At 32.4% G+C, this 57,671-nt stretch carries 52 protein-coding genes (2 of these 52 only partly in view); 32 read left to right on the forward strand and 20 right to left on the reverse strand.

Going from position 1 to position 57,671, the window contains the following annotated elements; genetic code table 11:
* Both ACXAG4_RS13405 and ACXAG4_RS13410 read right to left on the reverse strand, forming a co-directional pair.
* Positions 1-11, reverse strand: partial view of a hypothetical protein gene (locus tag ACXAG4_RS13405; protein ID WP_475296591.1) — the 5' end (the start) only. 433 nt of this gene lie to the left of the window's left edge; the window shows 11 of its 444 coding nt (coding positions 1-11); the start codon lies at positions 9-11; its stop codon lies beyond the left edge, outside the window.
* Positions 12-37: 26 nt separating this feature from the next.
* On the reverse strand, positions 38-1,195 hold the full coding sequence (locus tag ACXAG4_RS13410) for a THUMP domain-containing class I SAM-dependent RNA methyltransferase (RefSeq protein ID WP_475296592.1): 1,158 nt from the start codon (positions 1,193-1,195) through the stop codon (positions 38-40).
* 255 nt (positions 1,196-1,450) lie between these two features.
* Here ACXAG4_RS13410 and ACXAG4_RS13415 point away from each other — a divergent pair, with 255 nt between their 5' ends.
* The 10 genes from ACXAG4_RS13415 (at position 1,451) to ACXAG4_RS13460 (ending at position 8,566) form a co-directional block, all read left to right on the forward strand.
* Positions 1,451-2,182 (forward strand): class I SAM-dependent methyltransferase, encoded by a 732-nt coding sequence (locus tag ACXAG4_RS13415; RefSeq protein WP_475296593.1) that lies wholly within the window; start codon positions 1,451-1,453, stop codon positions 2,180-2,182.
* A gap of 41 nt (positions 2,183-2,223) precedes the next feature.
* On the forward strand, positions 2,224-2,898 hold the full coding sequence (locus ACXAG4_RS13420) for a ZIP family metal transporter (protein WP_475296594.1): 675 nt from the start codon (positions 2,224-2,226) through the stop codon (positions 2,896-2,898).
* Positions 2,899-2,920: 22 nt separating this feature from the next.
* Positions 2,921-3,349: a DUF4268 domain-containing protein gene (locus ACXAG4_RS13425; RefSeq protein ID WP_475296595.1), complete on the forward strand. Its 429-nt coding sequence runs from the start codon at positions 2,921-2,923 to the stop codon at positions 3,347-3,349.
* Positions 3,350-3,488: 139 nt separating this feature from the next.
* The gene (locus ACXAG4_RS13430) at positions 3,489-3,899 is read left to right on the forward strand and encodes a MerC domain-containing protein (protein WP_475296596.1); all 411 of its coding nucleotides are present in this window, start codon (positions 3,489-3,491) and stop codon (positions 3,897-3,899) included.
* Complete coding sequence (folE, locus tag ACXAG4_RS13435; protein WP_475296597.1) at positions 3,892-4,554, forward strand: GTP cyclohydrolase I FolE; 663 nt, start codon at positions 3,892-3,894, stop codon at positions 4,552-4,554. The genes ACXAG4_RS13430 and folE overlap by 8 nt, the downstream gene beginning before the upstream one ends.
* A gap of 158 nt (positions 4,555-4,712) precedes the next feature.
* Positions 4,713-5,246, forward strand: a complete 534-nt coding sequence (gene mog, locus ACXAG4_RS13440) for a molybdopterin adenylyltransferase (protein ID WP_475296598.1) — start codon at positions 4,713-4,715, stop codon at positions 5,244-5,246.
* A 3-nt stretch (positions 5,247-5,249) separates the two neighbouring features.
* Complete coding sequence (locus ACXAG4_RS13445) at positions 5,250-6,155, forward strand: tRNA (adenosine(37)-N6)-threonylcarbamoyltransferase complex ATPase subunit type 1 TsaE (protein ID WP_475296599.1); 906 nt, start codon at positions 5,250-5,252, stop codon at positions 6,153-6,155.
* A 29-nt stretch (positions 6,156-6,184) separates the two neighbouring features.
* Positions 6,185-6,814 (forward strand): ABC transporter ATP-binding protein, encoded by a 630-nt coding sequence (locus tag ACXAG4_RS13450; protein ID WP_475296600.1) that lies wholly within the window; start codon positions 6,185-6,187, stop codon positions 6,812-6,814.
* Entirely contained in the window at positions 6,811-8,142 is a 1,332-nt protein-coding gene (locus ACXAG4_RS13455; RefSeq protein WP_475296601.1) for an ABC transporter permease, read from the forward strand. Before ACXAG4_RS13450 ends, ACXAG4_RS13455 begins: the two co-directional genes overlap by 4 nt.
* Complete coding sequence (locus tag ACXAG4_RS13460) at positions 8,132-8,566, forward strand: hypothetical protein (RefSeq protein ID WP_475296602.1); 435 nt, start codon at positions 8,132-8,134, stop codon at positions 8,564-8,566. The genes ACXAG4_RS13455 and ACXAG4_RS13460 overlap by 11 nt, the downstream gene beginning before the upstream one ends.
* Before the next feature lie 3 nt (positions 8,567-8,569).
* Here ACXAG4_RS13460 and ACXAG4_RS13465 read toward each other — a convergent pair whose 3' ends face one another.
* The 3 genes from ACXAG4_RS13465 to ACXAG4_RS13475 are packed head-to-tail and all read right to left on the reverse strand — an operon-like array spanning position 8,570 to position 10,363.
* Complete coding sequence (locus ACXAG4_RS13465; protein ID WP_475296603.1) at positions 8,570-9,061, reverse strand: GNAT family N-acetyltransferase; 492 nt, start codon at positions 9,059-9,061, stop codon at positions 8,570-8,572.
* 3 nt (positions 9,062-9,064) lie between these two features.
* A complete protein-coding gene (gene trhA, locus ACXAG4_RS13470) occupies positions 9,065-9,691 on the reverse strand; it encodes a PAQR family membrane homeostasis protein TrhA (protein ID WP_475296604.1) in 627 nt (208 codons plus the stop codon).
* Positions 9,692-10,363: a DUF4294 domain-containing protein gene (locus ACXAG4_RS13475; RefSeq protein ID WP_475296605.1), complete on the reverse strand. Its 672-nt coding sequence runs from the start codon at positions 10,361-10,363 to the stop codon at positions 9,692-9,694. It lies immediately after the preceding gene.
* Between the two features lie 135 nt (positions 10,364-10,498).
* Between ACXAG4_RS13475 and ACXAG4_RS13480 the strand changes: the two genes are divergently transcribed.
* From ACXAG4_RS13480 to ACXAG4_RS13505, 6 genes are all read left to right on the forward strand, one after another.
* Positions 10,499-11,587: a M42 family metallopeptidase gene (locus ACXAG4_RS13480; RefSeq protein WP_475296606.1), complete on the forward strand. Its 1,089-nt coding sequence runs from the start codon at positions 10,499-10,501 to the stop codon at positions 11,585-11,587.
* A 54-nt stretch (positions 11,588-11,641) separates the two neighbouring features.
* Positions 11,642-12,196, forward strand: coding sequence for an NUDIX hydrolase (locus ACXAG4_RS13485; RefSeq protein WP_475296607.1), 555 nt, complete (start codon positions 11,642-11,644; stop codon positions 12,194-12,196).
* Positions 12,197-12,200: 4 nt separating this feature from the next.
* Positions 12,201-12,872: a PrsW family intramembrane metalloprotease gene (locus ACXAG4_RS13490; protein WP_475296608.1), complete on the forward strand. Its 672-nt coding sequence runs from the start codon at positions 12,201-12,203 to the stop codon at positions 12,870-12,872.
* A 164-nt stretch (positions 12,873-13,036) separates the two neighbouring features.
* On the forward strand, positions 13,037-13,444 hold the full coding sequence (locus ACXAG4_RS13495; RefSeq protein WP_475296609.1) for an acyl-CoA carboxylase biotin carboxyl carrier protein subunit: 408 nt from the start codon (positions 13,037-13,039) through the stop codon (positions 13,442-13,444).
* Between the two features lie 31 nt (positions 13,445-13,475).
* Positions 13,476-14,915: an acetyl-CoA carboxylase biotin carboxylase subunit gene (gene accC / locus ACXAG4_RS13500; protein WP_475296610.1), complete on the forward strand. Its 1,440-nt coding sequence runs from the start codon at positions 13,476-13,478 to the stop codon at positions 14,913-14,915.
* 5 nt (positions 14,916-14,920) lie between these two features.
* Positions 14,921-16,462 (forward strand): acyl-CoA carboxylase subunit beta, encoded by a 1,542-nt coding sequence (locus ACXAG4_RS13505; protein ID WP_475296611.1) that lies wholly within the window; start codon positions 14,921-14,923, stop codon positions 16,460-16,462.
* Between the two features lie 354 nt (positions 16,463-16,816).
* Here ACXAG4_RS13505 and ACXAG4_RS13510 read toward each other — a convergent pair whose 3' ends face one another.
* Positions 16,817-18,391, reverse strand: a complete 1,575-nt coding sequence (locus ACXAG4_RS13510; RefSeq protein ID WP_475296612.1) for a helix-turn-helix transcriptional regulator — start codon at positions 18,389-18,391, stop codon at positions 16,817-16,819.
* 397 nt (positions 18,392-18,788) lie between these two features.
* On the opposite strand from ACXAG4_RS13510, the gene ACXAG4_RS13515 reads away from it, so the two are divergent.
* Positions 18,789-20,003, forward strand: coding sequence for a multidrug effflux MFS transporter (locus ACXAG4_RS13515; RefSeq protein ID WP_475296613.1), 1,215 nt, complete (start codon positions 18,789-18,791; stop codon positions 20,001-20,003).
* Here the strand turns inward: ACXAG4_RS13515 and ACXAG4_RS13520 are convergent.
* The 4 genes from ACXAG4_RS13520 to ACXAG4_RS13535 form a co-directional block, all read right to left on the reverse strand.
* Positions 19,984-20,502: a DinB family protein gene (locus ACXAG4_RS13520; RefSeq protein WP_475296614.1), complete on the reverse strand. Its 519-nt coding sequence runs from the start codon at positions 20,500-20,502 to the stop codon at positions 19,984-19,986. The two genes, ACXAG4_RS13515 and ACXAG4_RS13520, sit on opposite strands and share 20 nt — an antisense overlap.
* Before the next feature lie 149 nt (positions 20,503-20,651).
* On the reverse strand, positions 20,652-21,926 hold the full coding sequence (locus tag ACXAG4_RS13525; RefSeq protein ID WP_475296615.1) for a TRAP transporter large permease: 1,275 nt from the start codon (positions 21,924-21,926) through the stop codon (positions 20,652-20,654).
* A gap of 2 nt (positions 21,927-21,928) precedes the next feature.
* Positions 21,929-22,396, reverse strand: coding sequence for a TRAP transporter small permease (locus ACXAG4_RS13530; RefSeq protein WP_475296616.1), 468 nt, complete (start codon positions 22,394-22,396; stop codon positions 21,929-21,931).
* Positions 22,393-23,376, reverse strand: a complete 984-nt coding sequence (locus ACXAG4_RS13535; protein ID WP_475296617.1) for a TRAP transporter substrate-binding protein — start codon at positions 23,374-23,376, stop codon at positions 22,393-22,395. The genes ACXAG4_RS13530 and ACXAG4_RS13535 overlap by 4 nt, the downstream gene beginning before the upstream one ends.
* A gap of 176 nt (positions 23,377-23,552) precedes the next feature.
* Here ACXAG4_RS13535 and ACXAG4_RS13540 point away from each other — a divergent pair, with 176 nt between their 5' ends.
* Genes ACXAG4_RS13540 through ACXAG4_RS13550 form a run of 3 tightly spaced genes read left to right on the forward strand, consistent with a single transcriptional unit; the run spans position 23,553 to position 26,768 of the window.
* Positions 23,553-24,170 carry a fumarylacetoacetate hydrolase family protein gene (locus tag ACXAG4_RS13540; protein ID WP_475296618.1) on the forward strand — a complete coding sequence of 206 codons (618 nt, stop codon included), beginning with the start codon at positions 23,553-23,555 and terminating at the stop codon, positions 24,168-24,170.
* A gap of 12 nt (positions 24,171-24,182) precedes the next feature.
* Positions 24,183-26,099, forward strand: a complete 1,917-nt coding sequence (locus ACXAG4_RS13545; protein ID WP_475296619.1) for a DUF294 nucleotidyltransferase-like domain-containing protein — start codon at positions 24,183-24,185, stop codon at positions 26,097-26,099.
* Entirely contained in the window at positions 26,100-26,768 is a 669-nt protein-coding gene (locus tag ACXAG4_RS13550; protein WP_475296620.1) for a 3'-5' exonuclease, read from the forward strand.
* On the opposite strand, the gene ACXAG4_RS13555 is transcribed toward ACXAG4_RS13550, so the two are convergent.
* From ACXAG4_RS13555 to acs, 3 genes are all read right to left on the reverse strand, one after another.
* A complete protein-coding gene (locus ACXAG4_RS13555; RefSeq protein ID WP_475296621.1) occupies positions 26,769-27,857 on the reverse strand; it encodes an MBL fold metallo-hydrolase in 1,089 nt (362 codons plus the stop codon). It lies immediately after the preceding gene.
* 136 nt (positions 27,858-27,993) lie between these two features.
* Positions 27,994-28,665, reverse strand: coding sequence for a TIGR00266 family protein (locus ACXAG4_RS13560; protein WP_475296622.1), 672 nt, complete (start codon positions 28,663-28,665; stop codon positions 27,994-27,996).
* Positions 28,666-28,672: 7 nt separating this feature from the next.
* A complete protein-coding gene (gene acs, locus ACXAG4_RS13565) occupies positions 28,673-30,580 on the reverse strand; it encodes an acetate--CoA ligase (protein ID WP_475296623.1) in 1,908 nt (635 codons plus the stop codon).
* A 224-nt stretch (positions 30,581-30,804) separates the two neighbouring features.
* Here acs and nrfH point away from each other — a divergent pair, with 224 nt between their 5' ends.
* The 5 genes from nrfH to ACXAG4_RS13590 all read left to right on the forward strand — a co-directional run bounded on the left by nrfH (position 30,805) and on the right by ACXAG4_RS13590 (position 38,347).
* Positions 30,805-31,404 (forward strand): cytochrome c nitrite reductase small subunit, encoded by a 600-nt coding sequence (gene nrfH / locus ACXAG4_RS13570; protein WP_475296624.1) that lies wholly within the window; start codon positions 30,805-30,807, stop codon positions 31,402-31,404.
* 32 nt (positions 31,405-31,436) lie between these two features.
* The gene (nrfA, locus tag ACXAG4_RS13575; RefSeq protein ID WP_475296625.1) at positions 31,437-32,936 is read left to right on the forward strand and encodes an ammonia-forming cytochrome c nitrite reductase; all 1,500 of its coding nucleotides are present in this window, start codon (positions 31,437-31,439) and stop codon (positions 32,934-32,936) included.
* Positions 32,937-33,027: 91 nt separating this feature from the next.
* Positions 33,028-36,192: a cytochrome c biogenesis protein gene (locus ACXAG4_RS13580; RefSeq protein WP_475296626.1), complete on the forward strand. Its 3,165-nt coding sequence runs from the start codon at positions 33,028-33,030 to the stop codon at positions 36,190-36,192.
* Between the two features lie 108 nt (positions 36,193-36,300).
* On the forward strand, positions 36,301-37,083 hold the full coding sequence (locus ACXAG4_RS13585; RefSeq protein WP_475296627.1) for a carbonic anhydrase: 783 nt from the start codon (positions 36,301-36,303) through the stop codon (positions 37,081-37,083).
* Between the two features lie 130 nt (positions 37,084-37,213).
* Positions 37,214-38,347, forward strand: coding sequence for a LamG domain-containing protein (locus ACXAG4_RS13590; RefSeq protein WP_475296628.1), 1,134 nt, complete (start codon positions 37,214-37,216; stop codon positions 38,345-38,347).
* Between the two features lie 128 nt (positions 38,348-38,475).
* On the opposite strand, the gene ppgK is transcribed toward ACXAG4_RS13590, so the two are convergent.
* A complete protein-coding gene (gene ppgK / locus ACXAG4_RS13595) occupies positions 38,476-39,225 on the reverse strand; it encodes a polyphosphate--glucose phosphotransferase (protein ID WP_475296629.1) in 750 nt (249 codons plus the stop codon).
* A gap of 237 nt (positions 39,226-39,462) precedes the next feature.
* Between ppgK and ACXAG4_RS13600 the strand changes: the two genes are divergently transcribed.
* The 3 genes from ACXAG4_RS13600 to ACXAG4_RS13610 all read left to right on the forward strand — a co-directional run bounded on the left by ACXAG4_RS13600 (position 39,463) and on the right by ACXAG4_RS13610 (position 42,656).
* Positions 39,463-41,565 (forward strand): hypothetical protein, encoded by a 2,103-nt coding sequence (locus ACXAG4_RS13600; protein WP_475296630.1) that lies wholly within the window; start codon positions 39,463-39,465, stop codon positions 41,563-41,565.
* A 164-nt stretch (positions 41,566-41,729) separates the two neighbouring features.
* Positions 41,730-42,188: a hypothetical protein gene (locus ACXAG4_RS13605; RefSeq protein WP_475296631.1), complete on the forward strand. Its 459-nt coding sequence runs from the start codon at positions 41,730-41,732 to the stop codon at positions 42,186-42,188.
* 42 nt (positions 42,189-42,230) lie between these two features.
* Positions 42,231-42,656 (forward strand): GNAT family N-acetyltransferase, encoded by a 426-nt coding sequence (locus ACXAG4_RS13610; protein WP_475296632.1) that lies wholly within the window; start codon positions 42,231-42,233, stop codon positions 42,654-42,656.
* 87 nt (positions 42,657-42,743) lie between these two features.
* Here the strand turns inward: ACXAG4_RS13610 and ACXAG4_RS13615 are convergent, their stop codons facing one another.
* Together ACXAG4_RS13615 and ACXAG4_RS13620 are read right to left on the reverse strand one after the other, a co-directional pair.
* On the reverse strand, positions 42,744-43,691 hold the full coding sequence (locus ACXAG4_RS13615) for a phosphoribosylaminoimidazolesuccinocarboxamide synthase (protein ID WP_475296633.1): 948 nt from the start codon (positions 43,689-43,691) through the stop codon (positions 42,744-42,746).
* Positions 43,692-43,977: 286 nt separating this feature from the next.
* Complete coding sequence (locus ACXAG4_RS13620; protein WP_475296634.1) at positions 43,978-44,931, reverse strand: PhoH family protein; 954 nt, start codon at positions 44,929-44,931, stop codon at positions 43,978-43,980.
* 256 nt (positions 44,932-45,187) lie between these two features.
* On the opposite strand from ACXAG4_RS13620, the gene ACXAG4_RS13625 reads away from it, so the two are divergent.
* From ACXAG4_RS13625 to dnaN, 4 genes are all read left to right on the forward strand, one after another.
* Complete coding sequence (locus ACXAG4_RS13625; RefSeq protein WP_475296635.1) at positions 45,188-46,024, forward strand: SAM hydrolase/SAM-dependent halogenase family protein; 837 nt, start codon at positions 45,188-45,190, stop codon at positions 46,022-46,024.
* 3 nt (positions 46,025-46,027) lie between these two features.
* The gene (locus tag ACXAG4_RS13630) at positions 46,028-46,324 is read left to right on the forward strand and encodes a putative quinol monooxygenase (RefSeq protein WP_475296636.1); all 297 of its coding nucleotides are present in this window, start codon (positions 46,028-46,030) and stop codon (positions 46,322-46,324) included.
* A 99-nt stretch (positions 46,325-46,423) separates the two neighbouring features.
* Positions 46,424-48,808 carry a gliding motility-associated ABC transporter substrate-binding protein GldG gene (gene gldG / locus ACXAG4_RS13635; RefSeq protein WP_475296637.1) on the forward strand — a complete coding sequence of 795 codons (2,385 nt, stop codon included), beginning with the start codon at positions 46,424-46,426 and terminating at the stop codon, positions 48,806-48,808.
* A 133-nt stretch (positions 48,809-48,941) separates the two neighbouring features.
* The gene (gene dnaN, locus ACXAG4_RS13640) at positions 48,942-50,060 is read left to right on the forward strand and encodes a DNA polymerase III subunit beta (RefSeq protein WP_475296638.1); all 1,119 of its coding nucleotides are present in this window, start codon (positions 48,942-48,944) and stop codon (positions 50,058-50,060) included.
* 73 nt (positions 50,061-50,133) lie between these two features.
* Here dnaN and ACXAG4_RS13645 read toward each other — a convergent pair whose 3' ends face one another.
* From ACXAG4_RS13645 to ACXAG4_RS13660, 4 genes are all read right to left on the reverse strand, one after another.
* A complete protein-coding gene (locus ACXAG4_RS13645) occupies positions 50,134-52,917 on the reverse strand; it encodes a T9SS type A sorting domain-containing protein (protein WP_475296639.1) in 2,784 nt (927 codons plus the stop codon).
* A 199-nt stretch (positions 52,918-53,116) separates the two neighbouring features.
* The gene (locus ACXAG4_RS13650; RefSeq protein WP_475296640.1) at positions 53,117-54,328 is read right to left on the reverse strand and encodes a hypothetical protein; all 1,212 of its coding nucleotides are present in this window, start codon (positions 54,326-54,328) and stop codon (positions 53,117-53,119) included.
* 113 nt (positions 54,329-54,441) lie between these two features.
* Positions 54,442-55,194 (reverse strand): LytR/AlgR family response regulator transcription factor, encoded by a 753-nt coding sequence (locus tag ACXAG4_RS13655; protein WP_475296641.1) that lies wholly within the window; start codon positions 55,192-55,194, stop codon positions 54,442-54,444.
* 3 nt (positions 55,195-55,197) lie between these two features.
* Positions 55,198-57,671 carry the 3' portion of a sensor histidine kinase gene (locus ACXAG4_RS13660; RefSeq protein ID WP_475296642.1) on the reverse strand. 352 nt of this gene lie beyond the right edge of the window, so 2,474 of the gene's 2,826 nt are visible here — the last part of the coding sequence; its start codon lies beyond the right edge, outside the window; it ends in the stop codon at positions 55,198-55,200.

The following is a 57,671-nucleotide window of genomic DNA, read 5'->3' on the forward strand; positions in this document are numbered from 1 at the left end:
TCTTCATTCATAATTTTATTTAGTTTTAAACTAAAATTTATTTCATGTATTTACCTTTTTTACTTCCTTCGTACATAACATATTTAACCAATTTAGATTCTAATTTGGCATTAAATAGTTGTATTTTTCTTGAAGGACGCAAACCTACATGTTTCAAAGCATCTAAGTTTGATGTAATAAACCAAGCATCGGTACCTGGGTAATTTTGCTTTAGGGTATCGCCTATATTTTTATAAAATTGCTCCATATCAATATTTAAACGCTCACCATAGGGTGGATTAAATACCATGTGCAATTTGGCGTCTCCGCCTTTTTGGGTTTTAAAGAAATCTTCGTGTTTAACGGTTATAAAATCGTCTAACTGCGCATTCTTAACATTATCTTTGGCTTTATAAACGGCACTGGGCGCTTTATCATAACCTATAATTTTATAATGAAAATCGCGTGTTTTTTTTAGTAGTGATTCTTCAATTTTTTCAAACAAATCTACATCCCAATCTTCCCAACGCTCAAAAGCAAACTCTTTACGCATTAGGTTTGGTGGTATGTTACAAGCAATCATAGCAGCCTCAATTAGCATGGTGCCAGAGCCGCACATGGGGTCCATAAAATCACTTTGTCCATCCCAACCAGACAGCATAATCATACCAGCAGCTAATACTTCATTTATGGGCGCAATATTGGTAGCTGTTTTGTAACCTCGTTTGTGTAAAGAATCGCCTGAGGCATCTAGTGATACTGTACAATCATTTCTATCAATATGAATATTAATTTTTAAATCTGGAAATTTTAAATCTACATTTGGTCGTTGTCCTGTATTATCTCTAAACCTATCAACTATAGCATCTTTAGTTTTTAAAGCAATAAATAACGAATGTTTGAATACTTGTGAATGAATAGTAGCATCTACCGCCAATGAACCTGAAGCCTTCAAGTAGTTTTCCCAAGGCATTTTGTATATGTTATTATACAAATCTTGCTCATTAAATACTTTAAAGCTATGTATAGGTTTTAAAATTTTTATAGCAGTACGCAGGCCTAAATTTGCTTTGTACATAAAGCCTTTATCACCAACAAAACTTACATTACGTACCCCTTTTTTAACATCTTGTGCTCCAAGTTGTGTTAGTTCGTTTGCTAATAAATCTTCAAAACCAAACAATGTTTTGGCTACCATTTTGAAATTTTCATCCATTTTTTGCTACTACATTAATTTATAAGTATAAGAAGCAAAAATAACGTATTTTTTTTGGCATAAAGCAAACTATAGTTTTTAAAATATACAAGCTTAGTATTTACCATACATGTGTCATTTATATGTTATGTTTTTATATGATAAAAATTGGTGTACTTTTGCATTACATTTTGAGCACACGTAACTGGGTTATCATTCTTACTATTTTTTTGAGTCATCAAATTAAATAAAAACAGTAACCCTATAAAAAGAATAATGAATACAGATACATCTACTTGGTTTTCATCTTGGTTTGATACGCCATACTACCACATTTTATATAAAGATAGAAATGACACCGAAGCCCATGCGTTTATGGATACGCTTACTAATTATTTAAATATACCCGAAAATGGTACAATTTTAGATTTAGCCTGCGGACGTGGTAGACATGCCCGATATTTAAATAAAATTGGTTATGATGTTACAGGTGTAGATTTAAGCGAAAACAGTATTAATTTTGCTAAAAAATACGAAAACCATCGCCTAAATTTTAAGGTTCATAACATGTGCCAGCCTTTTGAAAAACAATTTGATGCTGTTTTTAATTTATTTACCAGTTTTGGGTATTTTGATGACGATGCTGATAACCTTAAAACCATAAAAGCCATTAAAGCTAATTTAAACGAATTTGGTTTTGGTGTGATAGATTTTATGAACACTGATTATGTTATTAACAACCTAGTACCAGAGGAAGTTAAAACCGTAAACAACATCACTTTTAATTTAAAACGATACGTTGAAGATAAGCACATTATTAAAGACATTTCGTTTACAGACAATGATCACTTTTACAATTACAAAGAACGTGTTAGAGGTTTTACTTTAGAAGATTTTGAACAGTTATTTGAAGAAGCCAACGTACACTTACTAGATGTTTTTGGCGATTATAACTTACGTAAGTTTAGCAAAAAAACATCAGAACGTTTAGTTATGATTTTTAAATAACATAAATACACTATTAAGCACCATTTTGTTTTACAATTTTCATGAATAACTATCTTTTTCCCTTTTTAGCTGTAATTTTAGGTGTTATTATTGCGCGTTTCACAAAGCACACAAAATCTTGGAATACAAAATTACTACTATCATTCAGCGGTGCTTTTTTGCTAGCATTAACACTCTTTGAACTACTACCCGAAGTATACCACCACCTAGAAGCAAAAGCCACAGGACTTTACATTATGTGCGGTATTATGCTTCAAATTATTTTAGAGCTTTTCTCAAAAGGCGCAGAACATGGGCATGTTCACAATAATAAAAACGATAAAACGTTTCCGTACGCACTATTTTTAAGTTTATGCATCCATAGCTTTTTAGAAGGCTTCTCAATTCACAACCATAATGATATGGTTTACGGTGTTTTAGTACACAAAATACCTATAGCTACCATAATAAGCATGTTTTTGTTAAAGAGTAATTATGATAAATTTCAAATAGGCGCTTTTTTACTAGTATTTGCCTGTATGACCCCTTTAGGTACCCTTATTGCTAATATTTACGGTGATATGCATAACGCTATAACCGTAATAAACGCTATAGTAATTGGTATATTTTTTCACATTTCAACAACAATTTTGTTTGAAAGTGGTGATGGGCACAGGTTTAATACCTCAAAGTTTATAGCCATTATTTTGGGAGTTGGTATTGCATATTTAATATAAATACACATTTTAACTAAATAATATGTTTAGTAAAGAAGAATCTAGATTACTAAGACAAGAATTTTGGACCAGCTTTGGTAAATCTTTTCCAAGAAAATGGATTTTATACAACACGAAACTAAAGGGTTTTAGCTTTAAATTTCATTTTGATACTAAAAAAGCTTTAGTTGCCCTTGATATTGAAGACGATTTAGAATTTAGAATAAAATACTGGGAGAAATTAGAAGCCCTAAAAAGTATTTTACAAGGTGAGTATTTACCTAATGCCATTTATGATGAAACATACATTTTAGAAAATTATAAAGAAATATCTAGAATTTATGTGCCTTTAGAACAAAAAGTATCAATTCACAATAAAAACACTTGGCAAGTTGTTATGGAATTTTTTAATGAAAACATGACCTTGTTTGAAACTTTTTTTGAAGAATATAAAGACGTTATTGAAGGCTAACTTCAATTCACATACTTATAAACACTTTACAAAACAAATCATTTGTAATTTGTTAAATAAACACTAAAAACATAATGCAACAACGTTGCATTAATAAGATTTAGGCTATATTTGCAAACTAGTTGCATTAAATTATACAATGAAAATAGCCTTAAAAAAACCTGATGCTTGGGGTGCCTTAGCCAGCACCTTATGTTTAATACATTGCTTAGCTACACCTTTTTTATTTTTAGTACAAACACAAGTTGCTGCATGCTGTGCCGCAAAAAATGTCCCTTTTTGGTGGAAATCTATTGATTTTATATTCTTAATAATTTCCTTTTTTACAGTGTACCAATCAACAAAAAACACAACTAAAAGTAGTGTAAAAGCGGCCCTTTGGGTTTGTTGGAGTCTTTTATGTTTTTTAATAATAAATGAAAAATTAGATTGGTTACACTTACCTGAGGTATTTATTTATTTCACAGCTATTTCTATGGTTATACTTCATATTTATAATTTAAAATACTGCCAATGTAAAACCGATAATTGCTGTATAAATAATGAATAAAGAACTCATAGAAAACATAGGAGATAATCACGTTTCAACAGCTATTGAAACGCCACTTTTAACAACCGCTTTTGATAAAAGTGATGACGAAAAAATAGAAAACATAAAACATCACTTTGCCAAAATTATGGAAGAACTAGGGCTAGATTTAACTGATGATAGCCTCTCCGGAACGCCATATCGCTTTGCTAAAATGTATGTAAAAGAACTGTTTTATGGCTTAAACCCTGAAAACAAACCCAAACTTTCGGTTTTTGAAAATAAGTACAAGTATAAAAAAATGCTTGTAGAACAAAACATTACTATCGATTCGTCATGCGAGCATCATTTTTTACCAATTACGGGGCACGCACATATTGCATATATTCCTAAAGATAAAGTTATTGGCTTATCTAAAATTAACCGCTTAGTAGATTATTATGCTCACCGCCCGCAAGTACAAGAGCGCTTGTCGCTTCAAATTTTAAAAGACTTACAATCTGTTTTAAACACCAAAGATGTTATTGTAATGATTTCTGCAAAACACCTCTGCGTATCTTCCAGAGGCATTAAAGACAAAGATAGTTTTATCACAACTATTGAGTATGATGGTTGTTTTGAAAATAAAGTTAACCGCAATGAGTTTTTGGGTATTGTTAATAATTCATCAACATAAATTAACCAACTTATTTTAACATGATTGAACAACTTAATAAATGTTTACTAACCGATAATGAAATTAATCTCTGGAAAGGCAATTTATTTCCAAATATTGATTCGTGGCCTATTGAAAATTTCAATCCTACAAATGCTTAACTTTGTTTGAAAAAAAAGATGCACCCCATTAACATAGGAATAATTACTGTAAGCGACAGAGCTAGCCAAGGTATTTACGAAGATTTAAGCGGTAAAGCCATTATAAATACCTTAAACGAATATTTAACTTCTAAATGGAACAACGTTTATAGAATAATTCCTGACGAACAAGACCAAATTGAAAACACAATAATAGATTTAGTTGATAACAAAAACTGCTGTTTAGTAGTAACCACAGGCGGTACTGGTCCTGCAAAACGCGATGTAACCCCAGAAGCTACCGAGGCCGTTTGCGACCGGATGATGCCTGGTTTTGGTGAACTTATGCGTGCCGAATCTCTAAAATATGTGCCCACAGCCATTTTATCTAGACAAACTGCGGGACTTAGAGGCAACAGCCTTATTGTAAATTTACCAGGAAAACCCAAATCTATTCGCGAGTGTTTAGATGCTGTTTTTCCAGCTATTCCTTACTGTATCGACTTAATGAATGGTCCGTATTTAGAGTGTAACGAAGCTGTAATGTCACCTTTTAGACCTAAAAAGAAATAAATTTTGGAAGCAATTATTACCATTGTTGGATTTTTGGGTGCTGGTAAAACCACACTTTTAAAGTATTTAATTGAAAGTTTTCAAGCCAAAAATTGGCAAACTTTTGTAATATTAAACGATTATGAAAATGCCAACATGGATGTGCAACACTTTAGAAATCAACTTCATTTAAACGCTATTAAACCCCTAAGCGGAAGCTGTATTTGTTGTAGTGGCATTGTTGAACTTCGCGAAACGGTTAACAGAATTCCTGAAAGAAAAAATGGCATTACTTTAATTGAAGCCAACGGCACATCAGATGCTTGTTCGCTCATGGAGTTTTTAGGCGTAGGCTTAAACGAGCGATTTTTACCGCCTATACAAATCTCGGTTGTTGATGTGAAAAACTGGCAAAAACGAGGCGAACACAATGTGTTAGAAGCTAATCAAATTCAAGTATCTTCTCTCTTAGTTTTAACGCATTTAGATGAAGTAGATAAGGAGAGAAAAAACAACGTAATAATTAATTTAAAAAACCTAAACCCTACGGCTCAAATTATTGATGCTAATAAACTAGATGCATTACTTTTACCCGAATTAATACCATCTCAAAACATAGCCGAAAAATTAGACCATTTTAAAGCACATTGGGCATCGTGTTCTGTCGATTTACCAAATTTACCTTCAGAAAAAGCAATAAAAACCATTTGCCAAAACTTACCAAATAGCATTTTACGTGTTAAAGGTTGCACTAAAATTGACAACCATGAAAACTATACGTATTTTGAGCGCAAACCCGATGGCTCTGTTAATATAAGGCCGTTTAAAAGCATCCCAATTACAGGTTCTAAACTATTAACCATTGGTCCTGGTAGCAAGCCGGAAGTATTAAAAAAAGCCATTGAAACCGTTACGAGTTTAGTGAAATAACTTGTTTGCTTAATGTTTACATTTTTATCATGATTCAAACTGAAAACCTAACATTTAAATATAAAAACCAGAAAACAGCGTTTAATTTCCCTAATATTCAATTAAAAGAAAATGAGCATCTTTTAATTCTTGGTAAATCGGGTATTGGTAAAACCACGCTCTTGCATCTTTTAGCGGGTTTATTAAAACCAAAAACAGGAAACATTACTATAAATAACACAAACATTAATACCCTATCTAGTAGTAAACTCGATAGTTTTAGAGGCAAAAACATAGGCTTAGTATTTCAGCAAAAACATGCCATACAATCGTTAAGTGTTATAGAGAATTTACAAGCACGCTTATTCTTCAGTAATAAAAAAGAAAATCAAAACAAGCTAAACGACCTTTTAGAACAGCTTAATTTAACAGCTTGTAAAAACCATAAGATTAACCAAATTAGCGAAGGACAATTGCAACGCTTGGGCATTGCCCTTTCCGTAGTGCATAAACCGCAAGTTATTTTAGCCGATGAGCCTACATCGAGTTTAGATGATAAAAACTGTGAAGCTGTAATTAACTTGTTAAAACAGCAAGCCGAAAAAAACAAGGCACATTTAATTGTAATTACACACGACCAGCGCATAAAGTCTTTTTTTGAAAATACCATAACGCTATGAACATCTGGAAAATTAGCATAAAAAACCTAAAATCGAAATCGTTTTATACGGTTTTAAGTATTATAATTTTAGCATTAAGTATCACATTATTACTAGGTATTAAGCAAATACAAGAGTCTTTCTACTATCAAACCGAAAACAATTTAGGCGCTATTGATATGGTTATTGGCGCCAAAGGAAGTCCGTTGCAACTTGTATTAGCGTCAATTCTTCATTTAGATAATCCTACAGGAAATATAAAGTATGCTGAAGCTAAAAAACTGGCCAAAAATAGGTTAATTAAAACTGCAGTTCCAATTTCTTATGGCGATAATTATAAGGGCTACCGTATTGTTGGAACCACCAACGAATTCTATAATTTTTATAACGCCGAAATAGAAACCGGACAATTTACTAAAGCCCCTTTTGAAGTTGTCATTGGTGCCACTATTGCCAAAAATCTTAATTTAAAATTAGGCGACACTTTTAAAAGTTCACACGGTTTAGTTGCTAATGATATTGATGTGCACGACGATGAATTACAAGTAGTTGGAATTTTAAAACCCACACAAAAAGTAATAGACCGCTTAATTGTAACCCATTTAGAAACCATTTGGGATGTTCACGATCATGACCATGAAGATGAAGATGAACACGAAGATGAACATGAAATTAGCGATACTCATGAAGGTGAACACCATAACCATGAGGAACACAGCGAACAACATCATAAGTATGATGATGAGGCTCATGAACATGAACTTAACCACGAACACGGGGCACATGAACACCATGATGAAGACAAAGAAATAACCTCCTTGTTAGTGCAATTTAGAAGTCCAATGGGTTTGCTAACCTTACCTAGAAAAATAAACGAAAACAGTAATTTACAAGCTGCTTTACCAAAATTTGAATTAGATAGGTTGTATGAATTTACAAGTATTGGCTTTAAAACCATTACTTGGATAGCTTACTTAATTTTGATAATTTCTGGCATTACTATTTTTATAAATTTGTATAAAATGGTAAAAGAACGCGCTTATGATTTGGCCTTACTTCGTAGCTATGGTGCAAGCAACTTTCAGCTTATTAAAATGGTATTTTACGAAGGAATCATTGCTGCTTTTGCAGCCTATGTTTTAGGTTTTATAATTGTTAAACTTGGGATGTATGCGTTACTAAATTTTAGCAATTTAGGTATGAAAGCTCATATTATTCAACGATTAAACATACAAGATGGTATACAAATTGCGGTATTAGTTTTTATAATGGTAACTTTGTCAATTGCTTTTGCAATTTATCCTATTTTAAAAATGAATATTTCAACTATTTTAAGTAATGAAAAATAAAATCTTAGTCGTTTTATTATTTACGTCCTTTGTTTCTTTTAGCCAAACAAATATTACCTGGAATGACCTTGCTGATGTGACGTTTGAAGAGAAATTTTTACCTGCTTATGATGAAGCTTTTCTAGTGCCTACATTTTCAAAAAACCTAAAAGCTTTAGAGGGAAAATATGTAACTATAAAAGGCTATTTCTTAAATATTGCTCCAGAAGAAAAAATTTATATTCTGTCAAAAGGCCCCATGTCATCCTGCTTTTTTTGTGGTGTTGGTGGCCCAGAAACAGCTGTAGAATTACAATTTAACAATAGTAAAAACTTTAAAACTGATAATATTGTTTTAGTAACAGGCAAGTTAAAATTAAATGCTGTTGATGTAGATCATTTTAATTATATACTAACAGACTGTACAGTAAAGTTGGCTCAGTAAGCGTTATAACGTTTTAATCATTTCAAAATCGTCCATAACAAAGCCATTTCCAATATCTGCAACCACAGATCTTTTATTTATAAATCCTAATGCTTCATAGGCTTTAATTGAATTTTCATTATCAATATTTACAGTAAGCCTAATAGCTTTTAAATTATTAGCTTTGGCTTTTTCTTCAATAAAACTCATGGCTTTTTTTCCTATTTTTTTTCCTCTATAGCTACTCAAAACATATATTTTACTTAAAAATAGTGTACTTGCTTCCTTTTTAACTGCAATGTAACCAACTGCGGTACTATGCCATTCAAGTAAATAATATTCATACCCCTGTGCTACTTGTTTTTTTATAGCTTCAAATGATTGGAACTTTTCAAGCATATAATTTACTTGTGCCACACCAATAATAGGTATGTAATGTTCACGCCAAATTACATTAGCTAAAGCTGCTACCGTTTCAAAATGCTTATTTGTTTTAGCAATAGAAATTGTTATCATGGTCTAAATTATATAACGGAAAATCATAAAAAAATGGCAAATAGCACCTGCCAAAACAAAAAAATGCCAAATTACATGATTAAAAGGTATTTTTTCAATAGCATAAAAAATAATACCGCCTGTATAAGCTAAACCACCTGCAAAAAGTAATAAAATAGCATTATAATTAACAGTGTTTGATAGCGCTGTAAAATCAAAAACAATTAACCAACCCATTACAAGATATAGAAGTGTTGAAAACGCACCAAATTTCCCTGTAAAAAATAATTTTAAAACTACACCAAAAGCAGCAATAGCCCAAACTAAATAAAATAGTAACCACCCTTTGCTATTAGCTAAAGAAATAAGGCAAACTGGTGTGTAAGTACCCGCTATTAAAAGATAAATACTTATATGATCTAAAATTCTAAAATAGTGTTTGTTTTTTTCGTTTTTAACAGCATGATACAACGTTGAAGCTGAAAATAACACTATTATTGAAACTCCATAAATTAGCACGCTAATAAGGCTATTAGTTGTTTTTTTAGTGTCAAACATTATTAAAAGCACCAATGCTACTACGCCAAAAACGGCACCAATACCGTGTGAAATGGCGTTTAGTTTTTCTTCAAAAGCAGTTTGTTTACGCATTTACTTACTGGCTTTCCATTTTTTTGTTAATTCATAAAAATCAAACTCAACAGCAGGTTTTTGCGGCTCTAGGCGTCCGCTTTGAAAATTACGCAGTAAAATATCTTCAATTAAATAATCTTCTTCAACATTTACAGGATCAAATTCTCTTTTAAGTGAAATTTTAAACATACTTGCCGTTGTATTATACCAAAATGCACGCCAACCACTGCGTAATTCTTTCACTAAATTAAATGCTGTTTCGCCTGTTTGCCTGTGAATTAATTTTACTAAAATTTGGCCTTCGGTACGCGACATTTTTTTTAATTCTTCTGAAAATTCACCTTCAATATATTTTTGAATGCGTTTGGTATAACGCTTTTTATCTCTTTTACGTTTCAAACCTTCTAAACGTTTATTCATAGAATCTAAACGTACAGCGGCAAGTTTTGCGTATGGATAAACCTTTAGGGTTTTTCGGCGTAAAATTAAATACCTAATGCGGGCTTCTCTACTATCAAATTTTAATTTATGTAACAGCTTAACCTCTTCTAAACCAATGCTAGTTCTGGGTACAGAATCGCCTTCAATAATTAAATACTCAACCGTATTTGTAGTATCTTTAACCACTTCAGTTGTTTGAGCCGTAATTATTACAGGAAAAAGTAAAAGAAAAATTTTTAAAATTCGCATGAACTAAAATTGAGGCTTTTCAAATTCAAAATTACTAATTTACACTTAGTAAAACGTTTTTTTAAGCCTGTTATTTTTATGGCAATTAAATGTTGCTTTACATTAAATTAGTATTTTAGTGAAAAATTTTTATTTATGGCAAAAAAGAGCATTCTTAATAAAAAATCTATAGACTTTTTAGAAAAATATTTAAACAATGCAGCCCCAACTGGTTATGAATGGGGCGGACAAAAATTGTGGATGGACTACCTGAAACCTTATGTTGATGAGTTTATTACTGATACCTACGGAACCGCTGTAGGTGTTATAAACCCAAAGGCAAAATACAAAGTGGTTATTGAGGGGCATGCCGATGAAATTTCGTGGTATGTAAATTATATATCAGACAACGGATTAATTTATGTTATTAGAAATGGAGGAAGCGATCATCAAATAGCGCCAAGTAAAGTAGTTAACATTCATACTAAAAATGGTATTGTAAAAGGCGTATTTGGTTGGCCAGCAATTCATACAAGAAACCGCGCTAAAGAAGAAGCTCCAAAACCCGATAATATTTTTATAGATTGTGGTTGCGCAAACAAAGAAGAAGTAGAAAAACTAGGTGTACACGTGGGCTGTGTTATTACATATCCAGACGAGTTTCATATTTTAAATGATGATAAATTTGTATGTAGAGCCATTGATAACCGCATGGGTGGTTTTATGATTGCTGAAGTTGCGCGTTTGCTTAAAGAAAACAAAAAAGAATTACCTTTTGGACTTTACATTACAAACGCCGTACAAGAAGAAATTGGTTTACGCGGAGCCGAAATGATTACCCAAACCATAAAACCAAACGTGGCTATAGTTACCGATGTAACACACGATACCACAACGCCCATGATTGAAATGAAAAAAGAAGGGCATTTAGAAATTGGTAAGGGCCCTGTTGTTGCTTATGCGCCTGCAGTACAACAAAAATTACGTGATTTAATTATTGATACTGCAGAAGATAAAGATATTCCTTTTCAACGTTCTGCGCTTTCTAGAGCCACAGGAACAGATACAGATGCCTTTGCTTACAGTAATGGCGGTGTTGCTTCAGCTTTAATTTCGTTACCATTGCGTTATATGCACACTACGGTTGAAATGGTTCATAAGGAAGATGTTGAGAACGTTATAAAATTAATTTATGAATCGCTTTTAAATATTAAAGACGGCGATACATTTAGTTATTTTGAATAAAACTATTTTAAATTCCCGCGAAAGCGGGAATCTTTTTTCTATTTAATTAAAAACATGGATGAACTCATAGATATTGTAGATGCCAACGGCAACCCCACTGGCAAAACGGCTTTAAAATCTGTTATTCACCAAAAAGGATATTATCATAATACTTGCCATGTTTGGTATTACACAAAAAATGGTACTATTCTGTTGGCGCAACGTAGTGCCAAAAAAGCCATATGCCCCTTAATGTGGGATGTTTCAGTTGCCGGCCATATTGATGCTGGTGAAACTGCAGAACAAGCAACCCTTAGAGAAACCAAAGAGGAAATTGGCTTAATAATTACCGAAAGTGACTTGCATAAAATTGGTACTTTTAAATGCTTTTCAAACTATAAAAATGGCTTGATAGACAATGAATTTCATATCACCTTTATTGCTCAAATTAACACACCTATTAATAAGCTTACACCTCAAATTGATGAAGTTGATGCCCTAAAATACGTGTCAATTAATGAGTTTCAAGAGCTTATTGATACTATTGGTAATAACAATAATCATTTTGCGCCTTCAAATAAACAGTATTATCAAACTGTTTTAACTAAAATATCTCAAACGCTTGCTTAATTAAATGCCGCTACTTTTACTTGCCATTGCTCCTGTTTTTGCTATAATTATTTATATAAATTATAAAGACAAATACGAAAAAGAATCAAAAAAGCTACTCCTTTATAACTTTATACTTGGTGCTGTTATTAGTGTTATAATAACAACAATTATTTATTACGTGTTTGATATTGTATTGCCATTAACAAACCACACCAGTATTTTACAGCAATTTATAAAAGCATTTGTTGTAGTTGGCTTAACCGAAGAATTTAGTAAATACATTATTGTTAAACAGTTTGCTCAAAAAACCAAAGATTTTAATGAACCTTTTGATGGCATTGTTTACGCCGTTATGGTATCAATGGGGTTTGCTGCTACCGAAAATATTTTTTATGTACTTGAAGGCGGCTATGTTACAGCGCTATTAAGAGCTTTTACTGCTGTACCTGCGCATGCAACCTTTGGTATTTTAATGGGGTATTTTATGGGTAAAGCTAAATTTTCAAACTCAAGAGTAGTACTAAATTTTGCAGGCTTATTTTTTGCTATTATTTTTCACGGAGCTTATGATTTCTTCTTATTTATAGACTTTATTCCCGGTATTTGGGTTGGGGCTTTTGTGTCATTATTTATTGGTATTATTTTATCAAGAAAAGCCATAAAAAAGCATCAAGAAAATTCGGTTTTTAAGTAAGTATACTTTCTATTTTAAAATATATTTAATAATGTTCTAACACATTATAACTATATTTATACTTTAACCAATTTTCTATTTACATGACAAAAACTTTTAAAACAAAGGTTAATTCGACTTTTGATTTTGACATTTCTTCAGAACAGGTGTCAGCACTTGATACTTTGCGTATATCAGAATCAAAGTTTCACATTCTTAAAGCTCATAAATCTTTCCAAGCAGACATTCAGTCGTCTAATTTTAACAGCAAAAACTACAACGTTATAGTTAATGGCAATACTTACAATGTTCAAATTTCAGATCAATTAGATGTTCTCATCAATGACATGGGTTTTGCTCTTGGCACAACCAAACACGTTAATTCTATTAAAGCTCCAATGCCCGGTTTAATACTAGAGATAAGCGTAAAAGATGGTCAACAAGTAGAAGAAGACACGCCTTTACTAATTCTAGAAGCTATGAAAATGGAAAATGTTATAACCTCTCCACGCAATGGTGTTATTAAGTCTATAACGGTAAAAAAAGGCGATGCCGTTGATAAAAATGAATTATTAATAGAATTTGATAATTAAGTCTTATTAGTTTCAAAATAAGTTACTACACATGAAGAAAATATTAGTTGCCAACAGAGGCGAAATTGCTATTAGAGTTATGAAAACTGCCCGAAAAATGGGCATAAAAACAGTAGCAGTATTCTCTAAAATTGATAGACATGCGCCGCATGTAAAATATGCCGATGAAGCCGTTTGTATAGGTGAAGCACCATCAAACGAATCTTACTTAAGAGGAGACAAAATTATAGAAGTCGCAAAATCGCTACATGTAGATGGCATTCATCCCGGTTACGGTTTTTTAAGTGAAAATGCAGACTTTGCTGAATTAGTTGAAAAGAACAACATTACATTTATTGGGCCAAAATCTAAAGCCATAAAAGTTATGGGAAGCAAGTTAGCAGCCAAAGAAACTGTTAAGGCTTATAATATACCAATGGTACCAGGAATAGATGAGGCCATTACTGATGTTGATAAAGCTAAAAAAATAGCCCGAAACATAGGGTTTCCCATTTTAATAAAAGCTTCAGCAGGCGGTGGCGGCAAAGGAATGCGTATTGTAGAAAAGGAAGACGACTTAGAATCGCAAATGACTCGCGCTATAAGTGAAGCTACTTCTGCCTTTGGTGACGGTTCTGTTTTTATAGAAAAATATGTTACATCACCAAGACACATAGAAATTCAAATAATGGCTGATAGTCATGGAAATATTGTACACCTCTTTGAACGCGAGTGCAGTATACAGAGAAGACATCAAAAAGTAGTTGAAGAGGCGCCTTCTTCTGTATTGTCTCCAGAGTTAAGAGCTAAAATGGGGGAAGCTGCCGTTAAAGTTGCTAAATCCTGCGATTACTTAGGAGCAGGTACCGTAGAATTTTTACTTGATGCCGACCATAATTTCTACTTTCTTGAAATGAACACAAGACTACAAGTAGAACATCCTATTACAGAACTAATTACTGGTATTGATTTAGTTGAACTTCAAATTAAAGTAGCAAGAGGTGAAAAACTTCCCATTAAGCAAGACGATTTAAACATTAGCGGTCATGCCCTTGAGCTTAGAGTATATGCCGAAGATCCTCTTAACGATTTTCTACCAAGTGTTGGTAAGCTTGAAGTGTATAAATTACCCATGGGCAACGGCATTAGAGTTGATAATGGTTTTGAAGAAGGTATGGATATCCCAATCTATTATGACCCTATGCTTTCTAAATTAATCACCTACGGAAAAACAAGAGAAGAAGCCATACAACTAATGGTTGCGGCTATAAATAATTATAATGTTAAAGGCGTTTCCACGACGCTACCTTTTGGAAAATTTGTTTGCGAACATGAAGCTTTCCGTTCTGGTAATTTTGATACGCATTTTGTAAAAAAATACTATTCGCCAGATAAGTTAAACGAACAGACTAAAGAGGAAGCTAAAATTGCGGCTTTAATTGCAGTAAAACAATACTTAACAGACCAGAAACTTTTAAGATTACCAAATTAAAATATATGAACTCAAAAATAAATAAGTTAAACGAACGTATAGCACTTGCCCATTTAGGTGGCGGTAAGAAACGTATTGATAAACAGCATGCTAAGAAAAAATTAACAGCAAGAGAACGTGTTAACTACTTATTAGATGAAGGTTCTTTTGAAGAAATTGGCATTTTAGTAACACACCGAACTACAGATTTTGGCATGGATAAAGAAATCTACTATGGTGATGGCGTAATAACTGGCTATGGTACAGTTGATGGTAGATTGGTTTATGTTTACGCCCAAGACTTTACTGTTTTTGGTGGTGCCTTATCAGAAACTCACGCCGAAAAAATATGTAAAATCATGGATCTTGCCGTAAAAGTGGGAGCTCCAATTATTGGTTTAAATGATTCTGGAGGTGCTCGTATTCAAGAAGGCGTTAAATCTTTAGGTGGCTATGCCGATATCTTTTACAGAAATGTACAAGCGTCTGGTGTTGTTCCGCAAATATCGGCTATAATGGGCCCATGTGCAGGTGGCGCTGTGTATTCACCTGCTATGACAGACTTTACTATTATGGTAGAAAATACAAGTTATATGTTTGTAACTGGCCCTAATGTTGTTAAAACAGTAACAAATGAAGAAGTTAGTAGTGAAGAACTTGGTGGCGCACAAACGCATGCTTCTAAATCTGGTGTAGCTCACAAAACATCTCTTAATGATATTGAGTGCTTAGAGGATGTAAAAAAATTACTCAGTTACCTACCTCAAAATAACACTGAGACTGCGCAAAAATTAGACTTCTCCCCTACTGAGGAAATTAGAGAAGTATTAAACACTATAGTTCCTAGTAATGCAAACAAACCTTATGATATGCATGAGGTTATTAACGGCATTATAGATGAAGATTCCTTTTATGAAATCCACAAAGACTACGCAGAGAATATTATAGTAGGTTTTGCAAGGCTTGGAGGAAGAAGCATCGGAATAATAGCCAATCAGCCAATGTTTCTAGCTGGTGTATTAGATGTAGACAGCTCCAAAAAAGCAGCTAGATTTACACGTTTTTGCGATTGCTTTAATATTCCTTTATTGGTTCTAGTAGACGTACCAGGTTTTTTACCTGGAACTGATCAAGAGTGGAATGGTATTATTGTTCATGGCGCAAAATTACTGTATGCTCTAAGTGAAGCAACCGTACCAAGAGTTACTGTAATTACAAGAAAAGCCTATGGAGGAGCTTATGACGTTATGAACTCTAAACATATAGGAGCCGATTTTAACTACGCATGGCCTAGTGCAGAAATTGCGGTTATGGGAGCCAAAGGCGCAAGTGAAATAATTTTTAGACGTGAAATAGCAGAAGCAGAAAATCCAGCAGATAAGCTAGCTGAAAAAGAAGCAGAATATGCCAATACATTTGCAAACCCATACAGTGCTGCCAAACGTGGCTTTATTGATGAGGTTATACTACCAGAAAATACACGACGAAAATTATTAAAAACCTTTTCTATGTTAGAAAACAAAAAAGTTAATTCACCACAAAGGAAGCACGGTAATATTCCATTATAAAAAGAGAGCACACATATTGAAACGAAAAAAGGAGGCTCCCTAACCTGCCTCCTTTTCTTTTTTGCTAACGAAACTTAATAAATATTTCGATATTTATCTTGTTAGTCTTTAACCTGTTTTAACTTTGTTTAACAAAAATTAAACTTATAGCCTTGTTTAATTTTATCCAACCAATAAACAAAGACGCAGGCGCTTTGAGAGTACTAACTGCTGATAATAGCGTGACACAAATATGAAAAAAAGAAGCAACAAATTGCATAAAAAACACTACGCATTTAATACGCACGTTAAGTTTTTATTAACTTTTGTTTATTGGTTTTTTCAAAAAAGACAATTATATCCTACAAAAAATAATTAATCATAAAAATTATCTTGCAAAAAAGAAGCTAACGAGATACTTTTATCTAAATTCATTTTTTTGGTAATTCTGTACCGTTTACTTTCAATACCTCTTACAGATGTATTTAAAAATAATGCTATTTCTTTATTTTTAAAGCCAATGTATATATGATAACATATAATAATATCAGAATCATTTAAACTAGGAAACATCTTTTTAAGTTTATTGAAAAAACTAATATTAAAATCGTTAATTAAATCTAAATGATTATTACTTTCATTTAAAATTGTAGATGATTCTAAACGAATATTCGTATAAAAATCTTTAATCATGTCACGTTGGGTAACAACATCATTTACTGATGAGATAACTTTTGCCTTACTTTTTAAATTATTAATATAATCTTCTAAACCTTGCACTTTAGCCGTTAACTTTTCATGATTATTTTTTAGCTGGTTCAGCTGTTTATTTTCTTCATCTAAATTATTTAGTTTAATTTTTTGCTTTTTGTAAAACACTAAATATATAATACTTGTAAGCAGTACAGTTGCTAAACAACCCGCGACAAAAAATTCAAAAAAGGTATTTTTCTCACTTTCTTCTTTTAATTTTGTTTCTACTTTTAATAATGAGTGGTTTATTTGATGGCCTGCATCTATTAGGCTTGCAAACATTTTTTCTTCATGTAAGCGTAAAGAATCTATATATTTTTTAGATTCATCGAGTCCTCCTTCTTGTTCATAAACAGCAGAGTAAAGTGTTAAATAGTCTTTAACGGTATCATTACCCATAAACTTTCTTAGTTTTGATGCTTTATTTAAGTAATGAAATGTAGAATCTAGCTGTTTGTTTCTATTAAAAAACTTTGCCAAATTTGTATTAATTGTAGCATTAAAAGAACAGTAATTAAATGGAGCTATTGTTTTATTATTTTTTAACTTTTTAAATTTACTGTAGTAATACTGGGCTTCATTAAAATTATTTAAACTAATATGGTTTGATGTAACCATAAATAGAGCAAACATATAAAAGTAAGCATCATCTTTTACACTCTCATATTTATCTAAATTACTTAAAATTAAAGTATTGGTTTCTTTATACTTATTTTTTAAAAACTTAGTATAAATTTTAATTTGTTCAACCTCTACTAATCCGTTTTTGTAGTCGCTTAAATTAAAATACTCATTCGCTTTATTTAGATAATTTTCAGCTAAAGAATCTTTTTTAGTGTTTGATAAAATAGCATACAATTCAAGACATGAACGTCCTGCTACTTTATATTTTTTTTCAATTTCGCTATATTTTAGTGCCTGAATATAACATTGATACACTTTTGGGTATTCATTGTATTCATCGTGTATTAAAGCTTTTAACGCAAAATATTCTGAAACTCTGCCTTTTAAACTATTCTCTATGGGTTTTGGTATAGAATCTAAAAAAGGCTGTGCAGATTTTGAATTTTTTTTAATATGCACCTGAGCAGAATCTAAAAAACGAAAATATTCATTTTGTCCATGAGCAAAACAAATGGTTAAAAATAAAATGCAGCATATACCTCTGATGATAGTTTTTTTTTGAGAGATAAACAATTTATTATTTTTTTGTAAATAAAACGGCAAATTTTTGTTATTCAAAATTACAAAATACTTTAAACAAATTAACATAGTATAATATAACAGCCTTTGTTTTTAGCTTAAAGGTATTCATTTACAGATGATTGACATAAAAACGAAAAAAAAATTCCATATTTGAATTGTATCTTCAAAAAAAGCTAATTTTTTAACAAGAATACTCTTAACATTTATTCAACATTTAAAATATACCTAGATTTTTAATATTGCTAGTAAATACCATTTTAATACTAATAAGTGTTATTATTAAAGCGCTGAAACCAATAAATTTCAAAGCTTAAACTTTGTGAATTCTTTAACTTATAATCACCTTTAATAAACACAAAAATCAATATTATTAAATTACTTTTGCGCCATGCAAAATAATAACTCTTTTAAAATAGAATTTGTTGCTTTAATGGCCGCTTTAATGTCTATTGTAGCAATTTCTATTGATGCATTATTACCTGCCTTACCTACAATTGGCAATTATTTAGGTGTTACTAACCCTAATAATAACCAATTGCTTATAACCATGATTTTTTTAGGTTTAGGTTTTGGCCAGTTAATTTTTGGCCCATTATCTGATAGTTTTGGCAGAAAACCCATTGTATATTTTGGTTTTGTTTTGTTTATTATAGCTAGTTATATATGCCTTACTACTAAAAGTTTTGAAGTTATGATTATTGGTAGAGTGCTACAAGGCATGGGCTTATCTGCACAAAGAACATTAAGTTTGGCTATAATTAGAGATTCTTACAGTGGCGATTATATGGCCAAAATAATGTCTATTGTAGTCATGGTTTTTATTTTAGTACCCGTAATAGCTCCTGCTATGGGACAATTAATTTTGAATTATTACGATTGGAAAGCCATTTTTTATGTTAATCTATTTTATGGACTAATTGTTATTATTTGGTTTTGGAAAAGGCAACCTGAAACTCTAGCCAAAGAGAAGCGCATTAAATTTTCATCGTCATTGTTTATTGATGGTGTTAAAGAATTTTTTAAGTATAAAGATGCCATAGCTTACACATTAGCTTCGGGCTTTATTACCGGTTCGTTTATGGTGTACTTAAGTACCTCACAACAAATATTTGAGCAACAATATAATTTAGCCGAATTATTCCCTTACATTTTTGCTAGTTTAGCCATTTCTATTGGTCTTGCTACTTATTTAAACAGCGTTTGGGTTGTAAAATTTGGCATGTGGAAAATAGCTTATATCGCCACAATTGCCTACGCTGCTATTTCACTATTATATATTATTTTATTTAACTCTGGTAATAACCCGCCAATAGCTATTTTAATTGGCTTTTTTGTATTACAATTTTTTTCGGTAGGATTTTTATTTGGTAATTTAAGGGCTTTAGCAATGCAACCGCTTGGTCATATTGCTGGTATTGGTGCAGCCATAAATGGTTTTGTTTCAACTGTAATGGCAGTGCCTATTGCCAATTATATTGGCAGTTTTGTAAACAACTCTGTTTTGCCTCTTTTTATGGGTTTTTCATTATTTGGAGCTCTTACTTTGTTAACGTTTTTATACTTAAAAAAAACTAAAAAAGCAGCTACAAATAACGTTGCTTAATAATATTTATATGATGCTTGTAGTGCCCTAGCGTTATAAATGCCAATGCCCTAGCCGATGTTGGCGCAGCATTTATTTCTCCAATTTGTTTTAAATCTTTAGTTGATATACTTTTTAATAAGGCTATAAAACCTTGTTGTACAATGGTAAACTCTTCAATGAGGGTTTGTATAGATTTTGTATTGGCTTTTGATGTTGGTACATAATCATTTTCTTCAAAGCCTGGTAATGGTGTTTTATCATGTCTGGCTACATGAAAACACCTAAATTGAAATACACGCTCACAGTCTATCATGTGCTGAAACACTTCTTTTACAGTCCATTTATCTGCTTCATATTTATATTCTAATTTTTCCTTTGGAATGCCCTTAAAAAAGGTTTGCACATTATTTAAATTTTCTTGAAACGCTGAAATTAACTCAGTTTCGGCTGGAAGTATATTTAAGTAGCTGCTATAAAATTGATTGTATTCTGAAGGGTTTACATCTTTTAGTGTCATGGTTTTATTTTTAACTGCTTTTAAATATACTGCTTATTGCATTAGGGATTGCAGTGGCATCCTTTTTATTTTGTTTTTTTGACGCAGGAGAAAAAATAAAATAAAAAGATATAACGGAAAGCCCGACGCCCTTAGGCGGAATGCCCTAATTAATCCATAAATAATTTTGGTAAATACAATGAAATTTCGGGAATTAATGTTACCAAAGTTAACACTATTAAACTGGTTAGTAAAAAGGGAAAACCTGCTTTACTTACTTTGCCAATTGATACTTTACCAATACTTGATGATACAAATAAACACACGCCTAAAGGTGGTGTTGTTAAACCAATCATTAAATTTAAAAGGGCAATTACAGCAAAATGTATTGGGTCTACCTGTACTGCTAGCGCTACTTTTAATAAAATGGGAAATAGTATTAAAAGGGCTGCAATGGTTTCCATAAACGTACCTACAAAAATTAGCAATAAATTAATTAGTAGCAGCACTACGTATTTATTGTTTGAAAAATTTAGTATTTGAGAAGATACTAATTGTGGTAATTGCTCTGTAATTAAAATCCAGCCAAAAAGATTTGCAAAACCAATAAGCACCATAAGTGATGCCGATGTTTTCATGGAATCTAAAACTATGACTTGTACGTTTTTAAAATTGAGTTTTTTGTAAATGAAAGCTCCTATAATTAGTGCATAAACTACGGCTATTATTGACGCTTCGGTGGGTGTAAAAACACCTCCAATTATTCCGAAAAGGATAATAAAGGTCATTAACAACGACCAAAATGTGTCTTTAAAACTTAATAGAATTTGTGTAAAGCTACTTTTAGGGTGTTTTGGATATTTTTTGCGTTTGGCTATAAAATAGGTAACACCCATAAGGCCAAAACCTAACAAAAAGCCTGGTATGGCGCCTGCTAAAAACAACCTGCCTACAGATAAACCACTAAGTGTTGCCGCAATAATCATGGGTACACTTGGCGGAATGATGGGGCCAACAGTTGATGATGCTGCAGTAATGGCACATGAAAAACTGGCATCGTAACCTTCTTTTTTCATTGCCGGAATCATAACAGAGCCTATACTTGCTGTATCTGAAATTGCGGTGCCCGATATACCTGCAAATAGCATTGATGCGCCAATGTTTGCCAGGGCTAAACCACCACGAATATGCCCTGTTAAATGATTGCAAAACGTAATTATTTTGGCTGTTAGACCTCCTTGATTCATAAGGTTTCCTGCCAAAATAAAACCGGGTACACTTAATAAAACAAACACATCTATACCCGAGTACATTTTCATTGGTATAACTATTAACGGTATGCCTGCAACTATTAAATAGGCTAAACAAGATAAACCCAAAGAAAAAGCTATTGGAAACCTAAATAGTAAACATATTATAAAAACGAGTATTAATATCCAGATCATATTTACTGTTTTAGTTTTTTAGCGGTTTTTATAAAATCCCAAATAGCATACATAGAAATAAAAACACCCATAACCAGTATTGAACCAAAGGCTATAGCCATTGAAAAACCAACACTAGGTGCGCGTTCTGTAATACCCACATTTACAAATTGTATGGCGTAATAGGTTATTATTAAAAATAATATGATAGTGAGTAGAGACACTAAAACATCTAACATTTCTTTTTGCTTTGTATTTAGTTTACTGTAAACCACATCAAACTTTACATAATAATTACCTTTCATAGCTAAACCAGCGGCAAAACTCATGGCGTAAATAAAGAAAAAACGCGCTGCTTCTTCTGTCCATGCCGGTGCACTTTCCATAAAAAAACGCGCATACACTTGCGCCATAGTTACGGCAATAAAACAAAAACTACTTACCAAGGTACCGTATTTTAAAAATTTGCCTATGCCTTTTTTTATGGTCATTGTTCTCTTAATTTTAAAATATCGTTATACACTTTTTGCATGTTTGGAGACAGGCTATTAAAAATGGCATATTTGGCTGCTTCACCAAAAGCATCTTTATCAACTTCAATTATGGTCATTCCTTCGGCTTCAAGCTCTTCTACAATTTTATTTTGACTTTCTAAAAACAATTTATGTTCATAAGCAACCATATCATTAACAGCTTCTAAAAAAATAGTTTTTAAATCATCTGGAAAGGCTTGAAACTGTTTTTCACCAATAACAGGATAGGTCCAACTAACTACATGCGCTGTTTTGTTAACATATTTTTGTACTTCATAAAAACCTGCTGCTTGTATAATTGCAAATCCGTTTTCTTGTGCCTCAACGGTACCTTGCTGTAATGATGTAAATACCTCTGAAAACGCCATAGGTGTTGGTTTAGCGCCTAAAGCTTTCCAAGCAGTAACAAATGATGGTACATTGGGCACTCTTACAATTAATCCTTGTAAATCATTAGGGTGTTTTATTGGTTTATTTGATGTTAAATGCCGCGGCCCACCAGGAAACTGCCCCAAAGGCCTCAACCCTATTTTATCAATCATTTCTTGTTCCATGCGCTTTCCTATGTCGCTATTAATTAGCACGCGCATATCTGTTGAATCTCTTAAAAGAAAAGGCAGTTCACAAAAGGTTAAAATTTCAACCCAATTGCTTAACGGCGAGCCTGTTGTTGTCATATCTATAACACCGGCTCTTATTAAACGAATGGCTTCAATTTCTTTGGCTAATTGTTCTGAGTGGTAATTATCTAAAACTATGCGGCCATTGGTACGTTCTTCTAAAATTTCAGAAAAATATTCAAACGCTTTAAACCACGTATGGCTTTCATTTACCAATAAACTGGCTCTTAAATGAAATTCTGGTTCGTTTTTTTTATCGCATTGTAAAAACAAAACACTTATTAAAACCATTAACAAAATAGGTTTTAAATGAATCATGTATTTTGAAAAATGATGCATATTGAATTACAAAATGTATAATTGCGCTTTTTTTGAAGTCTGGTTTCGAATATATTAAAAATTGATTATTTTATACCACATTTTTATGATAAAAAGCAGGATGTACTCTTTGGCATTTTATTATTTTTAGACCTTCAAATTAAACAAGAAAAAACATGAAAATTATTGGTATTGGTAAAAACTACGTTACCAACAAAAACGAAATTGCCGATTTAAAAGACGGGCATCAATTAATATTTTTAAAAGCTGATAGCACTTTGGTTACAGATAATAAAGATGTGGTTTACCCATCAGACATTACAAACCAAATTGTTTATGAGGTTGAACTGGTTGCCAAAATTGGTAAAGTTGGTAAAAACATATCGGAAGCCGATGCACCTTCGTATATTAGCGAAATTGCTGTTGGTATGGATTTTACTGCGAAAGATATTTTAACTGACAACAGAGATAAAAAATGGCCTTGGGCTTTAGGTAAAGGTTTTGATGGTGCTTCGCCAATTTCAGCATTTAAACCTATTGCTAACTTCCCTAAATTAAACGATATTAATTTCGATTTAAAAATTAACGGAAAACAAATTCAGGTTGGTAATACAGATTTTATGATTTATAACATGGCCGAAATTATTGCCTACGTTTCAAAATATATGACTTTAAACCCTGGCGATTTAATTTTTACAGGAACACCTGCTGATGGTATTGGAATGATTGAAAAAGGTGATCATTTACAAGCGTCTATTGAAGGTGAATTATTGTTAGATTTTAAAATGATATAAGGTTTATTGCCTATGAAAAACTCTATTGCAGACCGTGTTGCACATTTTTTAAGTGGTTTTCCGCCTTTTGATTTACTTAGCCTTAACAGCTTAAATAAAATTGCTGTTGAAACAAGCATTATTTATTTAGATAAGGGCGATGTACTTTTTAAAAAAGACGACACCTATCACAACCATTTTTATGTGGTAAGAAACGGTTCAGTAATGTTATATCATACGCATGAAAACGAAAAACTTATTGCCGGTATTAATGATACCGGCGATATTTTTGGCTTACGCGCTTTAGTTACCAAAGAAAACTATAAACTTAGTGCTATTGCTAATGAAGAAGCTATTGTATATGCCATACCTATTGAAATTTTTGAGTCTGTTACTCAAAACTTAGTAAAGGTTCAAAAGTATTTAATTACGGCATTTGCCAGTAACTCTCATGACCCTTATACAGCCGAAGAAAATAGCCGTATTTTTGTAGATTATCTTCCAAACTCATCGCAAGATTTAGCTAATTTTCAAACCGCAAATTACACCGAAAAACCAGAAACTTGCAATGAAAATGCTACCTTACAAGAGGCTGCCATTGCTATGAGTGAACACAGCATTAGCTGTATAATAGTAGTAAATAAAGATAAAATTCCGTTGGGTATTATTACCAACAGCGATATAAAAAATAAAATTGCTACTGGTAAATTTCCTATTACAACTAAGGTTACACATATTATGTCTGCACCTGTAATTACAGATAGCCCAGGCATTACCGTAGCAAGTGCGCAGTTACAAATGATACAGCATAATATTAGCCATATTTGTATAACTAAAGATGGTACACCAAACACCAAATTGGTAGGTATTTTAACCCACCATGATATATTGGTTACTTTAGGTAATAGTCCATCGGTCATTTTAAAAGATATTAAACGTGCCAAACGCACAAGGCATTTGCGTAAAGCCAGACTAAAAGCTAACACACTATTAAAAAGTTATTTAGAACAAAATATACCGCTTTCACACATTATCAAACTCATTTCTAAAATTAATGATGCCGTTACAGAACGTGCTATAATTTTAGCCATTAGAAAAATGGAAACCCCGCCACCAGTTGCATTTTCATGGCTATCAATTGGTAGCCAAGGCAGAAAAGAACAACTTTTATTTACAGACCAAGATAATGCGCTAATTTTTGAAGATGTTGATGAACCTAACTACCAAAAAACCCAAGCATACTTTATTAAACTAGGTAAACTCGTTACAAAAACACTAAATGTTATAGGTTTTGAATATTGTGAAGCAGATATGATGGCTAGCAACCCAGAGTGGTGCAAATCTGTATCGCAATGGCAACAACAATTTAAGGAGTGGATAGAAAAACCTGATGAAAAGGCTATTTTACTAGCATCTATATTTTTTGATTATAGCCATATTTACGGCAACAAAACTTTGGTTGATGCTTTAACCAATAGCATTTATAAAGCGTTAGAAAACTCATCGTTATTCTGCAGGATTTTAGCAAAAGATGCCCTTAAAAATCCGCCGCCACTTGGCTTTTTTAAGCAGTTTTTAGTAGAGCATAATGGAGAACAAAAAGATTTATTTAATATTAAAAGTAGAGCCTTAATGCCTTTAATTGATGCCGCTAGAGTTTTAACTTTAAGCAATAAAATTAAAGACATAAACAATACTGCTGAACGATTTGAAAAACTAGCCGAAATAGACCCCAACAATGCCGAACTTTTCAACTCTTGTGCCTACGCCTCTAAAGCACTTTTAAAATTTAGAACAAAACAAGGCTTATTACACGATAACTCAGGAAAACTTATAGCATTAGAAAGTCTTTCAAAAGAAGAAAAACTAAAACTTAGGCGCTGTTTTAAACCTATTTTAGATGTGCAAGAATTACTAAAAATTAGATTTGATTTAAAGAATATTTTATAAATGGCATTTCATTGGTTTAAAAGAAAAAAGAAACGCCATTACCCTAACTTTTGGCAAGCGTATTTAAGTAGTTTTAAAAACACCTCAATACCAACTATTGAAGCTACACGCTTTATTGCTTTTGATACTGAAACCACTGGTTTTGACCAACATAAAGACCGCATACTATCAATTGGCGCTGTTACTATACAGAACAAAACTATTAAGGTTAATGAAAGCTTAGAGTTGTACTTACAACAAGATATTTTTAATCCGGAAACCGTAAAAATTCACGGATTAATGAAACATGGCAACCTTAAAAAAGTATCAGAAATTGAAGCTATTGAAACCTTTATAAATTACATTGGCAATGCTGTTTTAGTAGCGCATCATGCCCGTTTTGATTTTGGTATGGTAAACGCCATGTTACAAAGGCATAAACTTGGCAAACTAAAAAACACGTTTATTGATACTGGTGTACTGTTTAAAAAATCTAAGCACATAATTTATCAAAACGATTTAAAAAACTATTCTTTAGATGAGTTGGCTACCGAATTAAATGTGCCAATTACAGATAGGCACACCGCAAGTGGCGATGCTTTAATTACTGCTGTGGTATTTTTAAAAACACTCTCTAGATTACAAAAAAAGAAAAGTGATTTACAATGGGATTATTTAATAAAAACCTAACTATTCCCACCATAACTTTTCAGGATATTTCTCGCCTATTACAAAAGGCGCTCCAATTATAGGCGTAGCTATATTAACACCCTTATTTTTAGCAGCCTTTAATGCACGCTCTACAGGATCAACCCAAGTATGTAAGGCTAATTTAAAAGCGCCCCAATGTATTGGCATTAAGTACTTTGCATTTATATCAATACTTGCTTGTATGGTTTCTTCGGGCATCATGTGTATATGCGCCCATTGCTCATTATACTGCCCACATTCCATCATGGCAAAATCAAATGGACCATATTTTTCGCCAATGGTTTTAAAGTGTTTTCCGTAGCCACTATCGCCACTAAAAAAGATATTAGTATTGTCCGATTTTATAACCCATGAGCACCACAACGTTTTATTTCGTGAAAAACCTCTTCCTGAAAAATGACGTGCCGGTGTTGATACAAATTCAACATTATTAAAACTAGATGTTTCCCACCAATCAAACTCTTTTATGTTTTTTGAAGGCACTCCCCATGCTGTTAAATGTGCTTTAATGCCTAAGGGTACATAAAACTGTTTTACTTTATCTTTTAAACGCTTGATAGAACCATAATCTAAATGATCATAATGGTCATGCGATATTAACACCAAATCTATTTCGGGTAAATTTTCAATTGAAATTGGCAATTCTTTATTAAACCGAGCACTACCAAGCAAAGGGTGTGGTGCAGGAACATTACCCAACATGGGGTCTATAAACACATTTAAACCTTCAATTTCTAAAAACAATGCCGAATGCCCAAACCATGTTACACGTGGTTTACTAGGTTTGATATTAAAATATGAAGCGTTCAAATTATTTTGAGGCAATTGCTTTAATGGTACTTTATTATTTCCATTAGTAAAAAATTGAAACAAACTTTGCCATTTAAACCCCGTACTTGCCAGTGTAACTTCATTATTTACAAAAGCGTTTTCTTTATAGTGTTTTGAGTTTTGAATGCGTTCTAAATCGGCGCCTTTGGGTGTGCCTCCAAATTGCGGACTTGTATTTACAAAAACGACCGTTACAATAACTATTAAAAGCACAACAACTAAAATTCCTATCAACATTTTTTTTAATATTTTTAAAAGTATTTTACGCATTTTATTTAAATTTCAATGTGCAAAAATACTTAATTAAAAAACGGTTGTGTACTAAATAATTGCCAAAAAAAGTGTGATAACACATGTTATAAACAAACATTTTTTATTTAAAAAAACCAATAATATTACTAAAAAAACCTCCACCAGATGACATTTCATGGGCTTCTCTAGTTTGTAGCCAAATTTCACCATCTCCTTTAATTTCATATAAATACCCCTCGCCACTTCGCAACAGCTCCTTAAATCCTCTAGAAACTGTTTTCACCATTAAATTATTATCAAAAGCAACTAAATAATCTTCATCAATTAGATATTTCTTTAAAGGGTTTAGTTGTATATTTTGTATTTTTCCATATCCAACAAGAAACAGTTTTCCGTTACCAGTAGCTTTCATTTTTAAGCCATCATTAAGTGTGGTTTTCCAATCTTTTTTAATTATTTTTAATTCTATTTGATTGGTTCTAGCAAAATGTGCGTTAGGTTCTATAATAACAGATTTTTTTTCATTTATATCTATTTCAAAAATTTCACCGTTTTCATCAGGAGAGAACATCATTTCTATTTGTTCTTTTGCTTTATAAATATTGTAAGCAATACTCTTTCCTCCAAAAATTTTCCCTATCCAATTATTAATGGTTTTTGCTTCAAATTTGGTTTTTAACTCGTAATCACCATCAGCAAAAATCATAGCACCTCTTTCAACTATTATTTCTTCAGAATCATAAAGTTCTACTTTTAAAAAAGAATTTGGATATTCTGAGATAGTTGTTTTCATAAGTTAACTATAATGCATTATCAATAATATCTTGCACTACTTCGGGGTTTAAAAGCGTACTAGTATCTCCTAAATTAGAGGTATCTTTATGTGCTATTTTACGTAAAATACGACGCATAATTTTACCCGAGCGTGTTTTTGGTAAACCGCTTGTAAATTGTATTTTATCTAACTTTGCTATTGGGCCAATATGCTCTGTTATTATTTGGTTTATTTCGTTTCTTACGTTATTCTGGTCTCTACTTTCGCCTGTATCTTTTAAAATAACATAACCATAAAGCGCATTACCTTTTACATCATGAGGGAAACCTACAATGGCAGATTCTGCTACCGCCGGATGCTCATTTACGGCATCTTCAATTGGGGCGGTTCCTAAATTATGGCCAGATACAATAATGACATCATCTACCCTACCAGTAATGCGGTAATACCCAACCTCATCACGCAAGGCGCCATCGCCTGTGAAATATTTATTTTCAAATGCAGAAAAATAGGTGTCTTTATAACGCTGGTGATTGCCCCAAATGGTACGTGCCATACTTGGCCACGGAAATTTAATACACAAACGTCCATCTACTTGGTTGCCTTTAATTTCATTACCATTTTCATCCATTAAAGCAGGCTGAATGCCTATAAAAGGTAAAGTAGCATACGTTGGTTTTGTTGGTGTTACAAATGGTATTGGGGTAATCATAATACCACCTGTTTCTGTTTGCCACCAAGTATCAACAATGGGGCTTTTCTTTTTACCAATATTATCATTGTACCAATGCCACGCTTCTTCATTAATAGGTTCGCCCACAGAACCCAGCGTTTTTAGTGAAGATAGGTTGTATTTTTCTACTAATTCAGCACCTTGTTTAGCCAAAGCTCTAATGGCAGTTGGTGCTGTGTAAAACTGATTTATTTTGTGTTTTTCAACAATTTCCCAAAAGCGTCCAAAATCCGGATAACTTGGCACACCTTCAAACATAACGGTTGTAGCACCATTTGTTAAAGGCCCATAAACTATATAACTGTGGCCGGTAATCCAACCAATATCTGCAGTACACCAATACACGTCATTTTCTCTGTATTGAAATACATTTTTAAACGTGTAAGCTGTATATACCATGTAACCTGCGGTTGAATGTACCATGCCTTTTGGTTTTCCGGTAGAACCTGATGTATATAAAATAAACAACGGATCTTCAGCATGCATTATTTCTGGAGCGCAAATAGGCAATGCTTCATCTAGTAACGGTTGCAACCATTTATCTCTGCCGCTTTCCATGTGTATATCACTGTTAATACGCTTAGCAACTAATACGGTTTTAACGCATGGGCATTCTTTTAAAGCTTCATCTACAATACCTTTTAAATTGATGGTTTTTGCACCACGGTAAGAGCCATCGCTGGTTATTACCATTTTACATTCTGAATCGTTAATTCTAGTGGCCAATGCTGTTGAAGAAAACCCCGCAAACACCACAGAATGTATAGCGCCAATACGTGCACAGGCTAATACAGACACTGCCAATTCTGGAATCATTGGTAAATAAATACACACCCTATCGCCTTTGGTTATACCTTCGGCCTTTAAAACATTTGCAAACTTATTAACGCGCTCATAAAGTTCTTTATAGCTTATGTGTAACGCGGCTTCATTGGGGTTATTGGGTTCAAATAAAATGGCTGTTTTATTGCCACGGGTTGCCAAGTGCCTGTCTATACAATTTTCGGTAATGTTTAATTGTGCGCCTTCAAACCATGTAACTTCGGGTTTAGAAAAATCCCAACTTAAAACTTTATCCCATTTTTTTCGCCACATAAAATGTTCTTCAGCTATTTCTTCCCAAAAATTTTCTGGTTCTCTAACAGATTTTCGGTAAACCTGATAATATTCCTCTAAATGTTTTATGTGGTAATTACTCATGGTATTTTATAGTATTTAGTTTTATTGATTTTCAACTTTAAATATATAAAACCTATTTAATATTATACGTTTGAAAAATTAAATTAAAAGTATACTTTAATAATTACATAATTTTTTAATAATTTTAGTAAAACATGACTATTGTTAGTTTTTAATAATTTCATGGATATTACTTTTGTCTAACGATGATAAAAAAGGATTGTTAACCTTAAAACACAAACAACTTGAACCTAAAGAAAAAACAAATTCTTCCAAGTAAAAAGTCTAGATGGCGCACTATTGCTGTAGTTTCTATAGGTATTATAGTTGGTTTGGGCTTTTTTATGGCTAAAGAAGCATCCTTGGTTTCCTATATGTCTAATGATCCGCAGGCCTGTGTTAACTGCCATGTTATGACGCCTATGTACAATAGCTGGATGCATAGTTCTCACCGTGAATATGCCAATTGTAATGATTGCCACGTGCCGCACAATAACGTTGCTAATAAGTATTTTTTTAAAGCAAAAGATGGCCTTTTTCACGCCTCTGTTTTTACAGCACGTATGGAACCTGAAGTTATGTTTATGCGTGAAGCATCACAAGAAGTTGTGCAAAGTAATTGCATTAGGTGCCACGTACAACAAGTAACACAAGTAAAATATGATGGCTGGTTAAGTGGCCATAAAGAAAGTAGAACCGATAGAAAATGTTGGGAATGCCACCAAGAAATACCACACGGCACCGTGCACGGTATTTCTACAATACGCAACAACATTGCACCAATACCAACTGATACCGTTAGCACCGTAATACCTAGTTGGCTAAACAAACAAATTAAAGATTAAACAATTAACGCGCACTTGCAAATTATATACCAATGAAAAACAAAGTATTATTTATAGTAACTGTAGTTGTAGTGTTCCTTTTAGGACTTTTAGCTTCTAGCATTGTTAACCGAAAAAACGAAGCCAAATACAAGTATGTTCCTCAGGTTGAAATAAATGAAAATGAACCCAGAAACGAAGAATGGGGTAAAAATTTCCCTGCTGAATATCAATCGTTTTTACAAACCGAACAAACCGATTTTGCAACATACCAAGGCGGAAACGCAATGCGCGATATGCTTGAAGAAGATACCCGTTTAGCAGTTCTTTGGGCGGGTTATGGGTTTTCAAAAGATTATAACCAAGGGCGCGGACACCAATATGCCGTTGAAGATATTCACAATACATTAAGAACCGGTGGCCCTAAAGGCGCAGGCGATGGCCCTATGCCTGCTACCTGTTGGACCTGTAAATCGCCCGATGTACCACGTTTAATGAACGAGATTGGTATTGCTGAATTTTACAGCGGAAAATGGGCCGATAAAGGCGAAGAAATTGTAAATCCTATTGGTTGTGCAGATTGTCATGACAGTAAAACCATGAAACTTACCATTACACGTCCGGCTTTAGTTGAAGCTTTTGAAAGTATGGGTAAAGACATTAATAAAGCTACACACCAAGAAATGCGCTCTTTAGTATGTGCACAGTGCCACGTAGAATATTATTTTAACAAAAACACACCGGGTAAAGAAGGCGTGCCGTATTTAACCTTCCCTTGGAAAGACGGTATGTCTGTTGAAGCTATGGAAAAATATTATGACGACATGGACTTTAAAGATTGGACGCACAAACTAAGTAAAGCGCCCATGCTTAAAGCACAACACCCTGGTTATGAAACATACTTAACTGGTGTACATGCAGATAGAGGTGTTTCATGTGCAGATTGCCATATGCCTTATAAAAGTGAAGGTGGACAAAAATTTACAGATCACCATATACAATCGCCACTTAACAACATAGCCAACTCTTGTCAAGTATGTCACCGTGAGGAAGCCGAAAAATTAAGAGCCAATGTATATGACCGCCAACAAAAAGCAGCCGAAAGCCGTTTAAAACTTGAAGATGCTTTAGTAAAAATGCATGTTGAAGCAAAAAAATGCTGGGATTTGGGTGCTACCGAAGATCAAATGAAAGATATTTTAATGGACATACGTCACGCACAATGGCGTTGGGATTATGCTGCAGCATCGCACGGTGCGTCGTTCCACTCGCCTGTAGAAATTGGTAGAGTATTAAGCAGTGGTTTAGATAAAGCTACTGAAGGACGCGTAAAATTAGCAAGATTATTAGCAACATTAGGCCATAATAAACCAGTTGAAATGCCCGATCTTTCAACAAAAGAAAAAGCACAAGAATACATTGGTTTAGACATGGAAAAACTAAGAAAAGAAAAACAAGAATTTAAAGAAAATTTGTTACCAAAATGGTTGGAAGCGGCGGAAAAGCGAGAAGCAAATTATGGCAGCAAACAACAGGTTTCGGCAGCAAATTAACAGTGGTTAGTAGTTAATTCTTAAGCGAAAAAGATAATCTTTTAAGTGCTTTTCACGGTAAAGATTATCTTTTTTAAATTTTATTACAGGTATGAGCATGAAAACAATTTATAAATTCTTTTCATCATCGGGTCTTGCCCTTTTGTTACTGTTGGTATTTGCAGTAGCAATGGCTGTGGCAACCTTTGTTGAAAATGATTATGGTACAGCAGTTGCATGGGCCAGCATTTATGATGCGTGGTGGTTTGAAATAGTAATGTTAGGGCTTGCTTTAAGCTTTATTGCAAACATTTTTAAATACAAACTATTAAGAAAACAAAAATGGGCTATTTTATTATTTCATTTAGCTTTTATAATAATAATTTTAGGCGCAGGCATTACTAGGTACACATCATACGGAGGTATTATTCGCATTCGCGAAGGTGCTTCATCAAATGTTATTATTTCAGATACTAAATTGCTTACTGCTACCATTACCAATGGTTCAGAAAGTAAAACAATTCATAAAAAATTAAATTTTTCACCTTTAAAAAATAATCATTTTGAAGTTGAAACAACCTTTGCTGGCAAACCAATTTCAATTTCATACAACAAATACATTGCAGATGCATCACCTGAAGTTGTTGAAGATAGCTTAAACGGTAAACCTTTGCTTGAAATGGTAGTAACATCGGGTGAAGGGCGCAATACTATTTATTTACAAAAAGGCGAAATTGAACGTATTGGGTCTCACCAACATGAGGTTGGCTTTGAATCTAACAGAAACGATATTATCAATATTTTTGAAGATAGTGGTGCTTTCAAAATTAAAACACCACACGCCATAGATTTTTTTATTATGGCTAGCCAACAGGCTGGAAAAATAGCTCAAGACACGCTTCAAAATATTAATTTAAAAACCCTTTTTAGAGCTGGTGATTTTTCATTTGTTCCCACCAATTATTACAAAAATGGCACCTTCAAACTAAAAAGTTCAGCGCTTTCAAAAATAGATAATGACAAAACCCTTGATGATGCTTTAGTTGTTGATGTAAAAGTTGCTAATGAACCAACGCAAGAAACAAATTTACTTTATCGCGAAGGTTTTTTACCCATCAAGCATATTAGCAATTTTAATGACAATTTACAGATAATTTTATCATACGGCGCTGGTGCCATTGAAATGCCTTTTGCTTTAAAATTAAACGATTTTCAGTTGGAACGTTATCCAGGTTCTTCAAGTCCTTCGGCCTATGCCAGTGAAGTCATGATTTTAGATGGCGATACACAAATACCATACAGAATTTTTATGAATAACGTTTTAGATCATAAAGGCTACAGGTTTTTTCAAGCAAGTTATGATACTGATGAGCAAGGTACTGTGCTCTCAGTAAATCATGATAGTATTGGCACTTGGGTTACCTATTTAGGCTATTTTTTAATGAGTTTGGGTATGTGTTTTACATTCTTTGGAAAAACATCACGCTTTCAAATTATAAACAAGAAACTTAAAAAATTGAAAACAAAAGCCATTGCTAGTATTGTTGTTTTATTAGGCCTATTTTTTGCAAATACATCATTCGCCAAAACAAATGATAGTATTCCGAAGGTTTCTATTGAAAAACTGGTACTTTCACAACAAATAGACAAACAACAAGCCGAATTATTTGGGCGTTTATTGGTTCAAGATTTAGATGGCCGTATAAAACCTATAAACACACTAGCTTCAGAATGTATTAGAAAAATTTCTAGAAAATCATACTTTAAATACCCTGTTAATGGCAAAAATGTAAAGCTAGATGTAAATCAGGTATTTTTAGGTATGCACATGGCCTCTGGCGTTTGGCAACGCATACCAATTATTAAGGCCGATACTGAAAAAACAGGCAATTTACTTCATGCAATTTCTCCTGGAGAAAATGGTTTATATGCTTTTATTAGTTTTTTGAATAAAGATGGGCAATATTTACTATCTGAAGCTGTTGAAGATGCTAATAAAAAGAAACCTGCCGAACGAAATGAGTTTGATAAAGAGGTTTTAAAAATTGATGAACGCTTTAATATTCTTTATAACTTATTTACCGGAAATTATTTAAAAATATTTCCTAACAAACAAGATGAAAACAATACATGGTTTAGTTACACCCATAATTTTGAAGATTTCACACAAGAAGACGGACGTTTTGCCAAAACCATTTTGCCCGCCTATTTTAAAGATATAAACCTAAAAAATTATAACGAAGCTTATCAAAAAATAAACTACATTAAAAAATACCAAGATGTAATTGCTGCTAATATTATTCCAACACCTCAACGCGTAGAAGCAGAACTTTGGTATAACAAAGCCAACATAAACTTTTGGTTGTTTCAGGTGTTTTTCACCCTTGGTTTTGTGCTGTTAATAATGGCTATTGTTAAAATGTTTAATAACAAAAAACTGGTTAATATTATCTGGAATGGGCTGGTTTTATTAACTCTAATTACTTTTTTGTTATTTACCTTTAATATTATTTTACGTTGGTATATTGCGCAACATGCCCCATGGAGTAATGGTTATGAAATGCTCATTTTTGTGGCTTGGTGTTTATTATTTAGCGGTTTAATAGCTTTTAGAAAATCTGATTTTGCATTACCGCTCTCTACCCTATTTTGTGGTGCCTTACTTTTTGTAAGTTATTTAGATTGGTTAAACCCCGAAATAACTAACCTTATGCCAGTATTAAAATCATATTGGTTAAAAGTACACGTAGCCACTATTGTTAGTAGTTATGCACCATTAGCACTATCGGCAGTTTTAGGTATAATGGCCTTATTACTTATGCTATTTAAAACAGCCAAAACCAAACAAATTATAGAACTTAAAATAAAAGAACTTACGTATATAAACGAACTATCAATGACCATTGGCTTATTCACATTAGCCATAGGCACATTTTTAGGTGGTGTTTGGGCTAATGAAAGTTGGGGGCGCTATTGGGCCTGGGACCCCAAAGAAACTTGGGCACTAATTAGCATTATAGTTTACGCCATAGTTTTACACCTGCGTTTTGTGCCAAAATTAAACAACTTTTACACCTTAAATGTAGCAAGTATGTTTGCGTTTTGGTCTATTATAATGACATCTTTTGGGGTTAATTACTACCTCTCTGGCTTACATAGTTATGCAGCTGGAGACTCTGTACCTGTGCCTAAATTTGTATATGTTATTTTTATATGCATGGTTATTATTACCATTTTAGTAGCCTTTAAAAAGAAACAACAAACAGCTAAAACGTAATAGTTAATAACTTTATATATTTACTGTCATAAACTGATAAATATTAGGTTTTACATCTTATTTTGAAACTACTTTTGAGGTACATTTAACCTATAAAGTATACTTCAAATGAAAGCTATTTTAACATTTTTAGTAGTTATCACATTAGTACAATTAACTGCTTGTAACCATAAAAAACACCAAACAACCGCTAAACATAATCATGAAAAACACTGGAGTTATGCTGGTGAAACAGCACCTATTCATTGGGCAGAAATTGAAAAAAATTCCGATTGTGATGGCAACCACCAATCGCCCATAAATATAATTCATAAGCAAGCCGATTCTGTACAAGGCGCTTCAGATTTAAAAATTCACTATTCTCCATCAACATACATTGAAAAAGTTGAAAACAATGGGCACTCCATTCAATTTAATTTTGAAGCTGGAGATTCTATTTATTATAAAAACGACACCTATTTTTTAAAACAAATTCATTTTCATGAACCCTCAGAGCATAAAATTAATGGTGTTATTTACCCCATTGAAATTCACTTAGTACACGTAAATAAAAATGGCCAAATAACGGTACTTGGTATTTTAGGTGAAGAAGGCGATGAAAGTCAACTATTTGAATTTTTAGAAAGCTTTTTACCACTAAAAAATGGCGAAACCAAAACCATACACCAGCAATTAAGTTTAGAATATTTATTTGAACACTCACAAGAGTATTACACTTATGGCGGCTCATTAACAACGCCACCGTGTACCGAAAATGTAAATTGGGTAGTATTTAAACACCCTATAATTTTATCTGTTGAAGAGGTTTTAAAACTAAAAAACAACATGCCTGTAAACAACTACCGTAATGAGCAAGCATTAAACAACCGCAGCGTACAGTTTAATTATTAAAACTCATTTTGTTATAGGTATTTAAACATTTGTTTTACAACTAAAACCGCTGTATAGTTTTAGTCTAATACTAAATATTTGATGCTTAACACCTAATATTTAAGTTTGTTTTGAACAAAACTTAAACAAAATGACTATTTACAAACTATGTATCATTTGGCTTGTTTTTGGTTTGGGTAATGTGTTTGCACAAACTGAAAATATTGAAACAATGCCATTACCAAAACATTTACAAGATTGCACTACTTGGGAATTTCAAGAAGATGTTTCAGATGATTTTAATTACACCTTTAAGCCACAAAACAAAAAAACCAACTTTGGCGATAACAAATGGTATAATTTTTACCAAAGCAAATGGGATGGCCCAGGAACCACCTATTGGAAATACAACCATGTAACCGTTGATGGTAACGACTTAATTTTAAAAGCATCGCGCTGGAAAGGAAAAGACGAAGCTGCGCCAAAAGCGTTTAAGTTTAATAAAATGAACAAACCAAATGGCGGTGTTAGTGCAGGTTGCATCACATCAACCGTACAAGTTAAATACCCTGTTTTTATAGAATCTAAAAGTAGTGTTGCCAATATTACGTTGGCCTCTGATGTTTGGCTATTAAGTCCTGATGCTACCCAAGAAATAGATATTATGGAGTGCTACGGTGGTGCTGGCCAAGGCAATGCCCATTTTGCAAAATCTATTCATATAAGTCATCACTCATTTATAAGAAAACCATTTACAGATTACCAACCGCGTGATAACGGTGCATGGTATAAAAGAAAAGGAGTGGCATCTTGGGGAGATTACTGTTGGAATAATGGTGATAGAAAATACGTTAAAACCGCTGTTTACTGGAAAAGTCCTGTGCATTTTGAGTATTTTATTGATGGTGAATTGGTACGCGTTTTATACAACAAAGCTTTAGCAACCAAAGTAAATGGTAAATGGGAATACGGCTACCCAACCATGACCAATGGTAAACTAGATAAGCAATACGGTAAACAAAAAATTACTTCATTTAGTAGCTTAGATTATTACGCGTTTGAAGAATTAGAAAAAGCCAACAACGCATCACAAGTAAGTATTATTGATCCTTTTGAATATCAAGGTGGTAAAGGTTTTACAAAGCCCTTAAACATAATTATTAATATTGAATCTCAAGATTGGCATGTAAAAGCAGGCAGAACACCCAGTGATGAAGATTTAAATAACCCTGAAAAAAACACCATGAAAGTAGATTGGTTTAGGGTTTTTAAACCTGTAAACTAATTGCTTTTATATTAAAAAGTATTAGTTTCAACATAAAACCAAAATAAATGCCTTAACAAGTAATAACATAAATTGTTACTTGTTAAGGCATTTTCAATGTTGTATCTTCAATTTACAAACACTAAAAATTAATCTTTTGGTGCCTCATGTAAAGCCGCAGCAGCAGCACCAATAATACCGGCATAATTACCCAATTCTGCAGGTATAACAGGCGTTTGTATTTTTATTTGTTTATGGTATTTATCAAAATCTGTAGCACTACCACCACCTAAAATAATCATATCTGGGCATGTAATAGTTTCAACAAGTTCTAAAAACTTATTAAAACGTTTACCCCATTTTTTAAAGCTAAGATTATTAAGTTCTTTAGCTCTGTTTGAAGCGTATGTTTCAATTTTCTTGTACCTTTTGTATGGTATTTGCCCAAGCTCAAAATTAGGTAACAATTCGCCATTAAAAAAAGCGCCACTACCCAAACCTGTACCAATGGTAATAATTAAAACCAAACCTTGTTTGTCTTTACCAATACCGTAATTCATTACTGCATACCCAGCAGCATCAGCATCATTAACAACCGTAACAGGCAAACCAGAAACTTTTGTAAAAAGGGCTTTAGCATTAGTACCAACCCAAGTTTTATGCAAATTACCGGGCGCCATACAAACACCATGCTTTATAATAGACGGAAACCCAACACCCACCGGACCATTATAATTAAAATGCGTAACAATATCATTAAAAACCTTTGCCATTTCATCTGGTTTTTTATGTTTTGGTGTGGGTATTCTGTAGCGTTCAGTAAGCATTTCGCCAGTAATGGTGTTTACAATAGCGCCTTTCATACCAGAGCCACCAATATCTATTCCTAGAACATTCATTGTATTTGTAGTTTTAAAATGACCACAAAAATAAGAAAAGTAAATTGGACGTTAATAATAACAACTTTGTTTAAAACTTTTCTTTCTTTATATGTAATACTTATTATCTGTTTATTAATTTTAAAAACTGTATAACATACGTGTTGGGCTTAAATTATTTTATGAATACTGAGTTTTTTGGTTTTTGGAATGATTTATAGCTTGACGTTGTATAACATTTAAAATAAACACTAATAAATGAATGACAATCAAAAATTTTTAGACTTTTCAGAGTCTCTCAAACTTGTTAGAAAAACCAGAATTGAAGATTTTATAGAAGATAAAAACATAGATGATATTTATACAGACCTGCTCCCAAACAACGGAATAATTAATAAGTTAAACCTGCCAAGAACCACTTTATTAGTTGGCAGAAAAGGTACTGGTAAATCAACGATATTTCAAAAGTCACAAAAAGATTTAGTATCGAATAAAAAATGTATTTCTATATATATAGATGTTAAATCTTTATTTGATAATTCTACACCAGAGATTCCAAAGGAAGCTCAAGAGCTTAGTATAGACTTTCACAAGTATTTGCTATACAGTAATCTTGTAAAAGAGATAATTTTGGAAACCAGAAATAGGTTAGACGATTTTGTTAAAGGATCAATTTTAAAAAAAATATTAGGTTTTGATCTTGAACAAATTGATTTTATTAATAAAGAATTAGATTTAATAGAGACTTCAATAAAAGATGTGATTAAAAATGTCGATATTTCATTAGTCAACACTTTCAAAAAAATTAATGAAGACAAACAAGATAAATCTGGAAAAGTAAATTTGAGTATTGCAAAAACACCAAATCTTGATGTTTCATTAAATTCAACATCTGAACAGACTATAAAGTCAGAGTTTGAGCAGACTTTAGTTAAATATCTTGACATAAAAAAAAGCCTAATTAATAGTCTGATAAAAATTAGAAACATTCTTAAAATAGACCATTTATACATTTTTCTTGATGACTATTCTGAAATTGACGAAGATGCACAAAAAATATTTATGGACTGGTTTATAACCCCGTTAGACAATCAATCTGATGACTTTGTAAAGTTTAAAATAGCTGTATACCCACATAGGTTTTATTATGGTAAGCTTGATAATTCAAAAATAGACGAAATATCATTAGATTTTTTTGATGCGTTTTATTCCTTTGAAAATAAAACTAATATTTCTAAAATGGAATCATTAGCTTTAGATTATACTAGTCGATTAATAAAAAAAAGACTTAATCTTTTTTTTCCGAATAATCATTGGGAAAGGTTCTTTGATATTAATGAACCTGAACTTATAGATTTACTTTTTAGTGTTTCATTCAATATTCCAAGAAAAATTGGGTATATCCTATCTTATTGCTATGAATCCTGTTTAATTCATAATCAAAAAATCAGTAAAGTAGCTATTGAGAATGCTGCTCAGCGTTATTATACAGATGTTACTTTAAAATATTTTATCGCAAATCAATTCGTCTCCAGACCTTTTTCTGATAAAATTTCTAATGAGCATCAGTTTGAGCTTTTAAATAGAATAATTCAACGTCAAAAGATCAATTCATCTTCTGCTAATAGAGCTAGGGTAAAAGGAAAACCAACAAATCATTTTACTGTCAATAAATCAATTTCAAATCTTTTGGATAATTTAGAGCTAAACGGTTTTATCACAACATATAATAACGTTATAGATAACACAAGCGAGTTATCTATAATTTATTCACTGGATTATGGATTATCTAAAAGGCATAATTTAAATTTTGCAAGGGCTTATAATGACAAATTACTTAAATATTTTTCTCATTCAAGATTTAACATGAATGTTCTTATTGCTGATTATTTTAATAAAACACAAATAATTAAATGCAGTGAGAATCATGAATTTCCATACGAAATGTTAGAAAATTTAAAATTATTTAAGATGAAATGCCCTAACTGTTTAGAAGAAGGACGTATTTCAATTTGTGAATTGACTGTTTCTAATACTGAAATAAAAGAGCAATTAAAATCAATTGAACAAGCTCAACTAAAAAAATTCTCTTTTTATGAGTTTCAAATTTTAGATTATTTAAAAACGATTAATAAAACAGTTAGCAAGGAGATAATTTCAAATGCTTTAGACAAAAGTACAACCACAGTAAGTTCAACACTTCATAAATTATTAGAAAGAGGGTTTGTTAAACAAGATATAGAAGCTAGTAAAAGACTCAAAAAAGAACTTTATTTAATTACACCAAAAGGAGATAAATTTGTTTCTAAATTGCTAATACTTATAAATGAAATAATAGAGAAAAAGAAAATAGGAAAATAACCAAAATAAACTGTAGCTAACAATAGCTTTAAGTAATCGCTTTTTATCGCCTAATTTTATAAACCATCCTTGATTTCCAGTTTGATTTACTCTTGTAAAATTAATTGTAAACCCAAGCAACTATTAATAACCATGAACGTAGTTAAACATTAAAAACAGAATCTATGAAAAAATATACTTTAAGTTTAATGACTTTATTTTTAATAATTAGTTGTTCTTTAGAATCAAAATTTAGCTTACCAAATGATGAAAAAATTAATCCTGAGTTAATTGGAGAATGGTATAATGGAAAAGACAACAACGAAAAACTTACCATTATAAAACACAACGAAAAGGCTTACAAATTAATACTCAAAGACAATCAAAAAACCGATGAATTTATTTCATTCTCAAAAACAATAAAGGGCTTTGAGGTTATGAACATAAAAACTGAATACGAAAATAAAATCACAAATGTTTTTTATGGTTTCAAAATAGAGGGTAACACTCTTATATTTTCTGAAGTTAATAAGAAATTCAAAGATAAAGAATTCAAATCTCAAATTGAACTTTTAGAATTTTTTAAAAAGAATATTAATAGGGAAAATTTCTTTATAAATCAAACTAAATTAATTCGAAAATAAAAACATGTAATACACGTTTTGTATCATTCAAATAAAACACAAATGGAAATTGATATTCTAGAAAAAACTAACGTAAGCCCACGTGTTCAAAATCAAATATCTGCATTGTTTAAACAGTTAGGTGGAGATAAAAAGCAAGTTACATTGAATGAACTACTAGATGGGGAAAACCAAATATCATTAGCTTATTGTAGTGAAAACAACAACATAATTGGTATAGCCATTATGTGTACTTATAAGGTAATTTCGGGTAAAAAAGGGTGGATTGAAGATGTTGTTGTAAATGAAGCTCACAGAGGCAGAGGCATTGGAAGAAAATTGATGAACAAACTGCTTGAAGTTGGTAAAGAAAAAGCTTTAACTGAAATTCTTCTTTTTACCGAAGACCACAGAAAATCTGCCATACACCTTTATTCTAATTTGGGTTTTAAAGTTAAAAACAGTAAAATTTATACTAGAAAACATTAAAGTTAACTCAAATTATAAATAATAAAACAAAAAGACCTTGCTGTATAACTACAAGGTCTTTTATTTATTTATTTAAGGCTGTATTATTTACTTTAAATACTTTAAAACATTTGTTTCAATACGCTCTTGTATATTAGAAACATCTGCCTTTACAAAGGTTTCACCAGTAATGTTTTCATAAAGTTCAATGTAACGCTCAGATACTGAGGTAATGTATTCATCACTCATATGTGGCACGGTTTGCCCTTCTAAACCTTGAAAATTATTGCTAATTAACCATTGGCGCACAAACTCTTTACTTAATTGTTTTTGAGCTTCGCCTTTATTTTGACGTTTTTGGTAACCATTGGCGTAAAAATAACGTGATGAGTCTGGTGTATGTATTTCATCAATAAGTACAATTTTACCGTCTTTGGTTTTACCAAATTCGTATTTGGTATCCACTAAAATGAGTCCGCGTTCTGCAGCTATTTCGGTCCCACGTTTAAATAGTTTACGGGTATAATCTTCTAAAACTACATAATCTTCTTCTGACACTATACCTTTTGCTAAAATGTCTTCTCTAGAAATATCTTCGTCATGGTCTCCCATTTCAGCTTTTGTTGCTGGTGTTATTATGGGTTCTGGGAAGGCATCGTTTTCTTTCATGCCTTGGGGCATTGGTACGCCACAAAGCATGCGTTCACCTGCTTTATACTGGCGTGCTGCATGCCCGCTCATGTAACCACGTATTACCATTTCTACTTTAAAAGGCTCGCATAAATGCCCAACGGCCACGTTAGGATCTGGTGTGGCAACTAACCAATTTGGAACTATATCTTGGGTAGCTTCCATCATTTTTGTGGCTATTTGGTTTAGTATTTGCCCTTTGTATGGTATGCCTTTTGGCATAACTACGTCAAAGGCCGAAAGCCTATCGGTAGCTATCATTACCAATTGGTTGTTATTTATGTTATAAACTTCTCTTACTTTGCCTTTGTATACGCTTTTTTGCCCCGGAAAGTTAAAGTTGGTATTGGTTATTGTGTTACTCATGGGTATTGGTTTTTGCCTTTAGTTTTGGCTATTGGCGCTCAATATTATTGTGTTATTGTTTAAAAAAATACTTTTGCTAAAATACACTTTCTTTTGGTTTGGGCTTAGCCCCGATTGAAACGGCATCCTTTTTTGAGGTACGAGAAAAAGATATAGTGGAAAGCGGGAAATAGCTTCTAAAAAAAAATATACAATGCTGTGTATACATGTTTTGTTTTTTTATGGGCGTTTACTGTATGTAACCTGCTTTAAACTTTACTTACAATTATTTACTAGCAATAGGTGTTTACCCTCTGTTTTCTATGCTTTTGTAGGCGTCTATTATCTTTTTTACTAGTTTGTGACGGATAACGTCTTTTTCATCTAAAAATATCATGCCTACGCCTTCTACGTTTTTTAGAATTAACATGGCTTCTTTTAACCCTGAAATGGTACGCCTTGGCAAATCTATTTGCCCCGGATCTCCGGTTAAAAGGAATTTGGCGTGTTTACCCATACGGGTTAAAAACATTTTCATTTGGGCGTGTGTGGTGTTTTGGCCTTCGTCTAGTATTACAAATGCGTTATCTAAAGTACGACCACGCATGAAGGCTAACGGCGCTATTTGTATGGTACCGTTTTCTATGTAATGTGCTAGTTTTTCGGGTGCTATCATATCTCGCAAGGCATCGTACAATGGTTGCATGTATGGGTCTAGTTTTTCTTTTAAATCGCCTGGTAAAAACCCTAGATTTTCGCCTGCTTCAACAGCGGGTCTAGTTAAAATAATACGTTTAACTTCTTTGTTTTTTAGGGCTTGTACTGCCAATGCTACACCGGTGTAGGTTTTACCGGTTCCTGCAGGCCCAATGGCAAATACCATATCGTTTTTACGTACACTTTCAACTAGTTTGCGCTGGTTGGCGGTTTGTGCTTTTATTAGTTTGCCACCAACACCGTGTACTATTACCTCGCCACTTTGTTTTGAGGTACTGTAATCTTCGCTACTTACACTGGTTAAAACGCGCTCTATGGCGTTTTCATCTAGTTTGTTGTATTTGGCGTAGTGTTTTAGTAGCATGGTTATACGGCGATCAAACTCTTCTAGTAGTTCTTCATCACCAAAGGCTTTTATTTTATTGCCTCTTGCTACTATTTTTAATTTTGGAAAGTACTTTTTTAAAAGTTCAATATTGGCATTTTGCGCACCAAAAAATTCTTTTGGTGTTATTTCTTCAAGTTCAATAATTATTTCGTTCAAAAGCTTATATTATTTTATTTCTAGTTTTAAATTATATGTTATGTTTTAGCTTTTATAGTTTGCTTAAATACATTTTTTAATTACTACAATTTACAAAAATTAGTTTTACTAAAGCAAGCTATTTTTTTGTGCATAAATTTTTTCAATTGGGTTTTTATAGAATTTCTAGAATGAAAAAATTCATGTACTTTTGATACACTCAAAAATACATAAAATTGAGTGACCGAAGGTTAAAAACATATCAACAATTTTGGCAATGCCCCTTATTACTTTAACAACAGATTTTGGCGAGAAAGATCACTTTGCTGGCGCAACTAAAGGCGCTATTTACAGTGAATTACCTGATGTTACTATTGTTGATATCTCACACAACGTATCGCCTTTTAACATACCCGAAGCCGCTTATATTATTCAAAACGCCTACAGCAGTTTTCCAAAAGGCAGTATACACATTATAGGTATAGACTCTGAGCTTAACCAAGAAAACCAACATATTGCCTTAAAACTAGACGACCATTATTTTATTTGTGCCAATAATGGAATTATGAGCATGATTTGTGCCGAAATTGTGCCTGAAAAAATTGTAGAAATTAATATACACGATAAAATACAAACAAGTTTTCCGGTGCTTGATGTGTTTGTTAAAGTAGCCTGCCATATTGCACGCGGCGGCACTTTAGAGGTTATTGGCAAAACTATACACCAAATTAAACCCATTAAAAACATTGTGCCTTATGTTAATGATGATAAAACTCAAATTATTGGTAGCGTTATTTATATTGATAACTACGGCAATGTAATTACCAATATTAAACGCACTTTTTTTGAAACCATACAAAAAGGACGCGCTTTTGAAATTATGGCAAGAAGCTATAAGTTTAAAACCATTTACAATAAATACAGTGATATTGTAAATTTTGAAACACCCGAAGAGAAACGTCATGATGAAGGTAAAGGCTTGGTAGTTTTTAATTCTGGTGATTTTTTAGAAATTGCCGTATATAAAAGCAATACAGCCACCGTTGGTAGTGCAAGCTCTTTAATGGGCTTAAGCGTTATGGATACTGTAACTATTAAATTTTTAAGCGAATAAATTATGCTTGTTAGAATTGTTAAGTTAGGATTTCACAAAAAACATATTGATACTTTTTTAACTAATTTTGAAACCGATAAAACCGCTATTAGAAATTTTGAAGGCTGTAACTTTTTAGAGCTTTACCAAGATAAAAACAACCCAACCCTATTTTTTACCTACAGTTATTGGGATGATGAAATAGCTTTAGAGCGTTACCGAAACTCTGAAACATTTACCAATATTTGGAACAAAACCAAAATACTGTTTAATATAAAACCCGAAGCTTGGAGTGTTAATAAATTAGCTTCACTTAAGTAAAATGTTTCGTATTAAAGTTATAAATAGCTTAAAAAAAACACATTAAAACTATTACTTTTGAAACTTTCAACTTTTAAACTACATAACAAACTCTATTAAATGTTAGCCATACTTAAAAAAGAAATAAACGCATTTTTTGCATCGCCCATTGGCTATTTAGTTATTGCTATTTTTTTAGTTTTAAACGGCTTGTTTTTATGGCTTTTTAAAGGTGAATTTAATGTTTTAGACTATGGTTTTGCCGATTTATCATCTTTTTTCCTTTTAGCACCATGGATTCTTATTTTTTTAATTCCGGCAGTAACCATGCGCAGCTTTTCCGATGAGAAAAAACAAGGCACTTTAGAGCTACTCTTAACAAAACCTATTAGCCATTTTAATATTGTTTTAGGCAAATATTTAGGCGCTTTTATTTTAATACTTATAGCGCTTTTACCAACGCTACTATACGTTTACACAGTTTACCAATTAGGTAAACCTGTTGGTAATTTAGATATGGGAAGCACTTGGGGCTCTTATTTTGGTTTGCTATTTTTAGTAGCAGCTTATACAGCCATTGGCGTTTTTGGTTCTACACTGTCGCAAAACCAAATTGTGGCATTCATAGCATCGGTTTTTTTATGTTTTGTATTTTATATAGGTTTTGAAGGTGTGGCAGATTTTGCCGCTAGCCATTTTATTGAGCAACTTGGTATGAGTTACCACTTTAAAAGCATGAGCCGTGGCGTTATTGATACGGCCGATATTTTATACTTTTTAAGCCTAACCATTCTATTTATTACACTAACAGTTTACGGTATTAAAAATGAAAAATTACCACAAAAAACATGGGGTAAACTCATTATTTTACCTGTAGCATTATTGCTTATTAACTTTATTTTAGTAAAAGCACACGCACGTTTTGATTTAACTGAAGATAAACGCTACACGCTTAACGAAGCGGCGGTTAATGTTATAAAAAACGTACAATCGCCCATAGTTATTGATGTGTTTTTAGAAGGTGATGATTTTCCATCGGAATTTAGACGTCTGCAAACCGAAACCAAACAATTGCTTGAAGAGTTTGCAAATGTTAATGATAATATTGTATTCAGTCTTATAAATCCTATTGAAGATACTTCAACAAAAAATAAAAATATTGAGCTTTTAAATGCACGAGGCTTAACCCCAATGCAGCTTAGTGTTACCGAAAGCGGAAAAGCATCGCAAGCCATTATTTTTCCTTGGGCTTTGGCTAGTTTTAATGAGCAAACGGTGGCTATTCCGCTAGTTAAAAACAAAATTGGTGCTACCCAACAAGAACTGGTTTCAAACTCTGTTCAGCATCTAGAATATGCCTTTGCCGATGGTTTTAGCAAATTAGTTAATCCTAAACGTAAAAAAATTGCCATTTTAAAAGGTAATAAACAACTAAACGATGCCAATATTGCCAGCTTCATAAAAAAATTAAAAGATTATTATTACATAGCGCCTTTTACTTTAGATAGCGTTGCTACAAATGCGCAAAAAACTGCTGATGCTTTAAATGCTTTTGATTTGATAATTTCGGCTAAACCTACCGATGCTTTTACCGAAAAAGAAAAATTGGTTTTAGACCAGTTTACCATGAATGGCGGTAAAAGCCTTTGGCTTATTGATGCTGTAGCCATTGAAAAAGATAGTTTATACAATGATGCCGGCAAAAACTATGCCGTAGCACGAGATTTAAACTTAACCGATTTCTTTTTTAAATACGGTGTTAGAATTAACCCAAGTATTATTGCAGACCTCTACTCTGCCCCAATTATGTTAGCCACTGGCAATGATAATGACACCAGACTAATGCGCTTAAAATGGCCTTATGCGCCATTAGCATCAGGTAACCCAAACCACCCAATTACCAACAATTTAAACCTAGTAAAATTTGATTTTGCTAACCAAATTGACACGCTTAAAAACAATATTGAAAAAACTATTTTATTACGAAGTTCTAACCTAACAAAGCTTGAAGGTGTACCACGAGAAATTAATTTAGAACAGGCCACACAAGAGCCTCAAACCGAGCTTTACAATAAAGGCCACCAAACATTAGCGGTACTTTTAGAGGGTAAATTTACTTCGGTTTACAGTAATTTAGTTAAACCTATTAAACTAAAAAATACTAAAAACCAGAGTACGCCAACTAAAATGATTGTTGTTGCTGATGGTGATGTAATTAAAAATAATATTGATAGAAACGGGCCAACAGATTTAAGTTTTGACCGCTCTAGCAACCAAGAGGTTGGCAACAAAGAGTTTTTATTAAATGCTGTAAATTATTTATTAGATGAGAACGGACTTATAAACATTCGTTCGAAAGAATTGGCTGTTGCCTTCTTAAATCAAGAAAAAATAGCCCTAGAAAAAACCAAGTGGCAACTCTTAAACATAGCGCTACCACTAGTATTATTAGCTTTATTCGGAATTATTTTTAATTTCATAAGAAAGAAAAAATACGCATCTTAAATGTTAATAAGTTTGTTTCGGTTATTTATAAGTATAGAATATATTTGTAAGTAGCTTATTAGCTTAATATAAATCAACTTTTCACAACAACAAAAGTTGCATCTTTCAACAAAAAAATAAATAACATTTACAAATGAAATTTATAGTATCAAGCACTTATTTATTAAAACAATTGCAGGTTTTAGGAGGCGTTATAAACAACTCTAACACCTTACCTATTTTAGATAATTTTTTATTTGAATTAGATAATAATACACTTACCGTTTCTGCAAGTGATTTAGAAACCACCATGGCTTCTACTTTAGATGTAGAAAGTGATAGCACTGGTAGTGTTGCCATACCTGCACGTTTATTACTTGATACGCTTAAAACGTTTCCTGAGCAACCTTTAACGTTTGTTATTGAAGACAATAATACTGTTGAAATTAGCTCTAACCACGGTAAATATGCCTTAGCTTATGCTGATGGTAACGAGTTTCCAAAAGCGGTGGCGCTTGAAGACCCAAGCAAAACTGTAGTAACAGGCGATATTTTAGCAACCGCTATAAGTAAAACTATTTTTGCTGCAGGAAATGACGATTTACGCCCTGTAATGAGCGGAGTATTTTTTCAATTTTCAACCGAAGGTTTAACCTTTGTAGCTACCGATGCACATAAACTAGTAAAATACACACGCGAAGATGTAAAAGCAAATCAAGTTGCAGAATTCATTATGCCTAAAAAACCATTAAACTTGCTTAAAGGAATTTTAGCTGCTAGCGAAGATGAAGTTACTATTGAGTACAATGACTCTAACGCTAAATTTACTTTTGAAAACTCTGTTTTAATTTGTCGTTTAATTGATGGGAAATACCCTAATTACGAAGCGGTAATTCCGAAAGAAAATCCAAATAAATTAACTATTGCAAGAACACAATTTTTAAACTCTGTAAAGCGTGTTAGTATTTTCTCTAACAAAACTACACACCAAATACGATTAAAAATTGCTGGTGCAGAACTTAATATTTCTGCTGAAGATGTAGACTACAGCAATAAGGCAGAAGAACGCTTAACCTGTGATTATCAAGGTGATGATATGCAAATTGGTTTTAACTCTCGTTTTTTAACTGAAATGTTAAACAACCTAAACTCTGATGATGTACAATTAGAAATGAGTATGCCAAATAGAGCAGGTATTTTAACGCCTATTGATGGCTTAGATGAAGGTGAGCACGTAACTATGCTAGTAATGCCTGTGATGCTTAATAGTTAAAAACAGTATATTAATTGATATAAAAAAGCCCACTTTAATTAAGTGGGCTTTTTCTTTTCAGCTAAAAATTAGCCTAGTTCCTTAGGAACTTTTGATTAATAGCATTTTTAGAGGTTTTAATTTGAATCATGTATAATCCTGAAGGTAATACAGATACATCAATACCGTTTGAAGTCTCAATAGCTTGCTTTACAAGCTGACCGTTAATATTGTAAATAGATATGTTTTCAGTTTGCTCTGTAGATTTAATAAACAATCTATCATTTACAGGGTTTGGATATAGTTTTACTGAATTTATATTTAAAGATACATCATCAACACTTAATGTAGAATTGTACTCGTAAGCTCCTAAATCTATCGTAGTGTTAAAAACTCTTGTGTTACCAGATGCATCTAAAGTTCCGAATAATCCTGAATTATAAAATGAATTTGTTCCTTGATCTATAACTGCTGTTGAAGCTGAAGTTGGTTTATAGTCAGCATCTAAATTAGGATTTGCTGTACTTATATTAAAAGCATCTGAATCAATATTAGATGTATAAGGATAAATTGTAGGTGCAATACAGTTATCAATATCTAAATCTCCAAAATTACCTTCTGCAGGTTTAGAATTATCAAAAACCTTATCACTAACTATAGATGTATTACTATATAGATTATTATAGAAAATAGAATTATATACATCTACAACATTTTCTAACGAACCAGATGAACTTATATTGATTAAATGTTTAATTGTAGTGGTAGAAAAATCATTTTGATTATTTACAAACGTTGAATTAACAATAGTTGTACTCATATTTGAAGTTCCTGTTTCTCTAAACCAAATAGCGCCAAAGTCTGAATTAAATTGATTATCAGAAAACTCTAAATTCACAAATCTAAAATCGATAGGTGTATTACTACTTGAACTTTGAAATAAGCAAACTCCATTATTAACTAAGTTTCCTTTTACAGCAACATTAATAAATTCTATAGTATCTGTAAAATATCTATAATCCATCAGTAATCCGTTACCCGTATAATTGTTTCTAATGATACTGTTTTTTAGTGTAAAATACGATGTATTATAAGTTGTTGGAAAATAAATTACAGGATTACTACCACTAGGTTTATGAGCATTTTCAAAAATAAAACCATCAAGCGTTACCAAGTTTGTGTTAACATTCATTAATTGCCCTACGTTATCAGATTTGTTAGATGCAAAATCTCCAGCAATATCATTTCCATTTATATCTCCTGAAATAATGGTAGCATTTGTGGTATAGATTAACGACATATCTCTATCATTTTCATCGGTTTCTGTACCATTAAAACCTCCAAAAATTTGAACATTATCATCACTTACTGTAAATCCTCCAGTTGTTGGGTAATACGTTCCAGCTTTTACAAACACTTTTCCTCCAGGCACAAAACTAGTTGAGTTTAAAGCATCATATAAAGAGTTGTAAGCATCTGCCCAAGAGGTACCGTCATTATTACCAGTTGCACCAGCATCTACAAAAATATCTCCAATTGGTGCTGGTGTAGATAAATTTGCAATATCTCCAGGACCATGAAACATCGCTGTATTTGCATGCTGAATAGCTCCTAAACCAATGATTGTTCCACTAGAATACGTTCTTCCGTTTTGAAAACAATCTGTCGCAGGAAAATCAGAGAAATTATAGCCTCCAAAACTACCCATAGTACCGTTTTGACGATAAGCTGCTAAAGGTTCAAAATTTCCTGAAGAAATATCTACAAAAGGTGTTGTTGGTAGATATATTGAATTTGAAACATCATTACTAGGTGTGAAATCACGAGCGTTGGTATCACCAAAATTTATACCTACACCAGAAGTAGTAAAACCAACAAATTCATTTGTTCCTGTATTATTATAATAAATGTTGTTATACCAAGCTCCGCCAACGCCACCTGAAGTTCTCTCTAATCGAATACAACTAGCTACTGAAGCCGCTACACCAGCGCCTTCTTGATTTAAAGAAATGGTATTATTATTAAAAAACACACTAAGACCTTGTGCTCCGTTAGAAATAAATCTAGCTACACTACCCGACTTTCCTGCATCTTCTACTTTGTTTGCAATAAATAAATTATTTCCTATAAAAATCTTATCATAATCCTGAAGTGATCTATATTCAAAAGCATACCCAACTTGCGACACATTTTCATCTACAATACTATTAAGTAAAGAAAACGTTTTAATAGGATTTGCACTACTTCCTCCATATATATTAGCCCAAATATCAAAAGCTGGTCTAGTTGCTGCGTAGTTTCGTGCAAAACGACAATTTAAAAGTGTGATTTGATTTTGTGTATAGTTAACTGAACTTGGGTGACTGTACAAAGCACTTCCTCCGTAAGCATTTACAAAGTTAATACGATCTATTACAATGCTTTCTTGTACATGATTTAAAGTAGTTCCATTAACAGTAGTTGGCTCAATTTGCAAAATACGTGTTGCATTATCACTTTTATTTGTTGATGTTACACTAGGTACTTCATTCAAATCATCTCCGTTTATATCGCCAGATAAGTATACTGGATGTAACCATGGGTCAACGTTACGATCAGCTTTAGTATTTTCAGTTCCTACAAAACCACCAAAAATATTAACACCATATTGATTTAAAAATGGTGTTGAAGCATTAATAGGTTTGTAAGTTCCTTCAGCAATCCAAATTTCAGCACCAGCAATATTTGTATTGTTTAATGCATCATGTAAAGAGTTGTAGGCATTAGCCCAACTAGTTCCGTCATTGTTACCTGTAGCATCAATATCTACATAAACAATGGTTTGTGCTTGCGTAAAACCAAACACTAAAAAGGTTAATAAGAGTAATTTTTTTTTCATTGTAGTTGAGATTAATATTCAACTACAAAATAACTTCACTTTTAAAGGTTTTCAATTTGCTTTTTTCTGAATAGCTCTAATTTCTTTCTGAATGATTTACGAAGATTATTCTTACATTAAATATTATAAAAAAAAGCCTGCTTAAATAAGCAGACTTTAAAAACTTTAGGTTAATAGCGCAATTTTAATTATTCGCAATTCATTTTTGTCCGTAAGGCATTTGTCCATGTATAACACCACCAAATTGTGAACTACCATAACCACTACCATTGTATTGCTGTTTTATTAAAAAACCTTGTAAATAGCAGTCGTTATTTTTATTTTTTTCTGTGAATGCGCCTTTAATCCAACGGTATAAAATACGACCTGTATATTTGTTTTTTACAATACTCCAATCGTTAGATTCTATGTTTAACTTTATAAGTTTTGCACCATCTTTTGCAATGGTTTTTGATACATTTTCTTTAGCAAAACTCACTAATGAAGCATTACTATTCATGCTACCTGCTTTTGGCATTTTTATAGCATCCATGGTTGATTTTGCAGCTGCATCATAATTTGCTTTTAACGTAGCTTCAAACTCTTTTACAATTGGTTTTGCTTTTTCTAACCACTCTACATGAAATTGTTGCTCGCCTTTACCAATCACGTTTAAAATAGTAATATCTTTTTCGTGCATGTACGATGGTACATTAAATGCGTGTCCGCCTTGGTGCGATGCTGCATAAATAACAAACACATAGTCTGCAATTAGCATACCTCTTACTAAAATTGGCATACCTGTACCAAGCTCTAAAGTTTGCGATCGGTCTGCACCTACTTTGGTTGTAAACATTCCTGAAACCAACTCGTAACCAATATATCCTTCTGGTGACATGGCTACTAATTCTGGTGTGGTTAAAAAGCGTAACCATGCATAATCTGGATCTTGTGCTGGCAATAAGTCTACATTATCACCCATATCTGTCATTTGGCGTCTTAATTTTACACGATCTACACCAACTGCGCTCATGCCTTTTGTCATTGCAAAAGGATACGACATGTATAGAAAAACATCGCTTACTGAATTTGCAGATTTAGGCTTATTAGCGTCTGCTTCTTGTTGCTTTTTCTCAAGGTATTTTTGATAGTATAAATCTTGTTTTGCCTGGTCGTTAGGATACTTTTTAGCTAATTCTGCTTTAAATTCTTCATCGGTATATTCTGTTTTTGATGCATCTTGATTTGATGTTGAAGAACTGCCAACCATTCCTGAAGCGTTTTCAGATTTTGAAGACGAACTGTTACTTTCTTTTTTATCTAACTTCTTCTCTACTGCTGCTTTGGCTTTCTTTTTAAGCATTTTACCAAATTGCGCATGCGAAACGTTATAGCATAATGCCAAGACGAATAATAGAACTATTTTTTTCATAAGAATTGTGTTTAGTGGACTTCAAAATAAAGCACTTAAGCACTATTCTTAATTTGGTTTTTTCTGAAAATGATGATTTTTTTTCTGAAGGAATTTCAAAACCTTCAAATCAATCACATAAAGGTTTCCTTGATGACTTCAAGAAACTGATCGCGTTTAGATTTTGAAATTGGTATGCGTTTTTGATTGTTCATTAGCAAATAATCGCCATCATCTTTTACCAATTCATCTACATATTTTAAGTTGATTAAATACGAACGATGACATTTAAAAAACATCGCGTTGCGTTCTAATTGCTCAACAAAATGCTTTAAGGGTTTGCAAATGGTTTTTTGTTTGCCATCCATAAGTTGAACGTTTGTGTACATACCATCGGCTTCAAAATAAACGATATCATTGTGCGATGCGAACATGATGCCTTTAGGAATTTCTAAAGCAACTTTGTCCATTGAGAGTTGCTTTAACGAGTCGCGTAACTTGTTTAATTGGTCATTTAAATTGTTGGCTTTTATGGCTTCTTCAGCTTTTGTTACTGCTTCTTTTAACTCGGTTGTGTCCACTGGTTTTAACAAATAATCTACAGCCGATAATTTGAAAGCTTCAATCGCGTATTGATTGTACGCTGTAACGAAAATGATTTTAAAATCTATCTGATTTGGGAAATATTCTAAAATGTCTAATCCAGACTGATTTGGCATTTCAATATCTAAAAAGACAACATCAGGTTTACTGATTTTAATCAAATGGACACCAGATGCTAAATCTTGTGCTTCTTCAATACTAGTAATACTTGCGCAATGTTCGGTTAGCAAGTTTGACAGTAAATGTCTGGCGCGTTTTTCGTCGTCTATAATTATCGCTTTCATATCTTAATGTATTGGCATGGTGATAACCACTTTTGTACCTGCTGCAACGTCGTTTTCGTCATACAAATCGTTGGTAGTTATGGCTATATCACGCTTTAATTTGTTTTTATAAAGATGTACACGTTCCTCATTAGCTTTAGTAGCAAAGGGTTTGTGTTGTTGGTTTGGTCGTTTTAATTTTTCCGATTGTGTGCGACCAATTCCGTTATCTTCAACGGTAATTTCTAATTTGTTTTGCTGAATAATTGTTGCTTCAATATGTAATTTTCGGTCATTTAATTTGTGTAACAATCCGTGTTTTAAAGCATTTTCAACATACGGTTGAATGAATAGCGACGGTACTTTTATCTGTTTTGTCTTCAATTGATTATCAACCGAAATTGTATATTCCAATTCATCTTCAAAACGCACTTTTTCTAATTCTAAATACAGTTTTAAAGCGTTTAATTCTTCTTCTAAAGTAATTTCGTTTTGCTGACTATAATCTAAATACATACGAATTAATCGGCTAAACTTCACTAAATACGAGCTTGCTAATTCCTTTTCGTTTGAAATGATATAATCTTGAATAGAATTTAAGGCATTGAAAATGAAATGCGGATTCATTTGCGAGCGCAGATTTTCCAACCTTAAATTCGTTATTTTTTTATCGATTAATATTTTATCGACTTCGGCAATACGTTGTGCTTCTTTTTGTTGTAAACGCCATCTAAAATACAACCAAACTAATCCAATTATTGCTGCTACAACTAAACCATAAAACCAATAGGTTTCCCAGAATGGTTTAGCAATTACAAAGGTTATTGGTGTTACAAAAACAGCTTGTTGTGCACTTAAATTTTGGGCTTTTAATTCAAAAGCATAGGTGCCACTAGACAAACTATTAAACGTAACAAAATGTGCGTTTAGCGGTATATTTTGCCAACTTGTATCTATTTGTTTAACGCGGTATTGGTAGCTTACATGTTGATTAGACTGAAATCCGTTTGAGTTGAACGAAATATCAATTTTATTTAAATTATATGGTAGTTTGTAGTTAGTTGTAACTAACGTGTCGCGGTGGTTAATTTTTACAGCTTCTACCCTAACCTTGGCTGTTTTAAAAGCTTTAAACAATGCGTCTGATTTTGGCAACGCATAAAATGCTTTAGGCAAGCTTACAATAATTTGATTTTGAAGTATTAAAAAATCATTAACTGCTGTATTTAAACCATCTTGCGCACTTAACGATTTAAGCTGGTGCGTTTTTGTATGATATTGAAACAATCCAGCATCGGTTGAAATCCAAAGCACTAAACCATCGGCATTAATGGCATTAATTTGAAGGTTTTCAGGAAGCTTAATTCCTGAAGGTTTTAGCGTATTGTTTTTGTATTTTAATAATCCGTTGTGTTGAGTTGCAACCCAAACTGTTCCGTTAGTTTTAGTTAGTGTATTAACCAGTAAACTTTTAGAATTGAATGTAATTTCTTCTGCATTAAATGTTTGCGTATTGTATTTGTAAAGTCCGTCGATGTACGATACAAACAACTGATTATTAGAAACCACCGAAGCTTTTACACGACTTTCCTTAAGTATTTGTTGTTCAGGATGATTAAACGGATTTTTATATACAATACCTTGACGATAATTACCATAAAACAAGGTGTTGTCATCAATTTTTGAAAAGGTTTTGGCAACTGAAAATCGGTTGTTTACGTCTAAAATTTCATCATTTTTTAGATTAACTACAAACGATTCTGAAGCATTAATACTAACTATTAATTGTTCGCTTTTAGCATCATAAAAAAGTTTTCCAATGATTTTTTTTCCTGGCAACTGCAATGTTTTTGTGAGCTGATTGTGATTGTAAAACAGTAATTTACCATCATTGGTTCCTAAAACAAATTGATTGCTTTGTAACGCAACAGACGCTGTAATTTTAGAGTCTATATTAGATAATTCAACACGACGAATATTTAAGTTTGGTGATACAAACACACCATTATCTAAAGTTGTAAACCAATAATTTTTATTAAAATCTACTTGAACATCGGTAATAGATTCTGTTTTAAAAAGTTGTTCTTTAAACGTGAAAATTTCATTTTCAAAACCATAAACAAACACGCCAGAACTGGTTAAAAACCAATAGTTGTTTTCAATGTTTAAAAGTCCGTAAATAGTTTCATTATATATTTGTTTTGGTGTTTTAAGCTTTGTAACAATATTGTTTTTTGGATTAATTGTACACAAAACATTACCGTTTGAGCTCTTGTGTGTAAAGAATACAACATTGCTAAACGCAAATAATTTTGGTGATTGAATACGTTTTGAGCTAGTTATTTCAAATATTTTGGTTGAATTTTTTTTATTGTACTTGTAAATACGGTGACGTTCTAAACCGTTTTCAAAACTTATGGCAAACGTATAATTAGTCTCATTAATTTTAGAATTACTTATACACATACCATCAAACAGCTTTGTAGCTAATTTGGTTT

The organism is Seonamhaeicola sp. ABD4_175, assembly GCF_056160885.1.

Coding starts and splice junctions, on each gene's coding strand:
- ACXAG4_RS13410 (WP_475296592.1), bottom strand. CDS start 1,195: ATGGATGAAAATTTCAAAATGGTAGCCAAAACATTGTTTGGTTTTGAA.
- ACXAG4_RS13415 (WP_475296593.1), top strand. CDS start 1,451: ATGAATACAGATACATCTACTTGGTTTTCATCTTGGTTTGATACGCCA.
- ACXAG4_RS13420 (WP_475296594.1), top strand. CDS start 2,224: ATGAATAACTATCTTTTTCCCTTTTTAGCTGTAATTTTAGGTGTTATT.
- ACXAG4_RS13425 (WP_475296595.1), top strand. CDS start 2,921: ATGTTTAGTAAAGAAGAATCTAGATTACTAAGACAAGAATTTTGGACC.
- ACXAG4_RS13430 (WP_475296596.1), top strand. CDS start 3,489: ATGAAAATAGCCTTAAAAAAACCTGATGCTTGGGGTGCCTTAGCCAGC.
- folE (WP_475296597.1), top strand. CDS start 3,892: ATGAATAAAGAACTCATAGAAAACATAGGAGATAATCACGTTTCAACA.
- mog (WP_475296598.1), top strand. CDS start 4,713: ATGCACCCCATTAACATAGGAATAATTACTGTAAGCGACAGAGCTAGC.
- ACXAG4_RS13450 (WP_475296600.1), top strand. CDS start 6,185: ATGATTCAAACTGAAAACCTAACATTTAAATATAAAAACCAGAAAACA.
- ACXAG4_RS13455 (WP_475296601.1), top strand. CDS start 6,811: ATGAACATCTGGAAAATTAGCATAAAAAACCTAAAATCGAAATCGTTT.
- ACXAG4_RS13460 (WP_475296602.1), top strand. CDS start 8,132: ATGAAAAATAAAATCTTAGTCGTTTTATTATTTACGTCCTTTGTTTCT.
- ACXAG4_RS13465 (WP_475296603.1), bottom strand. CDS start 9,061: ATGATAACAATTTCTATTGCTAAAACAAATAAGCATTTTGAAACGGTA.
- trhA (WP_475296604.1), bottom strand. CDS start 9,691: ATGCGTAAACAAACTGCTTTTGAAGAAAAACTAAACGCCATTTCACAC.
- ACXAG4_RS13475 (WP_475296605.1), bottom strand. CDS start 10,363: ATGCGAATTTTAAAAATTTTTCTTTTACTTTTTCCTGTAATAATTACG.
- ACXAG4_RS13480 (WP_475296606.1), top strand. CDS start 10,499: ATGGCAAAAAAGAGCATTCTTAATAAAAAATCTATAGACTTTTTAGAA.
- ACXAG4_RS13485 (WP_475296607.1), top strand. CDS start 11,642: ATGGATGAACTCATAGATATTGTAGATGCCAACGGCAACCCCACTGGC.
- ACXAG4_RS13490 (WP_475296608.1), top strand. CDS start 12,201: ATGCCGCTACTTTTACTTGCCATTGCTCCTGTTTTTGCTATAATTATT.
- accC (WP_475296610.1), top strand. CDS start 13,476: ATGAAGAAAATATTAGTTGCCAACAGAGGCGAAATTGCTATTAGAGTT.
- ACXAG4_RS13505 (WP_475296611.1), top strand. CDS start 14,921: ATGAACTCAAAAATAAATAAGTTAAACGAACGTATAGCACTTGCCCAT.
- ACXAG4_RS13515 (WP_475296613.1), top strand. CDS start 18,789: ATGCAAAATAATAACTCTTTTAAAATAGAATTTGTTGCTTTAATGGCC.
- ACXAG4_RS13520 (WP_475296614.1), bottom strand. CDS start 20,502: ATGACACTAAAAGATGTAAACCCTTCAGAATACAATCAATTTTATAGC.
- ACXAG4_RS13525 (WP_475296615.1), bottom strand. CDS start 21,926: ATGATCTGGATATTAATACTCGTTTTTATAATATGTTTACTATTTAGG.
- ACXAG4_RS13530 (WP_475296616.1), bottom strand. CDS start 22,396: ATGACCATAAAAAAAGGCATAGGCAAATTTTTAAAATACGGTACCTTG.
- ACXAG4_RS13535 (WP_475296617.1), bottom strand. CDS start 23,376: ATGATTCATTTAAAACCTATTTTGTTAATGGTTTTAATAAGTGTTTTG.
- ACXAG4_RS13540 (WP_475296618.1), top strand. CDS start 23,553: ATGAAAATTATTGGTATTGGTAAAAACTACGTTACCAACAAAAACGAA.
- ACXAG4_RS13545 (WP_475296619.1), top strand. CDS start 24,183: ATGAAAAACTCTATTGCAGACCGTGTTGCACATTTTTTAAGTGGTTTT.
- ACXAG4_RS13550 (WP_475296620.1), top strand. CDS start 26,100: ATGGCATTTCATTGGTTTAAAAGAAAAAAGAAACGCCATTACCCTAAC.
- ACXAG4_RS13555 (WP_475296621.1), bottom strand. CDS start 27,857: ATGTTGATAGGAATTTTAGTTGTTGTGCTTTTAATAGTTATTGTAACG.
- ACXAG4_RS13560 (WP_475296622.1), bottom strand. CDS start 28,665: ATGAAAACAACTATCTCAGAATATCCAAATTCTTTTTTAAAAGTAGAA.
- acs (WP_475296623.1), bottom strand. CDS start 30,580: ATGAGTAATTACCACATAAAACATTTAGAGGAATATTATCAGGTTTAC.
- nrfA (WP_475296625.1), top strand. CDS start 31,437: ATGAAAAACAAAGTATTATTTATAGTAACTGTAGTTGTAGTGTTCCTT.
- ACXAG4_RS13580 (WP_475296626.1), top strand. CDS start 33,028: ATGAGCATGAAAACAATTTATAAATTCTTTTCATCATCGGGTCTTGCC.
- ACXAG4_RS13585 (WP_475296627.1), top strand. CDS start 36,301: ATGAAAGCTATTTTAACATTTTTAGTAGTTATCACATTAGTACAATTA.
- ACXAG4_RS13590 (WP_475296628.1), top strand. CDS start 37,214: ATGACTATTTACAAACTATGTATCATTTGGCTTGTTTTTGGTTTGGGT.
- ppgK (WP_475296629.1), bottom strand. CDS start 39,225: ATGAATGTTCTAGGAATAGATATTGGTGGCTCTGGTATGAAAGGCGCT.
- ACXAG4_RS13600 (WP_475296630.1), top strand. CDS start 39,463: ATGAATGACAATCAAAAATTTTTAGACTTTTCAGAGTCTCTCAAACTT.
- ACXAG4_RS13605 (WP_475296631.1), top strand. CDS start 41,730: ATGAAAAAATATACTTTAAGTTTAATGACTTTATTTTTAATAATTAGT.
- ACXAG4_RS13610 (WP_475296632.1), top strand. CDS start 42,231: ATGGAAATTGATATTCTAGAAAAAACTAACGTAAGCCCACGTGTTCAA.
- ACXAG4_RS13615 (WP_475296633.1), bottom strand. CDS start 43,691: ATGAGTAACACAATAACCAATACCAACTTTAACTTTCCGGGGCAAAAA.
- ACXAG4_RS13625 (WP_475296635.1), top strand. CDS start 45,188: ATGCCCCTTATTACTTTAACAACAGATTTTGGCGAGAAAGATCACTTT.
- ACXAG4_RS13630 (WP_475296636.1), top strand. CDS start 46,028: ATGCTTGTTAGAATTGTTAAGTTAGGATTTCACAAAAAACATATTGAT.
- gldG (WP_475296637.1), top strand. CDS start 46,424: ATGTTAGCCATACTTAAAAAAGAAATAAACGCATTTTTTGCATCGCCC.
- dnaN (WP_475296638.1), top strand. CDS start 48,942: ATGAAATTTATAGTATCAAGCACTTATTTATTAAAACAATTGCAGGTT.
- ACXAG4_RS13645 (WP_475296639.1), bottom strand. CDS start 52,917: ATGAAAAAAAAATTACTCTTATTAACCTTTTTAGTGTTTGGTTTTACG.
- ACXAG4_RS13650 (WP_475296640.1), bottom strand. CDS start 54,328: ATGAAAAAAATAGTTCTATTATTCGTCTTGGCATTATGCTATAACGTT.
- ACXAG4_RS13655 (WP_475296641.1), bottom strand. CDS start 55,194: ATGAAAGCGATAATTATAGACGACGAAAAACGCGCCAGACATTTACTG.